This window comes from Leptospira ognonensis (genome assembly GCF_004770745.1).
Taxonomy (GTDB): domain Bacteria; phylum Spirochaetota; class Leptospiria; order Leptospirales; family Leptospiraceae; genus Leptospira_A; species Leptospira_A ognonensis.
The window spans coordinates 1-51,275 of record NZ_RQGD01000033.1 but is presented as its reverse complement, the minus strand read 5'-3'; the positions used below and the strand labels follow the sequence as shown (position 1 = coordinate 51,275).

The window sequence follows — 51,275 nt, the reverse complement described above, 5'->3', positions numbered from 1 at the left end:
TCTCGCACTCCTGCTCGAATGGCGCGCTCCGCCATCCCTGGCTTCGCATCCGTTCCGTCCTCTTTGTTAGAAGCACCCTATTTAGTTACCAGAATTTTAGATTTTGAATCGGTGGGTGGATGACGGGATTCGCCTTACGTGGTTCTCCCGTCCAGGTCGAACTCACTCCAGGCCGTCTTTTTTGTGGCCTCGCACATCCTTGTGCTCGGTCGTTCTCGCTTAACGTCACTTAGGCAAGGTGACTTGCCAAAGTGACTACTCGAACTCTCACAAAAAATCGTTCGAACCCCTTGTCCTTCTTTAAATAAACTAACATTAGGATTTAAATGAAAATTCCAAAATCCCAGAATCTATTTTTAAGGATTTGCAAATAACCATGCGCGTAACGGGAGCGGAGCCAAGGATGGCTTGAGCGCGCCATTCGAGCAGGAGTGCGAGACAGGCGCGAGTGACGCGCATGGGTATTTGCATTTCTATTTTTCTATAATAAGGGATTTTGAAATTTGAATGGGTGGGTGGATGACGGGATTCGAACCCGCGACGACTGGTACCACAAACCAGGGCTCTACCGCTGAACTACATCCACCGTTTCATTACTAGACTTGACCCGAGAGGGATTCGAACCCCCGACCAACGGCTTAGAAGGCAGTTGCTCTATCCAGCTGAGCTACCGGGTCAGATAGAACAATTGATTCGGGATGACAGGATTTGAACCTGCGACCCTCTGTACCCAAAACAGATGCGCTACCACTGCGCTACATCCCGAATGAAGTTCTGATTTTCCAGTTTTTTGGGCAAAGGGGTACTGTCAACAAAACGGGGATTTATTTTCGCAAGTTCTTCAATCGTTCCAAAAGAACGGGATGGTTTGGGTTTAACTTCAGGCCTTTTTGAAAGGCTTTCCAAGCTGCTTCTGTATTTCCCGCCTTTTGCAAAAGGAAACCAAAGGAATCTAGATACGCTGGGTGGTTTGGCTCAAGCTCCAATACTTTTTTTAAACATGCGACAGCTTCTTTTCGTTCTTCCTCAGTCATATGATCCTTGAGTGCCAATAGATAACCAAGGGAATTGAGACTATTTTTATAATCTGGATTGGCCTTTAAGATGCGACGATGCACATCGATAGCCTCGTCAAGTTTATGCGTGTATTCATAAATATGTGCAAGGAAAGAGAGTAGTTTAGGATCATCCACTGAAAACAATAGTCTTTCTTTGATCAAACTTTCTGCATGTTCCCATTCTTTCATTTCTATCAATGCAAATACTTTCAATCGGTATACATTGTCCATTTCGATGAACTTCGGATACCTACCACTAACTTCTGATAGTATTTGGACGCATTTTTTAAAGTTTTTTGTCTGAAAGCAGCAAAGTGCAAAATTATAATACAAAACTGGATCGTCTGGTGACTTGTTGATCTCTGTATCAAGCAAGGTCAATGCCATCGCATAATTTCCTTTATTCATATACGATAAGTATTCAATTTGATCTGGCATCGACGTTTCCTTTATATTCTTACGGTTATGGAGAGGATGTAACTGTGACTCCCGTCACACCGGTAGCATTTCTTATCAATTTAAAAATATCTGCCTGATTTGTTTTTATATATCCATTTAAAAACAATACTGTGATCTGTGCAATGGATGTGATACCTGCGTCTTGTGATAGTACACTCGTACTTTTTTCCGGATTCGCGCCGAAAGGAGCGTTCACATCGGTAATGTTATAGTGATTTGCTCCTTCAAATTCCACAAGATATTTACTGGCTTTATAGTTAGCGTAACTGGTTTGGACATCTTTTGGCGGAAACGCAGAATCAAGGCTACCATACAAGTAGCCAACAGGCACTGCCTTTCCCGAAGAATCGAGTATGATCTTTGAGCTGTCCAATTGGTCGGCCAATCCCGCTCCATAGAGAACGGCTACCTTAACTTGGCTTAAAAGTGCCGAACCTGAATCGCAAAAGGGAAATTGGCATATTCCATTCAAAGCATAGAGTGCTGTAACCCCACCAAGGGAATGTCCAAGATATGCGATTTTTTCCGGATCCAAACGTCCAAATAAGGGCGAGGATGAATCCATATTTTGAGACTTTGCGAAGGCATAAACTTCATTCCCTGCAGCAGAAGATGGTTTCAAAAACCATTGCGTAAAAAATATCGTGCATCGATTCGGTATATAGACGACATATCCTTCTGCAGCAATCCTAGACGCATAACGTGAATAAAACGATCCATGGACATTTCCACCAGGAAACATCACTACAACAGGTAAACCAACGGAGGTTCCTCGAGGATAATAAATTTCGACATTACCTGCGTTTGGCAGATCTGCATTGATCCTATCTACCACCGTGGACGTTTCCGTTGCTACTGCTCCTGACGCGAAATAATTCGTATTATTTGCAGAGGAGATCTGACATCTAGAAGTAGTATTCATCAAAGTATAACCTGAAACGTCAATCAATTGATCGAAAAGAGATTTCTCTTTCTTGGATGAGCAATTGGTAAAAATGCCAAAGCCAATAAGACAAGCTAACGAAAGTTTATTTATGATATGTAAATTCATTCTAAGTATTAGACAGTCTGAGATATTAAATTTCTTTCGTCTATTACGAATGAGACTTCAACTCTTGCAATCTCGAGAACTCAGTGAGATCTAACTGCAAAGGAGTTACTGGTATCTTCCCTAAGTTATAGGCCTCAAAATCAGTACCTGCCTCCATGTCATGCCCGAGAAGACTTCCATTCAATTGGAACTCGCTAACACCACCGATGATTGATTTTTTATCATACTTTTCCGTATAACGCCTACGACCAAGTTTTGTGAATACCAATTGGTCCAAGCCACCGTTTCCTGCGATGTCAGGAGGAAAATTTAAGTTCCATACTTCTGAAGGCTTAATTTTGGATGCATATAACGAAAGGAACTCATTCACTAATTTTGCTTCTCTCTCGTAGCCATCTTCTGGATCGATCCTTCCAGAGCTTACAGCGAGGCTGGGAAGACCGTGTAAAGCCCCGTGTTTAGCAGCCCCAACCGTACCAGAATAATGCATATCATAACCCATGTTAACACCTCTATTAACACCTGAAATGACAAAATCTATTTTTGGAAATATTTCTGCGTATAAGCCGATATTGACACAGTCCGCAGGAAATCCATCTGCGATATAGTGATTGTCATTGACCTTTTCCACTCGCATGGACTGAAAGATCGTTAATGCCATAGAAGTCACCGAACGCTCTTTCAGCGGCGCGATAAGATACGTATTATGATTTTTACCAAGTTCTTTTTCGAGTGCCTTGATTCCGTCTGACGAAATTCCATCATCGTTTGTAATCAAAAGATTCAATTAAAAACTCCCGGAAAGGGATTGTAAGATCGTAGTTGCCGTATAAATGTTAAATAGAATCGGAAATCCAGCTGTGATCATCAAAGAATAATAAGTAAATTGAAATGCATCCCTATCTTTCAGATCGTAAATGTATTTAACGCCACGACCGACAAATATCGCGTAAAGTAAAATCATAATAAAAAGTAAAAGCAACCCATATCCTCTCCCGTAAACTCCTGAACTTACCATGATGAGAGCAAGAGGAGCAAAAAGGGCAAACAGCAATACAGAATGACGAGCAAAGCTTAGAAGAGTGGTAACCTTTGCCGCTCTCCCCTTTCGCTGAGCATAAAAGTCTAAGACAACACAAAGGATGAAGGGAAAAAATCGCATCACAATTAGATTGGCAAAAAAACCAAAGATTAAAAAACCAACGCTTGCAATCGTGTAGGGAGGAGTTAACAGACTCATTCCCGTTGAAATGCTGAGCGATCCTAAAATCGAAAATAGCCAATTGCTGAATTGTTTTCTTGCAAACGGAATTTCCTTCATCTCATCCAGATATCGAAACGGTTCTAAAAATAGAATTTCGAGTAAGTCGACTACATCATAAACCAAATCTCTCATAGATTCAATTTACCTAACCATGTAGGCAGCATTACAAGAACAGGTGAGGATAGAAGTAGGCTAATTTTCTTTGAGTGGGGTGCACTACCTTGAAACATGACACCAAAATTCGTAAGAAACTTATCAAATGGAGATATTTCCTTTTCAAATAAAGGGATCAGTCCTTCGTATTGACAGAGTTCTGACAATTTAGCATGTGCTTCCCTACGACCACCAATATCATCCACTAGCTTATTGCGGAATGCATCCTCTCCCGTATAGATTTTACCTTCTGCGAGTTCTTCTATGGATTTTACAGTTTTGTTTCGCCCACGAGCCACATCTTCAACAAACTTTCGGTAGGTGTCTTGGAGTTGTTTATTGATGATCTCGTCCTCTTCGGAAGTTGCATCGCGAAACGGGGAATACATATCTTTATATTTGCCGGCTTTGTAAGTTCGGACTGCGACTCCGTATTTATCCATCAAACCTTTAAAATTCGGACTAAAGGAGATGACACCAATGGATCCTGTGATGGTCCCATTTTCTGCTAAAATATAGTCGGATGCTGCCGCTATGTAATAGCCTCCCGAGGCTGCGACATCCTTCATTGAAACTACGATTTTTTTGGTCTTTCGCAGATGCATCAGTTCATTGAAAATTTCTTGAGAAGCCGCTACAGTTCCGCCTGGAGAATTGATCTCAATGAGGATGCCCTTGACATTCGCATCATTCTCTAAATCGCGCAGTTCTTGCAGAACCGTGTCAGCGCCTACAGAATCAAAAGAGGACTCGCCCGAGTGGATTTCACCCGTAAGTTTGATCACCACCGCGCCGATTTCACTTGATTGGAATAAACCACCACCGGTGCCAGAGGAGAATTTAGAGGTGCTACTGTCAGTTACGACATGTACAATTCCTAGTAAGGTGGCGACAAAAGTAAGGAGGAAGGTGAGAAAGAGAAGGATTTGGTTTCTTTCCATATTTGTTTCCCTCTAGGAATGCGGAAACAAAATCCAAAGTCAACTTTAATAATACTTTACATTTTTTACAAAAAATGTATATTTTTTCTGTGCACCTAGACCGATCATAGAAGGGTAGTATCAGAAAAATGGCATGCCCAGCTGTGAGACATAAGGGTGCTGCTTAAGGAAGGTAAGGACATGGATGTTCGACTCAATCGTCTTCTCAACTCTGCGGAAAGATTCGTTCAGGACAAAAAAGATGCCAAAGATGTAGAAAATTCTACATCCCCTCGCACCCAAAGCCAACAAGCCGCTCCCCTGGAATCAAAATCCGATTTCGCTGTCAGCCTTCCCATCCAATACCACAACATTCAGAACCGACTGACGGAATTACAAAAGCAATTATCTAAGGAACAAGCGAGAAGCGGTCTCCTAGAAGACGTGGAAACAAACCAAGAAGATCTGAAAAAGATCCTTTTTGAAAATGAACCTCTTTTTGCAGAACTGGAATCGGAAAGTGCAGATGCTTTCAACAAAAAAGAAGCGCTCACGGCATCACAAGGAACCATCAAAGCCCTCCTTCATGAATTAAAAAAGAAGGAAGTAGAAGGAGAAAACATATTCTCTCTCGGCATGATGTTAAATCCTGAAGAGTTTAAGGGAAAAGTTGGCGCATTTTCTGCCCAGGCTCAAAAACCTCTATCAGAATCCGTAGTAAAACGTCTGCTTGGCGGTTAGGCCTGGAGCTTAAAAGAAGTCTTAATACATTTGATTCGATATCCCTCCTCTTCTCTTCGATGGTGGGATCTGGGATTTTTTTCACCTCAGGATTTTTACTCAAAGAAACAGGAAATGCTTGGATTGTGCTCATCTGCTGGGGGCTTGGAGGCTTTCTGGCGTTATGTGGTTCAATCACTTATGCATATGCAGCTCGGCTTCTTCCCTTTGCTGGTGGTGATTACGTTTACTTAAAAGTAGCATACTCGCCAGTCCTTGCTTTTATGAGCGGATGGTCGTCCCTACTGACTAACTTTTCAGCCTGTATCTCCGTGCTTGCACTTGCTTTTGGCAAGTACATCCTCATTTTATTTCCTAGCTTGCCAAATTGGTCCTCTGAAACCTTACGTGTGCTTGGTGTTGACTTACAAATCAGCTCTGCCACAGTCATTGGAGTGTTTCCAATCCTTTTCTTTAGTGTCTTAAATTTTTTTGGAATCAAATCAGCAGTTCTCGTACAAAATTTATTTGCCGTCATTAAAATCGTCGGCCTTGTTCTTTTTATCGTCCTCGGCTTTTTGATTGGAAACTCGAACTGGACTTTTTTGTTCTCAAATCCGATGCCAAATTTTTTGGATTCTACTTCCTATTCTAAAATTCTGATAGGTATCGTACCTGTCTCTTTTTCTTATCTTGGTTGGAATATGATTACCTATTTGGCAGAAGAAGTCAAATCTCCCGAACGCAATCTGGTTCGATCTGCTGTCACTGCTTGTTTTATGGTGACTGGATTGTATCTGGCTCTTAATATATTATTTTTAGTTTCGGCACCTAGCAATGAACTGTCGGGCAAGGATGGGATTGGTGCCATAGCTTTTGAAAGGTTATTTGGAACGGATCTCTCGATACTCACGACAGGTTTTATTACTTGGGTCATCCTTGGATCACTTTCGGCCATTTTGATCGGAGGGAGTCGGGTTTATTTTGCCATGGCACGGGACGGCGCTTTCATCGAATCCTTTGCCAAAGTGCATGCTAAATACAGAAGCCCTTATGTAGCCATTTTTTTCCAAGCATCCATTGCCATCCTCTTTCTCTGTGTGAAGGAAATTGAATCACTTCTATACATGATTACTTGTTCTATTTTGATTTTGTCTTGCTTAACGGCCGCTACACCTTTTCGCTTCGAAAAATTGGGATACGTTTCAGATTACAAAATTCCATTTTATCCTTGGCCGATCTTTTTTTACATCTTTGCAAATCTTGCGGTCATGCTCATCTTATTTATCGAAAAACCTGTGAATGCGATTTGGGGACTATCGATCACTCTGTCTGCGATCCCTGTATACTATGGCATTCAATATAGAAATAACGTATTACAGAAACAGACGGAACTTGTTTCTTAAGGCTTACGTATGAAATCGATTTTGCTTTTTTTTCTTTCTATCGGCCTTTCCATGCCGGTTTTCGCGCAAGCAGGAAAGTTAGATAAATCCGTCTTTCGCTTGAAGCTAGCAGGAGTTTCAGGAATTTACAATTCGGACTGGGAGAAGAGAAATCAAGATCTAAGTTTTGTTTATTGGAAGTTACTCGAAGAAAATTGGAAAGATCAAAACAGAGGGACAGGATACCGGTTAGGTGCAGATTATTATGCATCTCTCAAAGATCCACTTTTTACACATCTCTTATTTGGCCTAAGTTTATCTAACCTCAAAGGTAGTTTTCCTACAAATCGATACAACGATACTCAAATTGAAAATTTGAATTACAAATCCAATCTGCAGCAAATAGAATTGACATTTGGTACGGTCATTTCCGTCTTTGAACCTTTTCGAGTCATACCAAAATTTGTACATCGCTCGATCAACCAAACCTTAACTGCCAACAAAACAATTATCATATCAGATACAGTTGATTTTGGACTGATCCAAGGAAAGGAATCGGTGCAAGGCAGAGAATCTTCAGGCTATCTCGGTTTTGGAATGGAATATGACCTAACACCTAATCTGACCATCTATTTTGACAGCTTGCTATTCAATAATGTTCTATTCCAATCGTCTGGTAAATACTCTCTCGCAAGTTCCAGCGAAGGATACTTAGTCTCAAATGGTACAGTCGGAGTCTCTAACCGTGTCGACGGATCCTCGGGTAGTTATAAAACTCATGGAAATCGTTTTTTACTTGGAACTAGTTTGAGGGTGAGCGATAGCACTCGCATTTTTGTTTCAGCGGAAAGAGACACCATTTTCACACAAATCGGAACACCATTTGGAACGAATTTGGTCGTAACTTCTATCCTTTCATCGAGGACAGTAAGTGCCACAACGGATACAATCAATAAAACTCTTGCGGAGAACCTAATTTATCCGATACGACAGAAAATCGAAAACACAACCATTCAGATTGGTATCTCAAAGGACATCGATCTTTAGATCAAACCATAAAGGTTCGACCCACTTCACCTAAGACCTCATCTTTGGCAAGGATCCACACAACATCTCCACCTCGTAACAAAGTATTTCCGGATGGGATTAGAAATTGTTCTCCTCTGGCAATGAGCAAGATATGAGATTCCTTTGGTAATTTGATTTCATAGAGTGCTTTGTCAACCGAACTTGCATTATATGGAATGATGAGTTCCTGTAATGTCATGCCAGGAAATTCCATGTTGTCAAAATCTCGCGGCTGGTATAAATTTTCTGATTTCTGATTGAGCAATCCTAATTTGTTTGCCACGAATTGTATTGTTGAACCTTGCAGAAGCAAGGAGACAAGAACGACAAAAAATACGATATGGAATAAGAGCTCCCCTCCTGCGACACCTTGCGCTATGGGAAACGTAGCCATAATGATGGGAGAAGCTCCCCTAAGTCCGACCCAAGAGATGAATAACTTTTCGCGGAAGGGTAATTTTTCGCCAATCAAGGAAATAAAAACAGCAAGAGGTCGTGCAATGACAATTAACAAAAAAGCAATGGTGAGTCCAGGCAACCAAAGTTCACCAAGTCTAGTAGGAAACACCAAAAGCCCAAAACAGAGAAACATACCGATTTGTAATATCCAGACATAACCGTTCAAGAATCGAAAAATGGATTTTTTGTGAATGAAAGGGTATCCACCTATGAGTATGCCAGCGATATAAACAGCAAGAAAACCATTTCCTTGAAATATGGTAGTTACAGAATACACGAAAGGAACACATGCCGTAATGAATACAAGATAAAGACCATCATATCCCAGTTTGACGGTATTCATTAAATACAGAATCACCATTCCGATTCCATATCCCATTAAAACCCCGACAACAATCTGAATGATAAAAAACCTTAAAAAATACCAACCTGAAAGTTCTGTATCTGTTGTGATTAAATTTAAAAAAACTACGGTTAGCAATACGCCTATCGCATCATTCGAACCTGACTCGAATTCAATGATCTTTTTGATGCGATCCTTAAGATTTGAGCCTCCCGTTTTAAAAATATTAAATACGGAGGCAGCATCTGTGGAACTGACAATAGAACCTAGAAGAAAAGATTCCAAAATTCCAAGGACGGGAAAAATCAAGTGTATGAAAATTCCCAGGATCAGAGCAGTTAGAACGGTGCCGAAAATGGATAGTTTGATGCCGATGGAAAGAGAGGATTTAAGTGCATCCCAATCGCTTTCGAGACCACCTAAAAACAAAATGTACATGAGTGCAAAAATTCCGACGGATTGCGATAGAGAATAATCGCTAAAATCGATTCCACCTGGTCCATCCGTTCCGGCTAACATGCCAAAGGTTAAAAAGATCAGTAGGATAGGAAAACCAAACCGAAAGAATAGTTTACTCGAGAGAATGGAAAAAATGATGAGGGCTGAAAATACGAAGGCTTGTAGAGAAAAAGGATCTATCATGAAATGGAAAAACTCTTACTTATTAGAGTTTAAAATTTCTAAAGCTTTCGCTTTTAAAATCGGATGGATGGAAAAATCGTCTGGATTTAATTCTTTTCTGGGCGTTTCTTCATTGGCTGCGATCGCTTGCGGGGCACGAGTCACGGGATTGACTTTGAATTTGTCCTTGCCTAACCATTCCGAGAGTGCCATCACCATACGTTGGAAGATTTCATCCACCTTGTCCTGTCTGCCTGCCTTTTTATAATAGCCGAAAGCGAGCATGGGAAGTCTACGATCGTACATAAAATGATCCCCAAGACGTACGAGACCATCTTGGTATCCCGTCTTTAGAAAGATCTCACGCGCTTTTCGGATATCGCCAGCATTGAATGCTTGGTTTCCTTCGCGTATGAGCTGGGCTCTCAGTTTTATGTCCATATCTAAGTTATCGCTAGATTTCGGCACTTTTACAACAGATTTTTGTCTAAAAGAGAGAAAATAGGAAGTATACATGGGAACACTCATCGTAGGTAAAAAAGCACCGACATTCACGGCCAAAAATACAAAAGACGAAACAGTTAAACTTGCCGACCTCGTGGGAAAAGAAGGCATCGTAATATATTTTTATCCTCGGGACATGACTCCAGGTTGCACGACAGAAGCATGTGATTTTCGAGATAACTTTGCACGTTTAAAAAAACTCGGTTATAATGTCGTGGGAATCTCCAAAGACACACCTAAATCGCACACAAAATTTACCGAAAAAGAGAAACTCAACTTCGATTTGATTAGCGATGAATCTGGTGAAATCTGTGAGAAATATGGTGTTTGGCGGGAAAAGGTTTTTATGGGTAGGAAAGGAATGGGAATCGTAAGATCCACTTTTCTTTTAGATTCTTCGTTAAAAATTAAAAAAATCTATGACAGCGTGAAGGTGAAAGGGCACGTAGAAGAAATCATCAAGGACATTCAGGAACTCGCCGGATCATGAAAATCGAAACATCGCCTTTAAAATTTCAAATTGGCCCTATCAAAGGACATTCTTTCTATAAAATCATTTTTGTGTTTCAAAATGAACTAAAATCAACGTTGGGAGATAAGTTCAAACTCCAAATCGATGCAAAAGTATTTTCAGCAGACTTTGGCCAAGAATTTAAAGACGAAGCTGAGAGAACCATATACATTGGCCTCGGTGACGCCGATAAACTCATTTTCCGTAAATTTGCAGGTGTCTTCTTAAAATACGGCGAGCGGATGATCAAATGGGATGGCATTGGCTTAGAGATTCATATCCCAAAAACTTTAAGTAAGATTTTTTCTGCTGAAAGAATCGCCTATCAAGTGTCAAATTCTTTTGCTATTGGATCCTATCCAGTAAGTGTTTTACAAACTAAAAAAAAGGAAAAGATGGCGCCTGGTCATGTGGCACTCGTTTTCGAAGATAAAAAAGCTGAAAAAGAGGCAGAAGCAGGACTAGAAAAAAGCTTACAAGTAGCAAGACATGTGAATGGTGCAAGGCACATTGCCCATCTTCCAGCCAATTATTTCACACCAGATGACTTTGTCTCCAGATCGAAAGAAATTGCAAAGGAACACAAGCTCACTATCAAAGTCTGGGATGAACCCCAACTTAAAAAGGAAGGCTTTGGTGGCATTCTTGCTGTTAGTCGCGGATCTGAATTGAATGGAAAAATGGTAGTTCTCGAGTATAAACCAGCGAAAGCAAAGAAAAAATTTGCCATCGTTGGTAAGGGTCTGACCTTTGATACCGGTGGGATCTCTTTAAAGCCTCCAGGTGAAATGCACGAAATGAAATATGATATGTGTGGCGCCGCTGCCACCATACACGCGATTGGTGCCATTGCTGCTTTAAAACTTCCGATTCATATTGTAGCCGCTATTGGCGTCGCAGAAAATATGCCTGACGGAAAGGCCATAAAACCTGGCGATGTTTACACGGCATATAACGGAACGACTGTTGAAGTTCAAAATACAGATGCCGAAGGTAGACTTGTACTGGGAGACGTTCTTGCCTATGTTTCCAAGAATTATAAGCCAGATTATATGGTCGATCTTGCCACACTTACGGGTGCTGTGATCATCGCCCTTGGACACGAAGCAGCGGGAATCATGACCAAATCGCAAGTGATGCGAGAAGCATTAAATCTTGCCTCAGAGCATTCTGATGATAGAGTTTGGGAGCTTCCCCTATGGGATGAGTATGGTGACGATCTAAAATCTGATATTGCAGACTTGAAAAACATTACAGGCGGTGGCAAAGGCGGAGGGACGGTATCAGCAGCCATGTTCTTATCTAAGTTTGTCGATGAGAAAATTGAATGGGCTCATATTGACATAGCTGGTGCAGCTTGGAGAAAAAAAGCATCAGGGACACAAACGAGCGGACCTACCGGATATGGGGTACGACTTCTCGTAGATCTCGCGGAAGTACTCTCCAAATAATCAATTCACCGAGGAACAACTAATGGGAAGATTTTTTGCATTAGTTGTTTGCACTCATTCTTTTTTACCGATGATCAGATTTACTTTATACATGAGAATGATGGTAAGGAAGATGGCTACGGCAACAACATAGCCCAATAATTCATATCTTTCAATATATCCATTCGGAGCTTGTATCACGATGAGTCCCGCGATTGAGGCAGCAATCCCACCCGATATCTGTTGGATCGAAGAGCTGATGGACATAAAGGCTCCCCTATCATGTAACTCTGGTACTGCCGAGGTCAACGCATTCGCGGAAATCATTCGAGCGGTAATAAATACGAACAAAACGGAGTTTAAAACTATCACGAAAGGAAGCGGTGTGATACCAAGCCTCGTGTAATAAAGGATGGTCAGTGCAGCTAAAAAAGAAGCGATGACAAACATATTGTATTTTCCAATGGCATCGCTTAGTCTACCCATCAGCGGACCACCTATCATAGAAACGATCCCAGTAACCATATAAACCATGGGTAACTCTTCTAATTTTACGCCTAAATTATTTACAGAAAATGCGGAACCGAATGGCATGAGCATAAATCCGCCTGTTGCAAGCAAGGTGGTAACGAGATAAGCAGGAAAATACTTCGGCTCTGAGACAGTTTTTATCAAATGAAGGAAGGCTCGTTTTTCTGTCTTTTGATCTAGATGCGAAGTGAGTGGCTTCAAGTAGAATAGTATCAAAACTCCAATGAGACCGCTAATGAAGGCGATCATCAAAAAGGGAGCTTGCCAGCCCCAAAGATTGGAAATATAAATTCCAATCGGTAGCCCAAAAACTTGGCTTGCGGCAAAGGCAGTCATGATAAAGCCCATAACCCTACCTCTGACCTGGAGAGGAAATAGATCTGCCACGATGGCAAAGGAAATCGAGGAGATGACGCCTGCAAAAACACCCGTTAAAATTCTAACAATAAGTAAGAAGTGATAGGTATTTGCGATTCCGCATAAAAACGTAGCCAGAACAAAACCCACATAGAAAAAGAGTAACATTTTTTTACGGTCAAAACGATCTGCAAATCCTGCAGAGAAGATACCAGAGATTCCCGCACTGAATGCATAGGCGGATACCACAAATCCAAACTGTTGAGTCGAAATCTGTAATTCTTTCATAACGATCACACCCAAAGGTGAAAGTATCATAAAATCTAAAACGACAGTAAATTGTAGAAACGCGAGTATCCCAACAACAAAGACATGATATTTTGAAAATTTAAAATCCATTTTATAACCTTAGTTAGAGCCAGTTTTCAATTGGTTGAAAATCTCTCTGATTTTTTTGACTTGAGGGTGGTCTGGTTCGAGTAACTCCGCTTTGTTTAAAAGTTTTTTTGCTCTTTCCAGTTGATTGGCGTTACGATAACATTCCGTTAAATGAATGAGATTTCGGAAATGTTTCGGATCTCTAGAACGAACTCGTTCTGCAATGTCAATGGCCTTATGGATATTTTTATTCTTTCGATAGGCATAGCTTAGCTGTAATAACAATTCATTATCCGTGGAAAAATAAGGGAGAATCTCCTCAATGGTGTGGATCGCATATTCATATTTTTTTGTAAGAATCGCAATACGAGCTGCCTCCTTTTGAAAGTAAGGTTTAGTCTCCTCATCCATTTCGGCATGTGTCATGACGTTTTCAATGTAGACAAATGCTTCCTCTAAATGACCTAGTTCTATATATTTTTTATATTCCACATTAGGAAAAATTTGACCTGCGTATTCTAGAGTTTCTCTTTTGGATAAGTGTTTCATATTTCCATTCCAAGAAATACGAAGAATGGTCAAATCATCTGATAGCTCTCCAATCGTTCCCAGACGTTCAATGAGCTTATCTAACATACCGCCAGCATATTCCACATGCTTCAAAAATTGATTTTCATCCTCGTTCATGACTCGATTGCCTTTGGCGTCTTGACCAACAACAATATCATCACGGCCATCGGAACCAACAAAAAGAGCATCGTCATGTTCGAGTGGAAATACTCTTACACGGATTTCTCCGTCCATGCCTTTCGTTCCTATCTTTCTAAGCTCCAGCTCTTGTTCAATGAAGCTTGCGACACCATCACGATATAATACTGTCCAAGGGTGCTCAGCATTTACATAGTATAATAGCCCCGTCTCCTCTTCGACAAGACCAATGACAACAGAGATAAGCATGGAACCGTCAAAGGATTCGAAAATAGACTGAAGTTCTAGAAAACAATCCTTTAGCCAGCGCTCAGGGGATTTATTTCTATATTCCTCTTTGGATTGGGTCCGCTTAATGACTGATAGAAAGACGACACCAAGTACGAGGGCACCACCTGCGCCTTGCATTGATTTCCCCATAGCATCACCATTCACAAAAACTACGAAAGTTTTTCCACCTAGGACAATTTGTTCGCTAATGATGATATCTCCACCAATCTCTCGCTTTTTGCCTTTAAACTCGAATTCTTTTTTTTGTTTTGTGTATGATTCAAGAACCACAGAACTAGAACGCCCACTAATCGCCGATAGAGGCTCAAGGAGTAAAGACGTAAGAAAATAATCTCCATCTTGCTGGACTTTCAGCTCCTGGACCCGTGTGAGCGTATTTTGCAATTCATTGGTGCGTTCTTCAACCTTTAACTCCAAAGTGGCATTTAGGTTTTCCACCTCATTATGAACTCGTAAAAAACGATTTGCTAAAACGACGGCAATCCCAAGGACAAAGGTCAAAAAACCAAATCGAAGAAGATTGAGATTTTGGATTGGAACCAGTCCCGTAGCACCTAGCACATCCCATATTCCAGTAACTACTAAAATCAAAAATCCGATTACCATACGGTAAGCATCTTTATTTTTTTGGTAAACTGCCCTAGAGATCACGAAAATAGAATAGAATACTAGGACGAGAACTGACAACTGCCATCCCAGTAATATTTTTCCAGAAATCGCTCGGGAGACAAACATTTGCAAAACGGCGATAAAGGTGATCGCAGAAAAAGTAACTTTTGAAAGCTTCGACAGTCTGCCATGAAAAAAATTATCAAGAAACAGCATGAGCCAAATGGGAACGTAAAAAACGACAAAGTACTCCATTCTCGTTTGGACATATGGATCCAATCCAAGATAATAAATGAGCTGAGAACGAAAAACCATATAAGCTGATAAGAAAATGGCAAACATCGCATAATACAGATTATATGCCTCCATTCTACGTTTGAGGTAAAAAAGTCCGTGATAAACCCCAACAAAAAAATAGAGAAACAAAAGCATATAGGTAAGGTATTCTTCGTTTATGGACTGGTTTACAAGTGCGCGATCGATGCTGGCAGGGATGTCATTCATCAGCTTATAAATGGTTAACTCCTCTCCATGATCCGCAGCGATCAAAACTCGAATTGAATTTTGCCCTAACCTAATAATGGTACGATCCAAAGGAATGATGATATGCCTTCGGTAACCACTTTTCACGATTTGATTTTCATCAAGTTTTCCGCCAGAACCGATTTCTACATCATTAAGGTAAATTTTATATACATTTGATATATATGGTAGATGCAAACTAAAAGCGTCTTTTTTTACCTCATCAAAGTCTGAAGAGGAAATCAAAAAAGTTTTGTACGCGGTGATACGACGGACTTTGCTAGGATCAAAATCCAATTTAGCCACCGCGTCAGCTACTGGAAGGCTTTCCAAAGCAATCCAATCAGGTGTATTTGGAGTTTCCTTACTTTCCGTCCATCGCGGTGTCACCTGCCAATTTTTGGTAAGGTCAATGGGTAACGCCTCAAGAGCAAAGCCAATGGAAACGCTAATGCAGATCGTAAGTAGTTTTATCATATTATTTTTTTCTGAAATTCTATTTTTACGTTAAATGTTTCTTCGAATAGATCTTTTTTTTCTTCAACTGACCAGAGTTCCAAATGAGGGTCTTTGTCGGCATCGTGTTTCAATTCACAGATGATCTTCCCACCTTGCCGATAGGCATGCACTGAATCTAAGATCATTGTTTCCGACCTATCCAAACCATCACCGATCCTCAGCAAAGCCGCGAGTTTTTTAACGAGAATCTGGTCTTCCAATCTTAGAGTTTTAAATTCTTCATGTTTTTGTTTCGGCCCTCCCTTCCTATGGTAACGAGCGATGAGGGCAATGATCTCAATTTCTGCATTAGAAAAACCAACCATTGCTTCAGAATTTCGGATGATATAATAGCTGTGTTTATGATAGGAATGGTGGGAAATACAAAGTCCGACCTGGTGGAGATGACAGGCTGTTTCTAAGTATTCCTTTTCTTGAGCACCTAATCCGTGTAAATCTTTTAGGTCATCAAACAATTGCAGAGTCAATTTGCAAACATGCAATGCATGTTTTTTTCCCTGAGGGTAGAGGTTCGAAACTGATTTAATGGCTTTTTCACGAATGTTGTCGAGGGCCGGTAAATTGGAATTCTCATACCGATACCAGGATTCCAAAGTATCGAAGACTATCCCATCTCTCAGAGCGAAATCGGAAACCATCAGAGTCGGGGCTTTCAGTCTATTGAGCACTTCATCGAGGACAAGCACCCCGGCCACGATGATATCCGCTCTTTTCGATTCCAAACCTGGGATTTTGATTCTTTTTTTTACAGAATCAGCATCTAAGACTGCCTTGCGTATTTCCCTAAAAGAATCATAGCTAAACTCAAAGCCGTTCAATCGGTCTCGTTTTTCACCGCGATTTTCTAAAATCATAGAGGTAACAGACGTAATGCTACCAGAGGAACCAACTACCTGAAAGGGCTTCCACGTTTCAATTTGAGGAAGGAAGGCCGAAAGCACAGACTCGATATGGATGCGACATTTTTGCAGATCCATCATGGACAGTGGGTCTTTTTTCAAAAACTTTTCCGTCAGTCGGATGGCACCAAGTTTTAAGCTCGTAGAAAACAAGATCTCCCCTTTTTCTCCAACTAGGAGTTCGGTGCTCCCTCCGCCGATGTCTATCATGAGGATGCGCTTATCAAAGACTGGAAGGCCTTGTAAAATGCCTAAATAAATGAGCCTTGCCTCCTCGTTCCCAGAAACAACGTCGATTTTAAGTCCGATTTCCTTTTCGGCTCGGGTAAGAAAAACATCTCTGTTTTCTGCTTCGCGTAACGCACTTGTGGCGACAGCTCGGATCTCTGCTCCGTAGGAATCAGCTAGGGTTTTAAAACGTTTCAGGCAGGCAATTCCACGTTCAATGGAATCTTCCGCAATGACCGCATAATCACTGCTACCGCTTCCCAGCCGAACGGACTCCTTTTCCTTTGTAAGGGACTCAAGTGTACCGTCCGGTCTAATGCGTACGATGACAATATGAAAGGAATTGGTTCCTAAATCTATGGCAGCGAGGATTCTTTCCGGTGAACCTTGCTTGGTGCGCTTCTTTAAAAGTTGGTTGAATGGTAGCATTTCTGTAGTACAAACTCTATAGAAATTTTTTACGGTTGAAAGCAAAAACTAGCCGAAAATTATGGGGAACAGGTAGTTTTGTTTATTTCCGATGGTTTTCTTCTTCGCCATCCCAAGTTACCTACCTTTTTCACTCTTTCACCAGGAATTTATATGATTTTTGACAATCTCTACGGCCTCTTCTCTAACGACATGGGTATCGATCTCGGTACCGCCAACACACTCGTCCACGTAAAGGGACAAGGGATTGTCCTTTCTGAACCTTCGGTGGTTGCCGTCCAGGCTTCTACGGGTCGCGTTCTCGCCGTGGGCCAAGAGGCCAAACGGATGCTCGGAAGAACTCCCGGTGATATTGTGGCCATCCGCCCCATGAAAGACGGTGTGATCGCCGACTTTGAAACCGTAGAAAAGATGATTCGCTATTTTATCGCAAAAGTCCACAACCGCACCACCTTCGTCAAGCCGCGCATCGTCATCGGGGTTCCTTCGGGAATTACCGAAGTGGAACGTCGTGCCGTGCGAGAGTCGGCAGAACAAGCCGGTGCCCGTGAAATTTTTCTCATCGAAGAAGCCCTCGCCGCAGCGATCGGTGCGAACATCCCCATCCATGAACCAGCTGGGAATATGATCGTCGACATCGGCGGTGGAACCACAGAAATCGCCGTGATCTCTCTCGGTGGTATGGTGATTGCCGAATCCATCCGCACGGGTGGAGACGAATTTGATGAAGCCATTGTAAAATACCTTCGTAACCAATACAACTTGGTCGTGGGTGAAAGAACGGCGGAAGACATTAAACTCACGATCGGAAACGCTTTCGCAGACAAACGTGTCGACACCATGGAAGTGAAAGGCCGTGATGCGATCTCTGGTCTTCCTCGTACCCTCGAACTTGATTCCAACGAAATCCGCAAGGCCCTCAAAGAACCTACGGACGAAATCCTAGACGGGATCAAATCCGTGCTTGAGCGCACTCCTCCCGAACTTGCCGCCGACATCGTAGAACGAGGCATCGTTCTTACAGGCGGAGGTTGTCTGTTACGCGGACTCGAACACTACCTCACTAAAGAAACGGGTGTGCCTGTGTTCCGTGCAGAAAACCCACTCACCTGCGTGGTGTTAGGTACAGGAAGATACTTGGATGAGTTGAAGTATATTAAGCCGGGGATTAGATAGGTCGCATTTCGCATTTCGATACGGCCTAGCGGCCTACTCAATGCTCGGCATTTAGGAAGAGAGGGAACCAAGGTTGGTTCCCTTTTTTTTTGGGGGGGCGCACGTTTCCGGCTCTAGGCTCCAATCTTTGCTTACGCAAAGGATTTCCGCTTCGATCCGGGGCGCGGTGGGATCCAGAAATCTAAAAAAATTGAATGAATCGGAAGGCTTTTGACCTTGATTGGGGGGGGGTATCTCGCATTTCGATACGGCCTGCGACCTACTCAATGCTCCGCATTTTCTCTTCGTTTCGGTCGTTGAGTAGCGAAGCGTATCGAAACGATCGAAACGCGAAACAATAGAAACACCAGGAATGATTATGGGATATATGTATATTTTAATTTGTTCTGATGCATCGTATTACACGGGAAGTACGAAGTATCTGAGTAAAAGAGTAAAAAAGCATCAAAGCGGACAAGGTGCTAATTATACAAAAAAATACCGTGCCTTATAACTTTCATATCTGTATCGTCGAAAAAATCCAACTACCAGATAAATATTCGTTTTCTGGAATTGAATCCCCGTTAGACTTTGTAAATTGTCCCAGAGATATCGTATACTGTCAGTAATGGATGGTGAGAATTCCCTCTTTTGACTCAGATATGAAAGAAAATTTAATAAAATTAAAAGAACTAACTGACCTTTTCCAATCCAATCTCAAAGAGTACAAAAATGTTAAATATGATGAGGCCAATACTCGCACTCAATTCATCGACAGATTCTTTGAATTGCTAGATTGATCCACTTGCCATTCAGAAAAGCTTACTTGATCCTTCGATCGAGGCACTTGTTTTTCTGTATTTATTTCCAAACCATGTAAATGAGCTTGCTGGCTACCATGGTGGCGAACAGACGATTGCCCTAACACCAGATATATTGAAGTTTGAACACACGGATGGATTGAATTTACTATTTGCTGACTTTGGTTGGAACACGCCGCTTTGGACAGCGACAGATGGTCAAAGTGGTTTAAGTCTGGTTTCTTCCATTGGAGCAGGAGCGGTTGTTTGTCGAAGTGATGTTCGCGTGATGGGCAAAGGCCAAAACAATAATTTTCATCTTTCTGGCTACGGCGTCTCAGGCTATGTTGCGACACGATACGATTTTACACGTACATATTTTATCGAATTAGGTGGTAAAGGTGGATACATCGACCTTCCGAATATATTAACATCTGGTGGTTCAGCACGTGCCTCACAAAACTTTGGTTTTCTGGAGCTTGTGTTTTCAGGTGGAGTCGCATTTTAATTAGCGTGTGCTCTTTAAGAGAACTCGCATTGACACTTTAGTAAAGTGTTAGTGGTTCGGTGGTCGGAAGTTAGTTTGACAAAAAAAGTACTTTTACGGCCAAAATAAGATTGACGATATTTTATTTTAGAATCATTTAATGGATGGGATGGTTAATCGAAACTTTCGCTTCTGCGATATTAACCTTATTTCCTCGCATTTTCCAGCCTAATCTTTTTTTCTTACTGTTCCGCTAAAAAAGAGAGTAATGATTCGAGGAATCTTATAGCATTAATATTTTTGTCGGGTTCTGGTTCTATTGCAAGTGCACCTGCGCCCATGAGTGTATCTCCAGATTCCGGTATCGTAGGCGATGTTATCACTATAACGGGTACAAATTTTTCCACAAATTTGGAAGATAATAAGGTCACATTTGGAACAGACAGTGCTGGAGTGAAAGCATATTTAACGAAAATGACGACAGGTACAGTAGTCACAGCAACTACTACTTCCTTAACTGTTGCTATACCAACTGGGGCAGAAAGAGGATATATCTCCGTCCTTGCCGCAACTCAAAGATATGTATCCGCTGCGATATTTTCACCACGACAATATAAGTTTTATTTTACAACTTCGACAGCTACACCTTATAATGGGAATCTTGGTGGATTTTCAGGGGCGAACACGAAGTGTAATTCAGAAGATTCCAGACCGGATAAATCGATTGCCTACAAAGCGTGGTTATATATTGACTCTTCATCGTTTCAAGTACCTAGCCAAGGAAAAGTTTATTCCCACTCAAGTTTAGAAAATTGTGCAATAGGTAGCGTTAGTTCTAGCTCCTGCCTTTCTTTATTTACAGGAACTGGGTCTCTAACAAATCCTACCCTTTCTGCGGCAAGTAATTCAACTGGTATAATCGCATGGACTGGTCGTGACTTAACGAACACCTGTTCGGGATGGACCTCCACTGCCGGAAATGGAAATTATGGAATTGGAAGCCAAAGTTCCACGTATCTAAATTCTAGCACTAGGGCTTGCACAGGTGTCTCAGTACTATATTGCTACGAACCCTAAATGTTTTTCAAAATTAATGGAGAAAGCAATATGAAATTAAAGAATTTGTCAATAATTTATTCAATAATGATTTGCATCCTGGCGATAGGTTGCCAACCGAAAAAGAAGAGTGAAGACAATTCTTGGCTTTTTTTCGTTTTATCGCCCGTCGGTAGTACTTCGACAAATACTGCATCAAGCAACTATGCTGTTTCAACGTTAGCTGGCCTATCTGGAAGCAGTGGAACAACCGATGCCACAGGAACATCCGCAAGATTTAATTCCCCTAATGCCATAACCATCGATAGTGGTGGCAATCTGTATGTCGCAGATTCGTTTAATCACAGTATCAGAAAAATTACATCAGCCGGAGTCGTTACAACATTTGCAGGATTATCAGGTAGCAGTGGGACAACAGATGCGACTGGAACAGCTGCCAGATTCAATCGGCCATACGGGATAACGATTGATAGTGGTGGTAATCTTTATACCGTGGACTCAAGTCAGACCATTCGAAAGATTACGAGTGCAGGTGTTGTAACGACATTTGCAGGTACCGTAAATTCATCTGGAACCACAGATGCAACGGGAACAGCTGCAAAATTTAACTCGCCAGAGGGAATCGGAACCGATCCAGCAGGCAATCTTTACGTTGTTGATAGTAGCAATCAGACAATAAGAAAAGTGACTTCGGGCGCTGTTGTAACGACATTCGCAGGTGGTGCAGGCTCTTCCGGAAGCACAGACGGAACAGGAACTTCGGCAAGATTTTATCTACCAATGTCTATTGTTGCTGATGCTAACGGAAACTTATATGTTACCGATCGAGGCAATTATACAATCAGAAAAATTACGACTGCAGGAGTGGTAACGACCTTCGCGGGCACTGCCGGTGAGACTGGTAGCACCGATGGCACTGGAGCGGCAGCGAGATTTAGTGCACCTCTTGGGATCACAATTGATTCCTCCGGAAACCTCTATGTTGCGGAAGCAGCACATCGAATCCGAAAAATTACGAGCGCTGGGGTTGTGACGACAATTGCAGGGTCGGGTAGTTCTGGTTCAACTGATGGCTCAGGCAGTCTTGCAAGTTTTTATAATCCGAGAGGGATCACAATTGATTCCTCCGGAAACCTCTATGTTGTAGATACAGGCAATCACACGATAAGAAAACTTGAACCGCCAAAATGAAAAGGCGGTTGTTTCATAATCTCCTAACATATGTTGCTAAAAACACCGCAAGCAAATCTGGCCGATCGGTAATGATTCCATCCACACCTAGTTCCAATACCTTTTGCCAATCTGCTTCCTCATTTACCGTTTAAGGGATCACAGGAAAGCCTTTGCTTTTTAGACCATCTATCATAGGTTTGCTTAAGGATTTGAAATTTGGCAAAATGAGATCGGGGGAAGAATATTCCCAATCTTTCGGTTCCCATGTGACATAAATATAGTCGCTTTTAAACCGACTGGATTCCCATAATGAGCAATCTGTCGCGAAGATTGGGAATCGGTTCTGAGAAAGGGGACTTGGCACTGGAAAAACTCTTATGAAGTTCCAAAGTGGTAAATTGTCGTTAAAGGACCTTCACTTTATATTTTTTAAATATTACATCCGTCGTAAGAAAAAAGAAATCCTCTTCCAATGCTTGTGATGCGAGCAATCGATCAAAGGGGTCCTTATGATGAAAGGGAAGAGTCATTGAACGGAAGATATGGCTTTTCTGAATCAGTAAATCGTTTGCGCCTAATACATCATATCCTGTGGTGATCACTTGCTTTATATCGGATTTAAATTTGAGTTTCTGAATGGAGGCTTTTATTATCATTTCCCAGACGGAAACATCACTTACGTACAGTTCGCTCTCAAAAGACTCAAGAACTTTTCTTATCTTGGGTGGTAGCATTTCAGGATTTTCCAAAGCAAAAATGAAGATTTGTGTATCCAGTAAATATTTCAAGATAGATTACTCTTCAAAGAATTTTTGTATGTCAGGCGGTAAAGAGGCATTGAAATCTTCCGCCATCCATATTTCGCCTTTGAAAATACCTAGATTTCTTTTTTTGGGCTTTTCTCTGAATGGAATTAATTTTGCAACCACCTTTCCGGCTCGGGCAATTAAGATTTCCCGTCCCTCCTCCGTTTCATGCACAAGCTCAGAAAAATGAGTCTTTGCCTCGTGTATGTTATACATTTTTTCCATGAAAGAATTATAGACTTAGTCCTATCATCTAGTCAATCTTATTTCTCTCTTTTAAATTCTGATTTGCTAGGGATTAATCCGAAAGCGACAATAGAAGCGAGGATACAAGCAAACTGGAAGTTTTAATTGGTGAGTGAATGCAGAGAACTCAACGTATCACAGACATTAACATCGTTGCAAACAAATCTCCGTGACCGAAGCGAAGCAAGTAAAAAGTATAATGTGGCAAGCCCGGTAGCATCTACGTTACAATCGCAATATTCAAGAGATTACGAGGTGCCCACTCCTCCGGAACTTGCCGCCGACATCGTAGAACGAGGCATCGTGCTTACTGGCGGTGGTTGTCTGTTACGCGGTCTCGAACATTACCTCACCAAAGAAACAAGTGTGCCTGGGATTCAGTAGTTCGCATTTCGATACGGCCTAGCGGCCTACTCAATGCTCCGCATTTTGGCAAAAGAATTTGGTCTGAGATGGATCGAGCTCAAGCCACGCAGACTTGGAAAGGAAATTTATTACGTAAAGTCCCTTTTGTAGTTCACGAAGATGTACATCGAGAGGGAATTATTTGTTTGTTACGCTTAACATCTAATATCGAATAGGTTATCTTGTAGTAGAAAATGTTACATTTTTCTGCAAATGAAATTGAAATCGCCTATAACAAATGAGATTAGTGACATTCTCATTTTTTTTATCAAAAAATTATTTTTAATCATTCTGCTCTGGAATCATTCGAACGAAATCGTCTCATAGATAACTCTTCCGCAATAAAGAGAATGGGGTTCTTGTGAAAAATAATGACAGAGTTTCGGTCGATAAACTCGGTAAGTTTGATCTGAGCGAGGAGTCTCTCAATAGTTTCCGACAGAATCAAAACATTCCCATTGATCTCTTTAATAAAGATGGGCAAGTGGTCATGCCGAAAAAGAAAAATCCCTCGGAAGAAGATTTTGGCAAACTTCTCAAATTTGAACTTCAGGGTCTTTACTTTAAACTCTCTGATTTAAAAAAACCAAGCTCATCTTCGGGGCGAGTAACAGCTGAAAAAACAGCTGTTAAAGTATTAAATAAAGATAAAACCTTGTCCTTTGCAAAAGAGTCTGCTTCACTTCTTGAGGAGTTAAAAAAGGAGGCCTTCTCGAATGCACAAGCCGTAACGATTCAGCATTCGGTACGGGAAATCCTAGATGATTTCATCAGCAATCCTGATTTTGAGACAGGAATCTTCAATATTCTTGAAATTCTGAGTGGTGCAGGTGTCCCTCTTCAATCTGAACTTTTAACTAAGAGAACTGTTGTTGCAATGGGAATGAAAGTTCGAACTAAAAAAATAGTAAATGACGAAGACAACAAGCCAAACAAAAAGGAACATCTTGCCATCATGATGGCAAGTTATTTGTCAGACGTAGGTTACTCAAAACTCGAGGTTTCAGACAATCCAAAATTATCTAAAGAAGAATATCTTTCGATCCAACAGCATCCTATCATTAGTTATCTCATGACTTTGCCTGCTCAAGATATCACACCAGAAATTCGCACTCTAATACTTAATCACCATCGCCCATTCCGTGGAAACGGAATTAACAATAATTATCCTGACCAAAGGACTGTTTTCACTCGTTTAATGGCAGTTAGGGATAAGTTTACTAAAGATGTTAGTAAATCAAGAATTGTTGCAGATATCGAAACTCAACTTCGAATTCAAGAAAGTCAGAACATCAGCACGAATTATGAAGAGGATATTGCCATATTATCTCTCGCGAGCGAGTATGCTTCCTTAACTTCTAAGCAGCCTTGGCGAGAAGCATATAGCTCTTCAATGGCATTAAAAATAATTTTGAATGATTCTTTCTTTTCCTATAGCAATAAGAATATCAGACATTTGCTCGATTATGTAGGCGCGAGCCTAACAAATAACGAGAACATCATAAACGTAGACAGTCTCATCATAACCGCTTCTATAGATTCTGAAAAAAATGTGCATTTTGACATTTGCAAGGTCATCGAAGTGGAACGATACCAAACTCGTCCCATTGTACAGCGAATATGTACAATCAAACCGATTTTCAAAAAAGGAATTAAATACAAGATTGCAGATTTTGATGCAGCACAAGTAAGAATGGATAGAAGAAGAGCCATTATCGATCTTGCATCACAAGCATCGAGTGCACAACGCGTCATCTATATCATCGACCCTGAAATCAATGAACCACTTTTTGATGCCGTGAATACTTTGAGTAAAGCCAGTTAACAGACTTCTTCTGTTTCAGAAGTTTACTTGATTGAACAAAGTTTATGAAAAGACATTCATTCATGACTTCGGCGAGGAATATCAAATTCGGATCTATCCGATCGGAAGCAAAGACACTGAGCTAGGAGTGCGAGACAGGGGGGTGATGGTAATGATCCTTTGCTGTTAAGTCGCCTTTAAGCAGACTGGATTCCTGTAATCGTTTAATCTACGCAAGAATCGCTCAGCTAGTTGCTTCATTTAATAAAAATAACCTGGTCCGATCGCAAAAGTTGATTCTATCTAAATGATGGTCGAGTTCGACAAATAATTTGAAAAATGCTTTATTTAAAAATTAAATGCAATTTTATTTCTGCTAACTAAAATAGCACCAAGGAAAAGTTTCAACTTTTGCTACGCTACAATTTCATAGATGACTATACTACTAAGGAACTAGTGCTAGGTAATTGTTCGCCAAGGAGTCTTCTATGTTCAAAAAATATATAATCCTTATACTCTTTTTTAGTTACGGGGTCGCGTTTGCCCAGGATGTTTCTCATATTTCGAACCTGATAGAGCAAGAAAACTGGCTCCAGGCAGAGAAAGAATTAAAATCAGCGATTAACAAGAATTCCATTCAAGACACGACTTGGCTCTATACTTCATTAATTTACGTGTTGAATTCCCAATCGAAAGAAGACGAAGCCATTCAAACTGGTAGGGATGGGAGAAAAAAATACCCAAATTTACCAGCTATAGGTGAATCGCTTTCCTACGCACTCGTAAAAAAAGGGTCCTCGATTCTCGAGTACGACTCAAGACAGAAAGAAGCCCTCGAATTGTGCAAAGAAGCGTATGAGATCCTTCGTAACGAGACAAATTCCATCTGGTTTGGCCTTGCCTTAAAAAAAAACAAAGACTATATAAATGCAATAAGAGTATTCAAAGAAGCTAAAAATAAATTTCCAAAGAATTCCAATTTTTCTAAAAATCTTGCATATACCCAGTATGATTATGGAATCGAACTTGTTGCAAAAAATGATTATTTGAACGCCGAACAAAATTTTAAAGAAGCTTATGCGGAAGAAAATAAGGACTACATGCTTTATCAACTCGTGGTGGTCTTGCGCGCGCAAAATAAATTTTCAGAAGCGATCGATCTTCTGGAAGCAGGTAATAAAAATTTTCCCAAAAATGAGCTCCTTAAAAATACACTTCCCTACACTCGTTTTCTGAGATTCAACGAACTATTAACCAAAGAGTCACCTGAAATCATAAAAAAAGAAGTCACTCAAACATTAAATTATGTGGAAAGAGGAAAACCGTTTAAAGATCAATATCATTATCAAAGAATCATCACTAAAGGTGTAGAATTTGTTTCGGAAATTTCCTTTCATGAGCAGACGTTCAAATCACTTCTTAAGATACTACCAGATGATCCAGATGTATACGACCTATACGGATTTACCTATTATACCGTTAAATCAAAGAAAGGGATACCTTCCAAAGAAGATCGTCAGATTGCAATCGAATTGAGAAGAAAGGCAATCAAACTCTATGAAAAACTGTATCCGAATCGTCGCGAAATTTTGAATGTTCCCCACCCCTTAAATGGAAGATACGAAATTATAGCGGAGTTTGGCGGGACTGCGATGACACATAATGGACTGGCAAACTACTGTTATGATTTTATTGCCGTTGATGAAGCGGGAGAATACTTCAAAAAGGGAACATCAGGAAAATCAAATGATGATTATTTTAATTTCAACCAACCAGTGTATTCCATCGCCGATGGCGAAGTCATTGATATTCTGACCAATCAAGTAGATAACAAGCCTGGAGACTTCGCCTATAGCGGTAATTATATATCAATCAAACATAATGATTACATATCATTTTATGCACATCTAAAAAAAGATTCGAGTACATTAGCAGTTGGCTCTAAAGTTAAGACAGGAGAAATCATAGGAAGGGCAGGAAATAGCGGAATGTCGAGAGAGTCACATCTACATTTTTGTCTGAATGACTCAAATTGGGTGAGTATCCCATTTCGTTTTAAAGATCATAAAGTTTGGAAAGGTCAACAATTTCGACTGAACAACGATCCGATTCATGAAGGTGAGATTGTTGAACTGATCTCACCTAAGTGAATGAATTTTATTCTGCCGTGAGTAAATATTGGTAAGGCAATTCTGTTTGATTGACACTGAATTTTTTAAATCCAGCCTCTTCTAATTCTCTTCGGCATTTTGAAGAAGAAACTCGCATGGAATCAGGAGGACCATAGCCACCTTTTCCCTCTTCAAAATCTACAATGACTAATTTGGCATTTTTCTTCATCGATTCTTTTACTAACTTAAAATAGACGACTCGATTTTCAATATGATGGTAAACATTGGATAAAAAAACTGCATCGACAGCCCCCTTTGGAATAGAAGGTTGATTATACGTTGTGAGCTTCGTCTTCAATCTCATTTTCTCTGGTATGCTAAGATTTAATTTTTTCTCTTCCATCAATGATATAAATTCAGGATTCGGATCTGCTGCCGTCACCTGCCAACCCTTCTTTGCCATCTTAAAGCTGAAAAAACCGGAACCGGCGCCGATTTCCCAAACAGCATAGTTTTTAGATTTGCTAATCTGGTCGATGACCCAATCCGACTTTTGCCATTCGTCCCTTTGAGGATCATCAAACTGGGCAGCTAACTCTTTTACGGATTTGTGGTGCATATGATCATTGGCATGGCCTCTACTGGTATGAGAAGCACATTGACTAAAAAAGAACAAACAAAGAACCGCCAGTGTATTTGAAAATCTTGTTTTGCGTATCATAAAATTTATGTTTATTCCTATTTTCTTTATCTATCGATTGGGTAATCTCTACATTTTGCAGATTCTACTTTTTTACTAAGATTATTTTATTTCTTTACCAATTTTATCTCAAGCGAGCCAAGAATGACATGAAAATTTAAGATTAAGTATAGAGAGGACTTAAAGAGAATTGTTCTCAAAGTAACGCGGGAAAAAATGATGTAACAATCCTAAGTGGTTAAATGTTCAAGAAATATTCGTTCGAAACTCATGCGTTTTAGTCCTAATATTTTTCAAACTCGCTTGGTTGAAGTCCTTTCAGTCTTGGAAAAAAGTTTCCTCTTCGACCCTCACTGACAATGATTGCTAAATTGAGATTTTTTTACAAGATATACGTTTTTAAGTATCGGCCAGTGGGGAAAAGGTAAATCCCTATGATTCAAAATTTCTGTAACCGAAAAAATATTTTGCAATCACTCAATTTAGCGTTCATTCTCTTTTTTACCGAAGCCTGTCTATTGAATCCAATCGTGCGCAGTTTATTAAATTTAGAGAAACAAAACGATAAAAACAATTTCCTATCCTTGCTTTTGTTACGCGCTGACGAAAATAGTGTGTCCACATCTTCTCCTTCAACAGTGTCAACATCGGCTACTGAGGCAACTTCTGCTCCTTCAAATATAGACTATGGAGGGTCTAAAACATTTAATCTCGTTCCTGGTGTGAGTGTTAGCTTAGTACCAACACTCACCGGTGGAGCAGATTCGTGGTCTATTTCCCCCTCGTTACCCTCAGATTTGACGTTTGATACAAAGACTGGCACAGTCTCTGGCACACCTAATACATCTTATCTTACAAGCGGATTTCCTTTAACGACTTTTCTAATCACAGCCAGAAATTCCCAGGGAGCCGCCGAACATAGTATAGATATACAGATCGTTGCCTCGGGAGGTACGGTTTGGACGGCGTTACATGGTGTATCAGGACAAAATACAGGTGGAGGGACAGGGTCATTATTTTTTGATACCGGGTCCAATAGTCTTTATTCAGCTGGTTATACAACTGGCAGTTTGGATGGTGCAACAAATCCCTATCCCACCACGCAATCTGCTTTCGCCACCAAATACGACTTAAATGGCAATAGGCTTTGGACGAAAATTGTTCCAATGTTTGTGTTAGTGTCAGGTGCATTCTCGCAAACTGGCTTGGCTCTCGATTCCTCAGCCAATGTCATCATATCAGGCCAAACCGTTGGTTCAGCTAGCGGAGGTCAATATGATGGGATAACATTGACAAATAATGAAAATTTAGGCTTAACCAAATTTGATAGTAGCGGAAACAAACTCTGGTCAGTCGCCAAACCAGGAACGGAACTCGTTTCTGCCGGTATAGCTACGGACTCGTCAGGGAATATTTTTAGTACAGGAAATGTAAAAAATACTTTGGATGGCGTTACAAATAGTGGCAGCACAGATTCCGCGATCACAATGATTCAATTTAATTCGAGTGGTGTCCAACAAGGACTTCCCACGCTTGTTGGAAATGGGGTCGGTGCCGTTGGATGGCATAATGAAGGATACGGCATAAATTTGGATTCTTCTGGAAATCTTTGGACCGCAGGTATGACGATGTCAACAAATACCTGTGCAACGGCTGGAGGCCAAAGAACGATTGTCCTTTATAAATTTAACAGTTCACTTGTTTATCAGGCTTGTTATTCTTTAACTTCTTCCGCATCTGCAGATAATTTAAATTTTGCGTTCGCACCAGTTTCAGATCCATCGAATAACATTTATATTACTGGTTATACGAGTTCAAATTTAGATGGATTGACAAAGGTTTCGACTGCCGCATCAGGCTATTTTGATGCTTTCATTGCCAAGTTTAACTCAAGCGGAGTCGTTCAATGGAAAAGACAACTTGCAGTACCAGGAAATACGGACACAAGAGCCTATGCGATTACTCGCTCTCCCGATGATTTTTACTATATTACCGGTTATACAAATGCGAACTTAAACGGAGAGATTCGTAACGGAGTACAAGATCTTTTTGTAGCAAAGTATGATTCTGGGGGAACTTTAATCTGGGTTAAGTTGATAGGATCCTCAGGATCTTCAGTTCAAGGGACGGGTCTAGCTTTTGATACCAACAACACCTTGTATGTGAGTGGCACATCCAATGGAGATTTGGGAGGGGTGACTAACCCAGTGAAGCCTAACAACGCTCATCTTCTATTGCGTTTTGTAAAATAACGAATTTACGGTGCCTCGCATCTGTTGCCAGGACTCATACTCTCTTCTTTACCACGACCGCGCTATCCGCTCCAATCATTGCTTTGGAAAGGATTTCTGCTTCTATCGCTAGCGCTGGGGGGGATTGGAAATAGGGATATCGGACATCCGACTGGATTCCCGGAGAGAGGAATCTTAGGTATGGAGTAAAAATCTTTTTAAGGGTTCGCAAAACTTATATTAGTTCAAAAGAATATCACTTTTAATGCATTTAGACCTTGGGAAAAATACTGTTCGCCTTTCATCCCACTAAACCCGATTGACCGTTCATTGAACTGATGAGATCGGAAGGTATTGATCTTCCGATTTGTATAGCAAGGTGGTTGGAAAAGGCCTTAACAAAAGTATTTATGTGTTAAACATTAAATGATCATTCAACGAGAAGCGATTTTTTAAAAAAACCTTCGGCTTTGGGATATAGTTCGTTAAATTTACTTGAAAAAGATTTATACTGATCTGAAACATCACAGGATACGCTGTATATATATCCCTGCCTACTACCTCTTAAATATAACTTCAAATTGTAATTTCCCGCATAATAAATATGGTTTGCCTTAACTTCAAAATAACTTGTACCAGCATTGTTAATACTGACACTACCAGCTCTTCTTTGGCCACTATCTAACGCGGAGCAGTAAGAAAAACCATAATTTCCTGGTTCCAATTTGATCATATATATTTCATCAGTTCCTAGACTTGTAGGAATTTCTATTTCTGGATTTCTTCCACTTCTCTTTACAATAGTTACCAAACCGTTAGTTGAAGCATTCGTCATAGGATACGCTCGATAAATTCCCCAAACATAGCCAAAATTTTGATCCATTTCATCATGAGGAAGGATAGGCGGCTTGATTATCCTGCTCGCACAAGCAAATGTGATTAATACTATAGATATCAAAACATATATTTTCTTCATTATAGACCTATTAAACGAAGTGAACTTGGAGAAATAACATCGTCAATAAAATTTTAATCAGCGTTTTACTGCGTCCGACTTTGTTTGAAAACTGACACGACACTCTCCCCACCTCCATCACAGATTGTTTTCTTTACTAAAGTAAAAGTTTTGAAATGAAAAACAAAGTAGCTTCCGAGAAAAAGGGAAAAACTGATCTTTCGAGCATGGATCTTTCACGGAGAAAATCAAAATCTTTCTCAGTAAAATTCTTTCCAAGGACTTTACTCAAGAGATCGGGACAAGGGACTGATTCAAAAGGATAGTTCTCTCAAATGAATCCAATTATTTCAAAATTTAACCAACCTTAGATGCAGCAAAAAGAAATACAATTTGATCGATGACTATTTTTACGAAAAACGAACCCGATATCCACCCGAAGTCTTTTCGGTAAATTGAGTTTTCCGAAGTTATCTTTCCCTGTTTAACTCAATCTAAAAAAAAGCCAAATCGAATTGCGCGGTTTCATTAAGGTAGAACCAAAAGTAAGTCGTCTTTTTCACAGTTTTTGCGAAAATCTAGTCGCCTGTAAGCCGACTAGATTTCTACTATAGGCAGTCTATCTTGAAAATTAGGAATCTCACGTAAGTTTGACGTTCTTTTTGTAGTAAAAGACGTCGGAAATTCCTAATTCATAAATACTCACAAAACTCGGAGATCTAATTAGAAGTTCTTTTAAAAACATATCCTGAAGTAGTTGCAACATAACACGTATTTGATGAACTAGTCGTACATGATACTGCGTTGTTCGTATTCGTCGCTCCGAAACTCTGGTTTGCCCAATTACTCCCTCCATCAGAAGTACGCCAAACGGTTGTATTGCTGCCAACTATAGTGCATGTATTTGCATCAAAACAGTAGACTCCATTTAGAGTCGTCGAAGTGCCCGAAACAAAAGGGATGGTCAACGAATTCCAGTTCGTACCGTCGGTTGTTTTTGCAAGTACTGACAATCCTACAGCCATACATGTATTGGAATCAACACATTGCAAAGAATACACTGAAGTTCCCGTGGATATGGATTGCGTTGCCCAAGAAGGAGTTCCCGCACTAGCATCAGAAGTTTTGTAAATTGTCTTTGCATTCACTTGTCCACCGTAACAAGTATTTGTATCCACGCAATGAACTGTTACCATAGTATACGAGGCACTTATTGAAGACCAGTTAGTACCGTCCGTTGTTCTTTGTGTTGAGTTTGTACCCGTTGCTATGCAGAAAGTAGATGTCGGACAGGAAATTGCATAATAAAATCCATTGTTCCCCACTTGCGCAATCGAAGGTGAGCCAGAAGCGCTTGTAATTTTAAGAATTTTACTAGAAGCTTTTGATCCTACCAAATAACAAGTGTTTATATCTGGGCAGGACATTCCGCCAGCAAGAACCGCCAAACTTCCGAAAATTGAATATCCCGTATCGTAAATAGTCCAATTACTTCCTCCATCTAATGTCCTTAGGAACTTAGTATTTGCCGAAGAACTTGCCTGAGTCAAGGCGAAGCATGTATTTGAATTTGGACAAGAAATTCTATAAACATCGTCGCTGGCAGTAAAGGAGATACTCGTCCAAGGAGATACGCTAAAACTGGCTGTAGAAGTAGCCGTTACCCCATTCACCGTGACCGAAATCGTTCCAGAAGTAACACCATTAGGTGCTGTTACTGTTAATGAACTTGTAGTCGCAGAATTTACTACCGCTGTTGTGCCATTAAATTTTACACTATTTCCTGAAGTTGTCGCGGAGAAATTAGATCCAGAGATAGTAACTGAAGTGCCTGCGACACCAAAGCTAGGCGAAAAGCTCGATATGGACAAAGTTGTCGAGCCTGAGCTCGTAGTAGTGCTCGTTGAACCGGAGCTGGAACCAGTACCAGAACCGGTGCTAGTCGTCCCCGTTGATGTGGTACTCGAAGCAGTTCCTCCGCGAAGGAGCAGAATCGGTAATAAATTACTTACGTCGTCACTGCTTTTGGGCTGCGAACAGCTGACAAGTGATAAAACTACTATAATAGAAAGGAGGTTTTCAACTTTTTTTTTCATTTTTCGACCTTTGGGAACTAAATTATACTCTTGAAAGAATCTTTTTTTTACTAGAATAACAAGAGATTGCTTTCCATAATTTGAAATGGAAAGCATTTTTTTCTTAATAAAGAAAACTAAACTCTTTTTTTTTAACCAAACACAAATAATTCTCACCAAAGTTTGGCGATTGGTTTGCGAATGAGGCTTAGGAATTCCTCGATGATGGAAGAGTAATATAGTCCTTAGCCAAAATATTTTGTTATGAGATGTTGAGATATCCGCCAAACATCAAAGATTACTTAAAACATGTCATTGATTGTTCAGCGGAGACCTTAATTTTCGAATTTTTGAATCGCTAACTTTACAGGAATGATGCTACACTTTTTTTCAGATAGTTGCAGGTTATGTGGCCGAATTTTCATCAGAACTTTTATGCGCAATACCTAGATTTTGTGATCTTTTCTAAGGTTGCCTTTAGAAGAAAAATTCGGGTTATGAAAATAATCTCGCCCATAAACCAACTAGTCTCCCATAAGGATCAATCTATCTTGAATACTAGGATTCCCGTATCCGAGCAAGGTGGGATCATTGAGCGGATAAGATTAAACCTTCTTCCAATTTCATTTTCTGGTATGTTATGCCCACCTTGTCACACCGGTTGCTTTACCCGTTTGATAGCAAATTCTTGGTTTGGAAGACTCAGGAAATCTAGCCTCGCTTCATATCCTGCTGCTCTCCATTGTTTGATTCGCCGATTACTATCCAATTTTTAAGCTAAAGCAATTGACTTTTTGGTTTGTTGTATACGTTAAGCGAGCGCCCATTCGATCTGCAATCGATTTGCAGAGGAATAAACCAACACCGCTACCGTTTTGAGAGATCACTGTCTCTGCAAATAGTTTTTTTTGTAACTCCTCTGGAATGGGCTCCCCTTGGCTTTCAACAGTCCAATCAATTTCGGCAGCAGAAATTTGAAGGGAAACTCGGATTTCAGATCCCTCACTCGAATATTTAGATGCATTGTCCAAAAGATTCTTTAGGATGATCGTGATCTCACTCACATTCCTTTCGAACTGGATATGGGAATCCATTCCTGTTTCTGACACGAATATGATTTGCTGGCGCTTGGTTTCAAAAATATATTTCAATCGATCTACGAGAGATTTCGTAAATTCTATCGGTGATTCCACAGTAGAGCGGGAGACTTCCTCATCGTAATCTTTTTTCAAATTTATCAATATATTATCAATCGTGTTTTTTAAATCAAGTATTCTCGACTTCATACCGCTAGCTAATTGTTTAAATTCTAACTTAGTTAAATCCTCAGCCTCATATAAATCAATTAGTTGATCTAAGTTGTTTACTGGACTTCTCACATCATGAGCTAAAACTCTCAGTAGGATTTCATTTTTTAGTTTTTCCGCGTTGGCAAATTCCAATTGTTCTTTTAATTTCCATTGAACCTCTGTCAATTCTAGATTTTGTTTTTTATAAAAATCGAGAACCAAAGTAAGCAGGATAACGAGAAAGGCAGATACAGAAATAAATGTAAATAGATGGTCTTGGAATTGATCCATTGGATTTATATAATGAGGTACAATTAGATTTTGTTTGTCTGAACCGAAATATAAAAGAAAGGACATGAGGATAATCGTAAGAACTGTATAAAATCTTTTCCATTTTGGGGAGAGAAGGATTGGGTAAGTGACAAATAGAGTCAAAACTCCATAGAAAGTTGGACCATCGCTACCCTGGTTACCCAAATAATTAAGTATAAAAAATACTAGTATAGGCAGATTTACGAAATGGGAGTATTTTTCTTGGAATCCGCTAATTTTTAATTTAATGTAAGCTAAAATAAAGATGAAGATCATTGGAATTTTTAGGATGGCGATCCAATACAATTCTATCGTTAGATCATCCAAAATAATGAGAAAGATCAATATCCCAGAAGCTATGAGGATTGTTTCAGCTACCTTGGTTTGGAGTTTTTCGATATTTGTTATTTGATTTTTCATGAGGATTCACAACATTTTAAAACAGAGTAAAAAGAGTAATAAAAATTAATTTCCATTCATAAGTATAAAATCTTGACCATGTTACAAGTGCGTTTTGCAACCGTCAAATTTCAAGTCATATACAAACTTTCCTGAATACCAAGAATCCATACGAATTCTGACTCATTCTTAGAAAAACTTATAACAAAGTAGTGGTAGTGATTGCAAACAGCTGTATTTCTTTTGCAGGACTGCGATAAGACAAAGCCTTTCAGTAAGGGATGGTTTTTGGATTCAAAATTAGAAAAAACGATCCATTTTCAAATCCTTCGCTGTGAGAGAGGAAAATATTCGGTTTCGTTCGGATTTTTTTAGCCCACGTCACTTTATCTTTTATAGACATCATTGGAAGTGGACTCTAAAATACATTTGCGTTTAATCGATATGAATGTTTAAGTGGGGGCAATGATTCGCATTGTCTGATTTTTGAGTTTGATTTAAGACAAAATGCGAAGATTTTTCCAGATGAACAAAACACTCGAAAAAAGTGCGCATTGTTAAAAAGTTATTAAAATTGAGACGGGATTAAATTAGCCTAACTTATGAATTTTATTGAAGCATTACGTTCACATCCCTTGACGGGTAAACATTTCAAAAAAGGCGAAATGATATTGAAAGCAGGAGATCCATCTGCTGATGGTATCTGTTTGATTTTAGATGGCAAAGTAGTGAGTGAAGAGGCTACTAGCACTGCAAAATCGATACAAAAAGAATATAACAAAGGCATGTTTTTTGGGTTGGCTGCCTTAATATCGAAAATTCGTCTCGAATCGTTTGTATCCGATCATGATGATACATATATTGTATTCATAACAGAATCTGATTTTTATAAATGTCTTTTGGCGGATGAAAAATTTTTAGTAGATATGCTCCAAACAAGCTTAGTGAGAATACAAAGTATTCCAAGTAGCGACTTAACTTCTCCTGAGGAACAGATAGATTTAAGTTTGCTTTTTGGTGAAGAGGGAGAGGAAAGATTTAAGCAGATTCGTAATCATAATTTAGAAATCTTGAGTTTAATCTATCGTTTACGAAACCGAACGGCTCTTGCAAATGAGAACATCTTTATTGAAGAAAATCTCGAGGACTCAGATATTTATCTACTTCTTGAAGGTAGCGTAAATCAATACTTAAAGGATCCTGATAATCCTAATTTTGAGAAACAAGTTATTTCCTTACAACCAGGCTCGCTCTTTGGTTTTTTACGAAAAGTAGGAAACAAAGGACATTTTTTAAATGCGAGAGCAGGTTTTGAAGGCGCGCGTTTGATACATTTGGATTCTGAATTGTTAATTAAAGTGGCAAAACTGAATGCTAAACTGGCTTGGTCGATCTTTCAAAATGTTATTTTGACCGTGGCAGTCATCGAGCAAACAATGGTAAGATCAAAGAAATACTGAATATAAATATTTTATATGCTTTTGGAAAATTTGTATAACTTCGTTTCAATATTAAATTTTCTTAGTAGGCAAGTTTGTCAAATTGTGGGCATCCAATGCCACCTCAGCAAATCCAGATTTCAGTTGTTTCAAATACTTCAAATCTCGTGAGGCTCGATACAACATAACACAGCCAGTATGAACTATAAGAATTTTATCTGCAATGCGTTTTGTTTGATTTGATTTACCATAAAATTTTATAAACGCTCTTTCCTGAAAGGAAAGCCATTCCGTTTCAACTGAACGCAAAGTTTTTGCGAAATAATTTCGTTCCGCTATATCGAGTTCGCTAGAAAATGCTGTAAAAGGACATCCAAAAAATTCATCACGCTTAGCCAGCATGATCAGCGATGTCGACCAATAGGAAAGATATTGATCAAATGTTTTTGCCTTCTTTAGAAGGCTTTCAAGCATTTCAAAAAGAATAGTCGATCTGTATTCAATATAGGCAAGTCCAAGTGAATTTTTTGACTCGAAATGATAATAAAGCGCAGGTTTTTTAACGCCTACGATACGAGTTATCTCGTCCATTCCGGTATTGTTGAATCCTTGTGAATAAAAAAGGTCACTAGCTTTTTTGAGAATTTTTTCACGTGTATTCGACTCTATCATTTGACTCCAAGGGATTTATCAAAAAGAAATTTCGCTCTTTCTGGGTGGTAGGTTGTCATATATTCTCGGTATTCGCCGAGTTTAAATGCACAAGGGTAACGATCGCGATTCCAAAAATTGATTGGCTCACCGACGATATACCAAGGAATTCCAATGCGACGATGGTACTTGTACACGAGTTTTTCCATATCGGCGATACCAAGAAACTGATTTTCTCTTTCAGTAAAATCTTGCATCAATCCTCGCAATAAAAGATCGAATATAAAAATAGACTTTGTACGATCGATATTGTATTTTTCTAGAGCGTTCTTGTTGATAGCAGTGCGCCAACCATTGAATACATAGTTTATTGAGCCAGCATTCAACTCTCTCACAATCTTGTTTAGATCGAGATTGTATTTCGTTTCCGTGGGTAAAGCAGCCGTAGGTTTAGATAAATCATTTACAATGATTCCCCAAGTTCCAACCAGTTCCCCCGAGGAATGACGAACACCACAGACCCTTGCACGTGGAAAATTTTCTTGAGCGGCTGGTGCGATTTCAGCCATTGGCACCTCTGGCTCACCACTACTTGAACCAAATGCATCGTTATAAACTGTGTAAATATGTTGATTAAATTCATCGATCGCGTCTGTACCAAGTAGCCAAAGATCTAGGTCACCATAAGATTCGAGTTTTTGTGAAGTAATGCCAGAAAGTTCTAATTCCATATATCTCCTTAAATATTAAAAAGGGTTTTACACAGTAATTAGACTTATATACCTACCGTTCGGTATATAGTCAAGAAAAAATCTTGCATCAGGTCTTTCCGTGCAGAAAACCAACAGACTTTCGGTATTGCCAAATCTTTATCGAGGATCCGATATCCCTATTTGATTTTTGGGGTTTGGTTCCGAAATCAATGTGATCAAAATTCTGTAGGATCAATTTTAAATTAGATTGGAATAAAAATTTCCCTTTTCTGTAACATTCCCTTCCGATTTAGTAATTTCCAATATAGGAAGAACCATTCGTAGTACCTCCGTTAATCGTAACGAATGAAAATATGGCGGTGGTGCCTTGGTCATAATAGTAGGCCGATGGGCAGTCGAATATATGATTATTATTGAAGGATATTGGACTAGATATAGCGCCGGCTTCATATAAGCAATACCGATTCGTTCCGCCTGATGTGAATAAGGTGTTATTCTGATAGGATCCTACATTTCCGGAACCTCCATTACCATGATAGATCGCGTATGAATTCGTTCCAATTCCCCCATCAATTGTGTTATTTGATAAATTAAAATCAGATGGGTGACTTGTGTTTAGACCGTATGAGATAGCTCCACTGCCCCCATAAATTGTATTTCCCGAGATGGTGGGTGTATTTGCCTGTGGGCCATTATATATAGCATGTGCCGAACCTGATGGTGCTGATCCTCCACTCACCTGATTGTTGATGATAGACGGAGCCGAAATATTTTGAATAAAAATACCAAAAGAATTACTGCCAGTAGAAATTCCTCCCGAGATCGTATTGCCAGAAATAGTGGGAGATGCACCATTGATTTGGATGGCAATCGCGCCTTGGGTACTCACTGATCCTGCTTGAATTGTATTGTTGCTAATGGTTGGATTTCCAACATTACAGAAAATTGCATATGAATTCACAGACGCATTTGTATTAGAGGACCCGACGATAGTCAGTCCATCCACGATTGTGGCCGAAGTAATGGTTGCATCCGAATATACAGTAACTGTACTACCAATAACACTTGTTGCGACATCCGAAATTTTGCTGGTATAAGTCGAAATATTTCGAGAAGAAAAATCCTGAGAAAATCCTCCATATAGAGATACTTTATCAACCAGGTTAATTATGAATGATAAATTACTATTCATATTATAATCACCAGAGCTAATAAAAATCGCTGCTGGTGCGGTTGCTGAAGAGATCGCAGAGGGAATCGTAAGTTTGGGTAATGTTGGTGAGGTTCCAGAATTCGAATCGCTTCCCAAGGGACTCACATAAAGTACATTCGTATTTGATGATAAAACAATATATGTTCCCTTAATCTCTGTTAAATCCTTACCATTAACATCTTTTGCGTTTAGGATGAATGAATTTGTACCTATAGGAATGGTAGCAGACAATGTTACTGTATCATCCGAAAGCAATGTTTTCGACCAGGATGCTGTAAGATTCGTTCCTAGAGTCGCAGAGAGCGAGCTTGGGTCCATGCTTTTACTGAAAACGACCTTGATCGAAGTATTGCTAAGAATAATATTTCCGAGTGAAGGTGTAATTTCTGCTGTGGGTGTCGAACTATCGGAGGAACTCGGTTCAATGGAAGAAGCAGATATATCTGATCCAAAAAAAGGCAAAGCCAAGGTCGCATTTATCAAAAAAGAATTTAATGATTTATTCCTCTTTGCATCCTTTTCAAGATCGAGAACTTCTTTGACAATCGGATTGTACAGGCATTGGTTAAATATGATCAAAAAGATTAAAATCAAGCGTTGCATGTAATATGGTAAATCTTCTGGAAACATAAATGATCACCTAGGCAGCAATTCATGGGAAAATTTTTTGATAAAACTCATTACAGTTGTTAATCGTATTTCCTTTGGTTAATAAATAAACTGGAAAAATGATTCAAATCTAAAAAAATTTAAATATTTTCAGTCTTGGATCGCTTTGTGGCACTATGGAAGGACGAAACTTGGTGAATGTAAACGTTCTAACGATAATCACGAATTCGGCATAGGGAAGAAGGAAGGGGAAAAACAATTTTTTCCGTCCCAAAAGGGAAACTTATCTTTCCCAGTATCTACCTTGTCCGAGCACCTAGCAAAGAGTATATTCAAGCATTCGAACAAATGGCTCCTTACGTCTCATCGCCAAATAAAATTGTTATCTACCTGTTCCTTGAGTCGGATAGCTTTTCAGTAGGGTCCGAATCAACGAAACATTCTCCGGTAAAATGGCTAAATGAACATGAAATTGCCAGGAAACGTAGCGATCATCTACTGTCATTAATGTGAGCAAAAGCAATGTGGGATTTGAGTAAACCCCACATATTCGGTTTTCACCTATGGTTCGATTGGTGCCTCAATGATACTCTATCCGTATGAAAATACTTTTTTATCCGTTTCTATTCTCAATTGTATTGATGATGAGCCACTGCACCCATTACTATCTGAAAGACCAGAAAAATTTTCTGTTAAGTGAAAAACAAAAGAGCCAATTCTTGAAGAAAAAATTCTTACTTCTTGGATTCCATCCATTTCATTTTTCTTTGGAAAAACGTGAAAATTTTGAATCAAAAGAACCAAAGTTCCCTTGTTCCTATTTTAATACTCTGGTTGAAATCAATCGGGATCTTGCGGTATACAACTGCCTTGTGGAATTTATAAATTCAGGAAAGGAACCCGCACATCCAGAATTATACAATAAGATCCATCAGAGAATTCCTGCCACAAGGTACAATCCGTCCTACTCGATCTCAGCAAATATCAACGGAAACAATTCAACTAAAATATTTTTCCCGACATCACAAGAAGAATCCATCCAACATACAACCGGTCAAAGCAACCAACCTTCCGAAGAAAAGATTAGAAATTTCTTATCTTTGTATTTGTCGACAGTTCGCCATGCGGGCTTAAAGGAAATCGAATCTATTGTTCACATTGAATATGCCTATTCAGCAGATGAATGCAATTGCAAAGAGGGACAAAATGTGATTCAAAAAATTAAGAGGATCCAATTCAAAAAATCAAATGTAGACTATTATATTCTCGCAAACCAAAGAAATCTATATACTCAGTCACTTACGAATCCACAATCAAACAAAACGAGAAATCTAAAAGTTTTGACTTTCCTTCCCGCCATAATGACGCTAGGGTTAATTCCGTACTGGGATGAGGCGCTCTTCGAATCAAAATTTTATATCTTCGATAAAGATTTAAATCTCAAACAAACCTTAGTTTACCAAGATCGAATTGAACATATTACTGCACTATGGCTCCTTTTCTCAAAATCAAACCATTCTCCTTTAATTCAATATAGAGCCAATCATCCAAGGGACATCGATTTATACGAAACCAGTACGAGAAAATTTGTAAGTGATATCAACAAGTTTCTACTTAATTCTTCGTCCTTGTAGATGCATCAGAAAAGAAAACAAATCATCCAAGAAGGTGATTTCACGATTAGTAAAATGAGTGAGGAACAAAAAAATATAGGCTACATTGACAGGCAATGAAAGTGAAAGCTGGTCTATGAGTGTCGGATTCTTATCCAGAATGAGTCGAACGACAAAACTTGTTATGAAAAGGGAAAGGATCAAAACCAGATCGATGTATCGTGCTTCCGTTTTTACAAACCACTCCGAAATAGAATACTCAGACACAAACCCGTGTGTGCTGCGAAGATAAGCGATTATTTGCTTGTAATGATGGCCTTATTATGGCTTGGGATTCTTTTGAGAAATAAAGAAATAGAATTATCCTTAAGGCGACTGGCTTGTCGATCGCGGACTTTGTTCGGTAGGCATAAGTAAAAAAATTAACATTCGTAAACAAACTAATGCTTGATGATTTTATTTTATCGATTTTATTCTACACCAAAATCCACTTCACAAGAGTTGAGTCTTGAGATATAAATTTCCATGAATCAAAATCAGAACAAAACAAAACCGAAACATCCAAACTCCCACAAAGGAATCGAACACTTCGAACCAAAATCACTAAAAGAGTTTCACGATTGGCTCTTAAAAAATCATGACACATCAAAAGGGGTCTGGCTGATTCTTGCAAAAAAAGGTTCCGGACTTCCGACCATAACAGTAGACGAGGCCATCGAGGAATCGCTGTGTTTTGGATGGGTTGATAGTTTGCCTAACAAAATAGATGCATTACGTTATAAGTTATATATTTCCCCTCGAAATCCAAAAAGCAATTGGTCGCGAGTCAATAAAGAAAAGATAAGTCGACTGGAAACAGAAGGACGTATCCATCCTTCAGGAATTAAGATGATCGAACTTGCAAAGAAATCTGGCACCTGGAATGCGTTAGATGAGGTTGAAAATTTAGTTATTCCCGAGGATTTACTACAAGCCTTAAAAAAACAAAAGGGAGCTTTAACTTTTTTCGAAGCATTTCCCAAAAGTGTGAAACGAGGCATTCTTGAATGGATACAGACTGCCAAACAGGAGACGACCAGATCCAAACGTATCCATGAAACGGCCTTGCTTGCGAAGGATAACATCCGGGCCAACCAATATACAAAACCAAAGAAAATAGAGAAAGCATGATATGAATTGGATGGAAAGAAGGCACTTCCTCTCGATCGCAAAACCTAACTTCTTTATTTCTGATTTGACATTTAAAATCCGTTGCTTTTTTTTGTGTTAACAACTAACTGGAGAATATATTATGAGTTTCGCTTCCTGTTCGCTTCCTGTTCGTTAATTGTTCTTTTCAATTGTAATCCAAATTCTGAAAAAAAAGAAAACGAAGATCTAACGAACCTACTGCTTTTAAATCAACTAACGAGTAGTACTTCCACATCCACCTGTCCCACTTGTTCCTGCACCTTACCTGATACAGCCACCGATGGTCCCAGATGCTTCGATTATGCAGCCTCGACTTCCGCGACAAGTGCCAGCTCCCATTGTTCCACAAATTCGGGCACTTTTTCTTCCGTTGCCGCTTGTTCTACTACGCGCAATTCCGTAGGTTCTTGCTCGGGTAACATCACGTCCTCTGGTATGGGTGTAAAAATCACTTATTATGACTATTATGCATCCATGACAAATTTCGCAGCTGGCCTTGCTGCAGGTCTTTCGTTTACAGGTTCGAGTTCGACAATTTATGGCGTCGCAACCCGTTGTAGTAACGATGGGATCAAGTCCTCCCAGACCGTTTCACTTTCAACAGCGTCGCCAAGGATCAGATTTAAAAACAGCAGCGGTAGTACTGAAACTTATTCCTTACATACGTCGATTACCTGCGGTGCAAGCACAAAGTATGCTTCAATCGGCAGTGTTGCTAATGGTGGGACGAGTTCTTATTTTACAATTTCGGCAAGAACTGCTTCAAGCTCCATCAGTTACAATGATGGCGCAAATTGCACAAATGTGAGTTATTTTTTCTCGAACGGAAACGTTTGGACGATTACCTCAGGCACATCAACTTACTCGATAGCGGCGACGACCGAGTAACTTAAAATTGACTCCTCTGCAGGAATCAAAGTTTGTTTTCTGCAGGGGAAGTATCGAATCCCTTTCTGTAAAAATTTGTTCGCCTTTAAGCCGAATTAAATCGGGTTCTTTGCAATCGATCAAAATTTTGCACCAATCATCTCATCAATTTCCAAAGAGAATGGTTTCTAACTATCTAATACTTTGTTCGAGCCTTAAAGGCAAAATAATAATTTTGAATGACTTCTGAATTTGAATCTCATATCATTGGATAAAAGTAACAAGGAGACAATATGAACGACAATAGCAAAATGATAAAAGGTATGTTGCTAGGTGGAGTGACGGCATTTGTATTTGTTTTTATTTTTGAATATTTAGTTCACGGTCTTTTGATGAGAGGACTTTACGAAGCAACGATGCATGTTTGGCGCCCGCAGGCCGATTCAAATATGTTCGTTATGCTTCTCAGTCAGTTTCTTTTTGCGATGGCTATAGCTTTTTTCTACCCCATCGTTGGTCCCGACAAGGAATGTAAAAAAGCGGTACCATTTGGTTTTGGTCTCGGATTAGTCTTGGCGATGCCCCAGATAGCCAGTTATAGCTATTTGCCGATTCCGATATCGATCAGTTTGATATGGGCGGCAGCTTCTTTTATAAAAGCATTCGGGGCGACCTATATTGTGGCAAAAATATCTAACAGAGATTAGAGAAGTAGTTTGGATCTGCAGTTCGAAACACTTCGAGTTGGCTTTTTTATTATTAACTAAAATGGCGGCAATAGATTTGTGACCAATCCCATAAATGCAGTTTAGAAGTTTCTTTGACTGCATATATTTTTTGGAATTCTCTGATAGTAAAATTATCTGAAGATATTTTTTTACGACTAACGCATACACTTTCATCGATAAGCCATCAACTTGAAACCAAAAAAAAACAAAAAATGTTAACTCCTGCTACGTTTGTATTTTTTTTACTTATTTTTTAACTAGAATCATTCTATTCAAAAAAGAACCAATGCCGTTTTCGGATGAATTAATTTTTCTTATTCACTTGCATGGTGTGATATCGTATTCAAGGTTGAAATGAAGGATTTTATAAGGGAAAACAAATGTTACTAAATATTAGAATTATCGTCGCCTTACTTGGCACGGTCCTGTTAACTCAACAACTATCTGCAAAATGTTATTCTTTTCGAGAATCAGATATTAAGGTGTGTATCAATGGTGATACGAATGAAGTAAGAAAAAAAGCTTCTGCGGTCTGCAAAAAAACGATCGGGAAGGATTGCGGTCCAACTACTGGAGCATCTGCTTCTTGTAATGGTACGAAATGTTATGATGAGAGTGGAAGTAAGCGATTTATAATTAAGGCAAATTAAAAAAAGAAATTTTTCCGATCATAACGTTCTGAACTGATGACAGATTCTAGTCAGTTCAGAATCATCATCATACTCAGTTAAAAACATTTGAAGATTACGCTGAGATTTATTTGGTTACTATTCCGAAATTACAAAGTCAAGAAGTTAGTTACATTCTATCATTGTCTGCGGTCGCATCAAAGTCTAGCTCGATGTTTGTTGCTCTCGCAATCTTCGGTATCGTTTTTCGAATTCAACGTTAGGAGTACGCTCATGACCGGGACGTTGCAACTCTGGTAGCAAACCTTGCACAAAATACATGTCGATCTGACCCTTGTTTTTTGCTGGCATCGCTCCTCGATATTCGCAGGCAAAAAAATCTTTAATGAGCTCAAAGGTTACGCCAGAGATATTGATTTTCCCAGAAGCTCCTGACGATTCGCAGCGGCTTGCTGTATTTACCGTATCACTCCAAACATCATAGGCAAACTTTCGTTCTCCGATTACGCCCGCGACGAGATCACCGGAGTGAATCCCCAATCGAAGTTGCCAATACGGCAGATTCTGGTCCGCTTTAATTTCCTTCATCCGATTCATAAACGCTTGAATCTCAAGGGCTGCCATTACACAATCCACCGCATGCGTGGCATTGTTCTGAGGAATTCCACCAGCAAACATATAGCTGTCGCCGATGGTCTTGAGTTTTTCAAGATTGTATCGATCCATCAAGCTATCGAAATAAGAAAAGCAACGATCTAACTCAGCCACTAGCTCTTCCGGCTTTAGCGTCTCGGCGATTTTGGTAAAGCCTTCAAAATCAGTGAAGCAAACAGTAGCAGAGGGAAAGTGGCGTGGTTTGCTCGTGCCGTCCATCTTCAATTCATTTGCCACTTCTCGTGGTAAGATGTTCAATAGGAGCTTCTCGGATTTAGCAAGCTCTGCTGCAAGTCGATCTTCCGCGCCGTTTACAGCCTTTACAAACTGATAAGTGATTAGAATGAAAAAGATAATTAAAAGAGTGAGTGGCGGCATGAGGTAGTCGGCAGGTACGACCAGATGAGCAGGACCGAATATTCCTGATTTGCCAAGTGATCTATAGTAGTATTGGAAAAATAAAAATAGACCCATGGGCACAATGACAAGGCTCCAACGCGTGATGACGTGTTGGCGCGGGACCATCACAAATGACAACATCCCTAGGAGTAAAAATCCCATCGGCGCCGGATCATCCGCTTGCGCAATCGACAAGGCCACGAGATGATAATCGGAGGCGACCAAGGTGAGGATTGCGGCTGCCGCTAGTCTCTGCTGGATGAGTAAGTAACGAGCAATCACAAGTGGCACGACTAAAGGGAAATACGTCGCATAGGTGAATATATGGGTCTCTGGTGGCTCTGTAAAATACGTGGGAACGATTAGCAGCGTCGGCAAAGAAAACATCAGGATTTGCACCCATGCCGTTGTGCGAACGGCTCGCGCATCCTGCTCACTTAGTCCCCTAGTGGCTCCTGTCACCTTAAGCCAATCCACAAATTTACGGTAACGTGTCATAGGCTGAAATGATGTTGATCACTAGGTTATGGCAAGCTCTTTCCTAACTGGGAACCATCCACAATTCGATATGTAAACCATTTTGGGAACTTCTGGATTAACCTATTGATCTCACGGAAATAAGTTTGTTTATAGTGCAATGCTCTCGCAGAATTTTTTTTCTACCCCAGCAAAAGAAATCAATTTCATTGATTTTTAAAATACAAAAGAAACTAAAAACAATCTCTTTAATTCGATTGTACTATTTTATCGTCTTCACTGATCTTAATCTTTTATAGATTAACCGAGTCCTGAAAAATTTGAATTTTAATCAAATTTGATTCGAATCTGCTAAAACGTACTCAGGTTAGAATGGCAATCTTTTACCAAGTTTATTATTCTGAATTAGAATTATATCGTTCCGGTTAAGAATCCAAAGTTGAATCAATTCTTTAATAAAAGCGACTAGAAATCTATAAATTTCTAGACAACAATTCATCTACTCATATTCTATTGCACATGATTGTTAATCACAAAATGAAATTGATTTTCCTAAGTTTAATTCTTTTTTCTTTTCCTTTATTTGCAAATGCAGAAGAAAAATCAAAAGAGATGTGTGAGTGTTTAAATAAATCAAAATCATCGAATTCGGCAAAAGATAAAAAAAGATGTTTAACTCTCAGAGAAAAACATGTAAAAGCCCTTAAAAAAGGATCGGATGCTTATTCTCAATACCTTGAAAAACTTGGACAATGTGAACGAGAGATGGTCGGAAATGGGGAGATAAAAGACAATCTAAGCTTTGAAGAGAAAGTAAAAGAAGTATGTGATTGTTTTTCGTTGGCACCAAAAGGTCAAAAAATGGCATGCTTTCAAAAACAAAGCCAGTACGGCAAAACTTTCGCTGAAGATCAAAAGCGAATTGAATTCAACCAAATCACGAATTCATGTGACAAATAATTTTAAATTCAAAACTGATCGGAGTAAGATAGCCAAATTATTTTTTCCTTACAAGATTGTAGAAAATGGAAATGAAAAAATATTGACGTCTATCATTTTACTTCGATTATTTTAATCCTTGGAGAAAAAACCTTGAAAATCAAACGAATCATTTTGCTTTGTTTCCCAATAGTTTTAGCTTGCGGTCTTTCCGATCAGGAGAAGGAAACTTTAAAAAAACATTATATTGAAACTGCGACAAAACAATGTGAATGCAATCAACTCAAAGCAAAAGCAGACCCAGGCTATTCCGCCTGCGTGCGAGAGTATGAGCAAAACGTTCGTTATATGGAAGCATTTCTGGATGTAACTAAGGCATCCGAGACTGATAAAAAGCAGGCCGCTTTGGAATCCGAGAAGATAACCCTTAATTGCAAGTGAGAATTTTTTTAATATAAATTGGAATCATTTGTTCCGAAGACATGCGTTGTTCGGTCGATACCCCAGAACCCCCCTTCTCTGATGATGGCAACATTCAAGTCGGAAGGTTCTTGAATTCAATTTCGCACTGCGCGTACGTGTCAGGTTCTTTGGTCAAAAAATAAGCGCCAAGGATGGGTAAGATTATAAAAGGAAGCCACTAAAGAAATACAAGAAACATTCCAATTGTCGGCAGAATCTCTCATGAAATCAATACACCGTTAGGTGCCATAATTTCTTCGAATGCCTAGATTAACGCTATTTTGAGAGAGTCTCTGGTAACTGCACTTCAGAATGATCAAGATTTCTCGTATGCGGAAAACAGTTGTTGGCAAGAATTATTTAGTCAAGGGCTGGCTGTAAAACCTGTTTTTGATCCAAAACGTAATCGGGAACTAATAAAAACAGTAATGCCTATTTTTTCAGGAAAAAGGCCAGCTTGATCGAATTTTGAAAAACAGGTTTACTAATTTCGTTCCCATCAAGTTTCGTTTTCTTTCAACGAGTAAACATCTTACCCGGAATTTATGAGCTAACTAAGAAGCCCCATCTTGCGACTACAAGGTAGTAATGAGAAAAAGTTCAAATCTTATTTTTTAATTCATATTTAGTACTTGTTATAGTATCCGCTCATCAGGATTGATTCACATATTGAGCCATTGGCCCCAGTTTGAATGGAAAGAAAATGATCACTCGTATGTGGTATTAGGATGATACGACCATCTATAGTTAGGACTCCATCACCCCACTTATTGGCACCGGAAACTCCGCTTTCAATCGTCGAATAAGTGAAATTTTCACTGTTAAGAATCAGAATTTTCGAAATGTCAGCCGGGAAAAAATAAATATTTCCATCGGGTGCGAGCGACGCTCCTCTCCACTTACTAAGGCCTGTTACGGGAGAATCGAAAGTCGATACTTGATCAGTTTCCGGATCAATGATTAAAAACTGATTACTTGAACTTGGTACTCCGAGAATTTTCCCACTAGCAAGCAGGACTCCCTGCCGCCACTTCCCAGTTCCCGAAACGGGCGCTGGAATCGTCTTTACCTCATCTGTTTTTGTATTGATAACAAGAATGGAATCTCCATCAACTGGAATGCCATAAATTTTTTCATTGGGTGCAAGTACACCTCCTTCCCAAAGGTTCGAGCCAATGGCTGGAGATGGCAAAAGATACGTGCTATCATTACTTGGATCGATCACTAGAATAGAAGAAACACTTACCGGCATCGCATAAATTTTTCCATTTGGCGCGAGCACTCCGCCTCTCCATTTATTAACACCTGCCAATGGGCTGGGCAAGGTTGCGACACTAGATGCTATGGGATCATAAACTAAAATGTTATCGGCTCCACGCGGAATTCCATATACCTTGCCGTTGGGTGCAAGAACTCCGCCTTCCCATTTACCAGTACTCGACACCTGAGTCGATATTAGTTTTGATTCAAAATTACCTAATTTTGTTGTCAAAATTCTTTCTTCGTTATAGGGAAGGGAAACTAAATTGCCATCCTTTAACAACACACCACCTAACCATTTCGCTGTGCCACTTATAGGAGAAGGTACGATTGAGGTCGTAGTTTCCCTTTTACCCTTGGAAAATTGTTTTCGCAATTCTTCTTGTACATATTTCCATTTTTTGGGTTGGATCACTTCAAAAGGAGTTAAATCGCAAATAGAAGGTAAGACAATTTTCGTTCCACAATAAGCGGTATCGTCTTCTAAGATCAATTTGATGGTAAAATAATCTCTATAGAATTTATTTTGCGGATCACAGGCATTCGAAAGAGAATTTTTTCCACAACCAAGTAGGGCAAATGATATAAATATAAAAATGAAGGATGTAAAAATTTGATTCATTAACATTCTCATCACGTAGGAACAACATAAGAATCTATTTCTGAGAAGCAAGCTTTTGCTCCCAAAAAAACTAGAAAAAGGATAGCCATGCTCATTTTTCTATCCAATCTAATTGCGGAACTGAACTAAAAAGACTCCTTTTCCTAACTACACCTAACGAATCTCTTTTCCTGGATCCATTTCCATGGATCAGTCTTCCCGTTACTGATTTCTTTAGAATTTGAAATCCATTGAACGCAACGATCTTTTCGTTTCTCCTGTGCTTAGATCGAGTGTCATGAAAACTCAGAAACTCATTGAAAGCGTGAAAATAAATATAAATTTGTCGGATTTGTTCAATTTTCGAATCGGTAGCTGACTTACAATTCAAGTCAATATGAAACTCAGGCAAATCTGGGAAAACTTAGTCTTTCAATTACTACTATTATTGTGCATCCATTGTAATGCAGAAGAGAGAAAAAACAAATATATGGAAACAGAAAACATTCCAACCTTAAAGCTACAGTTACCAAGTTCACACGGTTTTCTTCTGCTCGCCACCAACCTAAAAACATCTTCACTTCTCGATGAAATGAAACCGATCCTTCGCGACTTGAAGAGAGAGCAGAATGTATTAAATGTCAATATTTTTGAATCGATTTTTTCCAGCTTCGCGAATCCAACTTCCTACGGCTCTCTGTATTAAATCTTGCTGGTCATTTCTCAAAATTTCTGCTATTTTAAAGGTGTCAGCTAGATCATTCTGTCTTATGAAAAAGTAAGTACTAACTATGGCAGTCCGACGTTCCCAGATATTTTTAGATTTTGCAAGCTTGTATAATATATTTCGAGGTTTATCATATAAGTATCCTCCGATCACATATGGTGCAGATCTGTCTATTAAATCCCAGTTGTTAATCCATTGATGGTTATGAATATACATTTCAAAAAGCGCTTTTTTTCTCTCGGAAGTTGCATTTTTTTTTCTAGCTTGAAAATCCATGATACTAACTGCACCCATTCGGGCTTCATAAAATTCACTTCGTAGTAGTTTTAATACCTCACTATGCTCCATTTCAGAATACTGTTTAGCGAGTTTAAAGATTGCTGCCATACGTATTCCGATAAACTTATCGTCCTTTGTTTTCTCTGTAAAATATCGTTTCACTTTAGGTAGCTCTTTTGCCGATTTGAGTGATTTTAAATTATTTAGAAAATTCTTTTCTGTTAATACCATGGATTGACACTGCCTGAATAAAAATTAAATTCATTACTCGAGAATTGGATCTTCCGTAACGAATCCTGATTGAAATGGAGAAATTACTTGCCTTTCAGGAAAGCAGACAAATTAGAAAGATATAATTAGAATTATAATATTAAAATAAACAAACTCAAGATAATTTCTTATA

General features: G+C 39.5%; 46 protein-coding genes, 3 tRNA genes and 3 pseudogenes. 23 read left to right on the top strand and 29 right to left on the bottom strand.

The annotated features are described in order from the left end of the window. Positions 1-315: 315 nt before the first annotated feature. The 9 genes from EHQ58_RS18740 to sppA all read right to left on the bottom strand — a co-directional run bounded on the left by EHQ58_RS18740 (position 316) and on the right by sppA (position 4,926). Entirely contained in the window at positions 316-459 is a 144-nt protein-coding gene (locus tag EHQ58_RS18740; RefSeq protein ID WP_167883604.1) for a hypothetical protein, read from the bottom strand. 55 nt (positions 460-514) lie between these two features. Further along, a tRNA-His gene (locus tag EHQ58_RS10540) sits at positions 515-586 on the bottom strand. A gap of 17 nt (positions 587-603) precedes the next feature. Continuing rightward, positions 604-677, bottom strand: a tRNA-Arg gene (locus EHQ58_RS10535). A gap of 16 nt (positions 678-693) precedes the next feature. Next, positions 694-765, bottom strand: a tRNA-Pro gene (locus EHQ58_RS10530). A gap of 59 nt (positions 766-824) precedes the next feature. After that, positions 825-1,496: a tetratricopeptide repeat protein gene (locus EHQ58_RS10525; RefSeq protein ID WP_135623862.1), complete on the bottom strand. Its 672-nt coding sequence runs from the start codon at positions 1,494-1,496 to the stop codon at positions 825-827. A gap of 25 nt (positions 1,497-1,521) precedes the next feature. After that, positions 1,522-2,439 carry an alpha/beta hydrolase family protein gene (locus tag EHQ58_RS10520; protein ID WP_167883603.1) on the bottom strand — a complete coding sequence of 306 codons (918 nt, stop codon included), beginning with the start codon at positions 2,437-2,439 and terminating at the stop codon, positions 1,522-1,524. 172 nt (positions 2,440-2,611) lie between these two features. Beyond that, positions 2,612-3,355, bottom strand: coding sequence for a 5'/3'-nucleotidase SurE (gene surE / locus EHQ58_RS10515; protein ID WP_135623860.1), 744 nt, complete (start codon positions 3,353-3,355; stop codon positions 2,612-2,614). After that, on the bottom strand, positions 3,356-3,964 hold the full coding sequence (locus tag EHQ58_RS10510; RefSeq protein WP_135623859.1) for a hypothetical protein: 609 nt from the start codon (positions 3,962-3,964) through the stop codon (positions 3,356-3,358). Continuing rightward, a complete protein-coding gene (gene sppA / locus EHQ58_RS10505) occupies positions 3,961-4,926 on the bottom strand; it encodes a signal peptide peptidase SppA (protein ID WP_135623858.1) in 966 nt (321 codons plus the stop codon). The genes EHQ58_RS10510 and sppA overlap by 4 nt, the downstream gene beginning before the upstream one ends. 180 nt (positions 4,927-5,106) lie before the next feature. On the opposite strand from sppA, the gene EHQ58_RS10500 reads away from it, so the two are divergent. The 3 genes from EHQ58_RS10500 to EHQ58_RS10490 are packed head-to-tail and all read left to right on the top strand — an operon-like array spanning position 5,107 to position 8,057. Next, positions 5,107-5,646, top strand: coding sequence for an LIC10415 family protein (locus EHQ58_RS10500; RefSeq protein WP_135623857.1), 540 nt, complete (start codon positions 5,107-5,109; stop codon positions 5,644-5,646). Then, positions 5,610-7,031 (top strand): APC family permease, encoded by a 1,422-nt coding sequence (locus EHQ58_RS10495; protein ID WP_342776239.1) that lies wholly within the window; start codon positions 5,610-5,612, stop codon positions 7,029-7,031. Before EHQ58_RS10500 ends, EHQ58_RS10495 begins: the two co-directional genes overlap by 37 nt. A gap of 9 nt (positions 7,032-7,040) precedes the next feature. Next, entirely contained in the window at positions 7,041-8,057 is a 1,017-nt protein-coding gene (locus EHQ58_RS10490) for a hypothetical protein (RefSeq protein ID WP_135623855.1), read from the top strand. A 1-nt stretch (position 8,058) separates the two neighbouring features. Here EHQ58_RS10490 and EHQ58_RS10485 read toward each other — a convergent pair whose 3' ends face one another. Together EHQ58_RS10485 and EHQ58_RS10480 are read right to left on the bottom strand one after the other, a co-directional pair. Next, complete coding sequence (locus EHQ58_RS10485; RefSeq protein WP_135623854.1) at positions 8,059-9,522, bottom strand: potassium/proton antiporter; 1,464 nt, start codon at positions 9,520-9,522, stop codon at positions 8,059-8,061. A gap of 15 nt (positions 9,523-9,537) precedes the next feature. Further along, a complete protein-coding gene (locus EHQ58_RS10480) occupies positions 9,538-9,942 on the bottom strand; it encodes a hypothetical protein (RefSeq protein ID WP_135623863.1) in 405 nt (134 codons plus the stop codon). Between the two features lie 73 nt (positions 9,943-10,015). On the opposite strand from EHQ58_RS10480, the gene bcp reads away from it, so the two are divergent. After that, positions 10,016-10,495, top strand: coding sequence for a thioredoxin-dependent thiol peroxidase (gene bcp, locus EHQ58_RS10475; protein ID WP_135623853.1), 480 nt, complete (start codon positions 10,016-10,018; stop codon positions 10,493-10,495). Further along, positions 10,492-11,967, top strand: a complete 1,476-nt coding sequence (locus EHQ58_RS10470; RefSeq protein WP_135623852.1) for a leucyl aminopeptidase — start codon at positions 10,492-10,494, stop codon at positions 11,965-11,967. Before bcp ends, EHQ58_RS10470 begins: the two co-directional genes overlap by 4 nt. Positions 11,968-12,021: 54 nt before the next feature. Here the strand turns inward: EHQ58_RS10470 and EHQ58_RS10465 are convergent, their stop codons facing one another. The 3 genes from EHQ58_RS10465 to EHQ58_RS10455 are packed head-to-tail and all read right to left on the bottom strand — an operon-like array spanning position 12,022 to position 17,417. Continuing rightward, a complete protein-coding gene (locus EHQ58_RS10465) occupies positions 12,022-13,233 on the bottom strand; it encodes an MFS transporter (RefSeq protein WP_135623851.1) in 1,212 nt (403 codons plus the stop codon). Between the two features lie 9 nt (positions 13,234-13,242). Continuing rightward, a complete protein-coding gene (locus EHQ58_RS10460) occupies positions 13,243-15,819 on the bottom strand; it encodes a SpoIIE family protein phosphatase (protein WP_135623850.1) in 2,577 nt (858 codons plus the stop codon). Further along, positions 15,816-17,417 (bottom strand): Ppx/GppA phosphatase family protein, encoded by a 1,602-nt coding sequence (locus EHQ58_RS10455; protein ID WP_135623849.1) that lies wholly within the window; start codon positions 17,415-17,417, stop codon positions 15,816-15,818. The genes EHQ58_RS10460 and EHQ58_RS10455 overlap by 4 nt, the downstream gene beginning before the upstream one ends. A 153-nt stretch (positions 17,418-17,570) precedes the next feature. Between EHQ58_RS10455 and EHQ58_RS10450 the strand changes: the two genes are divergently transcribed. The 6 genes and pseudogenes from EHQ58_RS10450 to EHQ58_RS10430 all read left to right on the top strand — a co-directional run bounded on the left by EHQ58_RS10450 (position 17,571) and on the right by EHQ58_RS10430 (position 22,106). Continuing rightward, positions 17,571-18,593 carry a rod shape-determining protein gene (locus EHQ58_RS10450; protein ID WP_002972591.1) on the top strand — a complete coding sequence of 341 codons (1,023 nt, stop codon included), beginning with the start codon at positions 17,571-17,573 and terminating at the stop codon, positions 18,591-18,593. Between the two features lie 352 nt (positions 18,594-18,945). Beyond that, entirely contained in the window at positions 18,946-19,086 is a 141-nt protein-coding gene (locus EHQ58_RS19055; protein WP_342776238.1) for a GIY-YIG nuclease family protein, read from the top strand. A 148-nt stretch (positions 19,087-19,234) separates the two neighbouring features. Beyond that, positions 19,235-19,372: a hypothetical protein gene (locus tag EHQ58_RS18735; RefSeq protein ID WP_167883600.1), complete on the top strand. Its 138-nt coding sequence runs from the start codon at positions 19,235-19,237 to the stop codon at positions 19,370-19,372. Continuing rightward, positions 19,368-19,880, top strand: a pseudogene (locus tag EHQ58_RS10440) (hypothetical protein); the annotation flags it as partial. The gene EHQ58_RS18735 and the pseudogene EHQ58_RS10440, both read left to right, overlap by 5 nt. A gap of 318 nt (positions 19,881-20,198) precedes the next feature. Further along, positions 20,199-20,936, top strand: a complete 738-nt coding sequence (locus tag EHQ58_RS10435; protein WP_135623847.1) for an IPT/TIG domain-containing protein — start codon at positions 20,199-20,201, stop codon at positions 20,934-20,936. Between the two features lie 66 nt (positions 20,937-21,002). Then, positions 21,003-22,106, top strand: a complete 1,104-nt coding sequence (locus EHQ58_RS10430; RefSeq protein WP_135623846.1) for an NHL repeat-containing protein — start codon at positions 21,003-21,005, stop codon at positions 22,104-22,106. Between the two features lie 13 nt (positions 22,107-22,119). On the opposite strand, the pseudogene EHQ58_RS19095 reads toward EHQ58_RS10430, so the two are convergent. The 3 genes and pseudogenes from EHQ58_RS19095 to EHQ58_RS10415 all read right to left on the bottom strand — a co-directional run. Beyond that, positions 22,120-22,227 (bottom strand): annotated as a pseudogene (locus EHQ58_RS19095) (hypothetical protein); the annotation flags it as partial. Between the two features lie 265 nt (positions 22,228-22,492). After that, positions 22,493-22,876, bottom strand: coding sequence for a type II toxin-antitoxin system VapC family toxin (locus EHQ58_RS10420; protein WP_135623845.1), 384 nt, complete (start codon positions 22,874-22,876; stop codon positions 22,493-22,495). 6 nt (positions 22,877-22,882) lie between these two features. After that, positions 22,883-23,110, bottom strand: coding sequence for a type II toxin-antitoxin system Phd/YefM family antitoxin (locus EHQ58_RS10415; protein WP_246047314.1), 228 nt, complete (start codon positions 23,108-23,110; stop codon positions 22,883-22,885). A gap of 291 nt (positions 23,111-23,401) precedes the next feature. Here EHQ58_RS10415 and EHQ58_RS10410 point away from each other — a divergent pair. The 3 genes and pseudogenes from EHQ58_RS10410 to EHQ58_RS10400 all read left to right on the top strand — a co-directional run. After that, positions 23,402-23,512, top strand: a pseudogene (locus tag EHQ58_RS10410) (rod shape-determining protein); the annotation flags it as partial. Between the two features lie 394 nt (positions 23,513-23,906). Then, positions 23,907-25,370 (top strand): HD-GYP domain-containing protein, encoded by a 1,464-nt coding sequence (locus EHQ58_RS10405; protein ID WP_135623843.1) that lies wholly within the window; start codon positions 23,907-23,909, stop codon positions 25,368-25,370. 467 nt (positions 25,371-25,837) lie between these two features. Beyond that, a complete protein-coding gene (locus EHQ58_RS10400; protein ID WP_135623842.1) occupies positions 25,838-27,499 on the top strand; it encodes a peptidoglycan DD-metalloendopeptidase family protein in 1,662 nt (553 codons plus the stop codon). A 7-nt stretch (positions 27,500-27,506) separates the two neighbouring features. On the opposite strand, the gene EHQ58_RS10395 is transcribed toward EHQ58_RS10400, so the two are convergent. Beyond that, positions 27,507-28,181 (bottom strand): class I SAM-dependent methyltransferase, encoded by a 675-nt coding sequence (locus tag EHQ58_RS10395; RefSeq protein ID WP_135623841.1) that lies wholly within the window; start codon positions 28,179-28,181, stop codon positions 27,507-27,509. A 413-nt stretch (positions 28,182-28,594) separates the two neighbouring features. Between EHQ58_RS10395 and EHQ58_RS10390 the strand changes: the two genes are divergently transcribed. Next, on the top strand, positions 28,595-30,412 hold the full coding sequence (locus EHQ58_RS10390; RefSeq protein WP_135623840.1) for an SBBP repeat-containing protein: 1,818 nt from the start codon (positions 28,595-28,597) through the stop codon (positions 30,410-30,412). A gap of 409 nt (positions 30,413-30,821) precedes the next feature. Here the strand turns inward: EHQ58_RS10390 and EHQ58_RS10385 are convergent, their stop codons facing one another. The 3 genes from EHQ58_RS10385 to EHQ58_RS10375 form a co-directional block, all read right to left on the bottom strand. After that, positions 30,822-31,367 carry a hypothetical protein gene (locus EHQ58_RS10385; protein WP_135623839.1) on the bottom strand — a complete coding sequence of 182 codons (546 nt, stop codon included), beginning with the start codon at positions 31,365-31,367 and terminating at the stop codon, positions 30,822-30,824. Positions 31,368-32,065: 698 nt separating this feature from the next. After that, entirely contained in the window at positions 32,066-33,442 is a 1,377-nt protein-coding gene (locus EHQ58_RS10380; RefSeq protein WP_167883602.1) for an IPT/TIG domain-containing protein, read from the bottom strand. Positions 33,443-34,182: 740 nt separating this feature from the next. Then, positions 34,183-35,442, bottom strand: coding sequence for a sensor histidine kinase (locus EHQ58_RS10375; RefSeq protein WP_135623837.1), 1,260 nt, complete (start codon positions 35,440-35,442; stop codon positions 34,183-34,185). Positions 35,443-36,023: 581 nt separating this feature from the next. Here EHQ58_RS10375 and EHQ58_RS10370 point away from each other — a divergent pair. Then, entirely contained in the window at positions 36,024-36,881 is an 858-nt protein-coding gene (locus tag EHQ58_RS10370) for a cyclic nucleotide-binding domain-containing protein (protein ID WP_135623836.1), read from the top strand. 51 nt (positions 36,882-36,932) lie between these two features. Here EHQ58_RS10370 and EHQ58_RS10365 read toward each other — a convergent pair whose 3' ends face one another. The 3 genes from EHQ58_RS10365 to EHQ58_RS10355 all read right to left on the bottom strand — a co-directional run bounded on the left by EHQ58_RS10365 (position 36,933) and on the right by EHQ58_RS10355 (position 40,067). Beyond that, complete coding sequence (locus EHQ58_RS10365) at positions 36,933-37,532, bottom strand: TetR/AcrR family transcriptional regulator (RefSeq protein ID WP_135623835.1); 600 nt, start codon at positions 37,530-37,532, stop codon at positions 36,933-36,935. Continuing rightward, positions 37,529-38,242 (bottom strand): hypothetical protein, encoded by a 714-nt coding sequence (locus tag EHQ58_RS10360; protein ID WP_135623834.1) that lies wholly within the window; start codon positions 38,240-38,242, stop codon positions 37,529-37,531. Before EHQ58_RS10360 ends, EHQ58_RS10365 begins: the two co-directional genes overlap by 4 nt. 271 nt (positions 38,243-38,513) lie before the next feature. Beyond that, on the bottom strand, positions 38,514-40,067 hold the full coding sequence (locus EHQ58_RS10355) for a DUF1565 domain-containing protein (RefSeq protein WP_135623833.1): 1,554 nt from the start codon (positions 40,065-40,067) through the stop codon (positions 38,514-38,516). 578 nt (positions 40,068-40,645) lie between these two features. Here EHQ58_RS10355 and EHQ58_RS10350 point away from each other — a divergent pair. Further along, complete coding sequence (locus tag EHQ58_RS10350) at positions 40,646-41,680, top strand: Lp29 family lipoprotein (protein WP_135623832.1); 1,035 nt, start codon at positions 40,646-40,648, stop codon at positions 41,678-41,680. Here EHQ58_RS10350 and EHQ58_RS10345 read toward each other — a convergent pair. Continuing rightward, a complete protein-coding gene (locus EHQ58_RS10345) occupies positions 41,657-41,926 on the bottom strand; it encodes a hypothetical protein (RefSeq protein WP_135623831.1) in 270 nt (89 codons plus the stop codon). The two genes, EHQ58_RS10350 and EHQ58_RS10345, sit on opposite strands and share 24 nt — an antisense overlap. A 258-nt stretch (positions 41,927-42,184) precedes the next feature. Between EHQ58_RS10345 and EHQ58_RS10340 the strand changes: the two genes are divergently transcribed. Then, positions 42,185-42,829: a YdeI/OmpD-associated family protein gene (locus EHQ58_RS10340; protein WP_135623830.1), complete on the top strand. Its 645-nt coding sequence runs from the start codon at positions 42,185-42,187 to the stop codon at positions 42,827-42,829. Positions 42,830-43,149: 320 nt separating this feature from the next. Here EHQ58_RS10340 and EHQ58_RS18730 read toward each other — a convergent pair whose 3' ends face one another. Further along, the gene (locus tag EHQ58_RS18730; protein ID WP_167883601.1) at positions 43,150-43,302 is read right to left on the bottom strand and encodes a hypothetical protein; all 153 of its coding nucleotides are present in this window, start codon (positions 43,300-43,302) and stop codon (positions 43,150-43,152) included. Between EHQ58_RS18730 and EHQ58_RS10335 the strand changes: the two genes are divergently transcribed. From EHQ58_RS10335 to EHQ58_RS10325, 3 genes are all read left to right on the top strand, one after another. Beyond that, positions 43,286-43,738 (top strand): hypothetical protein, encoded by a 453-nt coding sequence (locus EHQ58_RS10335; protein ID WP_135623829.1) that lies wholly within the window; start codon positions 43,286-43,288, stop codon positions 43,736-43,738. The genes EHQ58_RS18730 and EHQ58_RS10335 overlap by 17 nt on opposite strands. A gap of 272 nt (positions 43,739-44,010) precedes the next feature. Further along, a complete protein-coding gene (locus tag EHQ58_RS10330) occupies positions 44,011-44,424 on the top strand; it encodes a hypothetical protein (protein ID WP_135623828.1) in 414 nt (137 codons plus the stop codon). A 401-nt stretch (positions 44,425-44,825) separates the two neighbouring features. Next, positions 44,826-45,095 (top strand): hypothetical protein, encoded by a 270-nt coding sequence (locus tag EHQ58_RS10325; protein ID WP_135623827.1) that lies wholly within the window; start codon positions 44,826-44,828, stop codon positions 45,093-45,095. Between the two features lie 183 nt (positions 45,096-45,278). Here EHQ58_RS10325 and EHQ58_RS10320 read toward each other — a convergent pair whose 3' ends face one another. Continuing rightward, the gene (locus EHQ58_RS10320) at positions 45,279-46,625 is read right to left on the bottom strand and encodes an adenylate/guanylate cyclase domain-containing protein (RefSeq protein ID WP_135623826.1); all 1,347 of its coding nucleotides are present in this window, start codon (positions 46,623-46,625) and stop codon (positions 45,279-45,281) included. Between the two features lie 516 nt (positions 46,626-47,141). On the opposite strand from EHQ58_RS10320, the gene EHQ58_RS10315 reads away from it, so the two are divergent. Together EHQ58_RS10315 and EHQ58_RS10310 are read left to right on the top strand one after the other, a co-directional pair. Next, positions 47,142-47,564 carry a hypothetical protein gene (locus EHQ58_RS10315; RefSeq protein WP_135623825.1) on the top strand — a complete coding sequence of 141 codons (423 nt, stop codon included), beginning with the start codon at positions 47,142-47,144 and terminating at the stop codon, positions 47,562-47,564. 132 nt (positions 47,565-47,696) lie between these two features. Further along, the gene (locus EHQ58_RS10310; protein ID WP_135623824.1) at positions 47,697-47,984 is read left to right on the top strand and encodes a hypothetical protein; all 288 of its coding nucleotides are present in this window, start codon (positions 47,697-47,699) and stop codon (positions 47,982-47,984) included. A 646-nt stretch (positions 47,985-48,630) separates the two neighbouring features. On the opposite strand, the gene EHQ58_RS10305 is transcribed toward EHQ58_RS10310, so the two are convergent. Next, entirely contained in the window at positions 48,631-49,887 is a 1,257-nt protein-coding gene (locus tag EHQ58_RS10305; protein ID WP_135623823.1) for an NHL repeat-containing protein, read from the bottom strand. 613 nt (positions 49,888-50,500) lie between these two features. Further along, positions 50,501-51,103: a DNA alkylation repair protein gene (locus EHQ58_RS10300; RefSeq protein WP_135623822.1), complete on the bottom strand. Its 603-nt coding sequence runs from the start codon at positions 51,101-51,103 to the stop codon at positions 50,501-50,503. Positions 51,104-51,275 lie beyond the last annotated feature (172 nt).

Bases quoted from the DNA above. Each gene is read 5' to 3' on its own strand.
- EHQ58_RS18740 (WP_167883604.1), bottom strand. From the start codon at position 459: ATGCGCGTCACTCGCGCCTGTCTCGCACTCCTGCTCGAATGGCGCGCT.
- EHQ58_RS10525 (WP_135623862.1), bottom strand. From the start codon at position 1,496: ATGCCAGATCAAATTGAATACTTATCGTATATGAATAAAGGAAATTAT.
- EHQ58_RS10520 (WP_167883603.1), bottom strand. From the start codon at position 2,439: ATGAATACTACTTCTAGATGTCAGATCTCCTCTGCAAATAATACGAAT.
- EHQ58_RS10510 (WP_135623859.1), bottom strand. From the start codon at position 3,964: ATGAGAGATTTGGTTTATGATGTAGTCGACTTACTCGAAATTCTATTT.
- sppA (WP_135623858.1), bottom strand. From the start codon at position 4,926: ATGGAAAGAAACCAAATCCTTCTCTTTCTCACCTTCCTCCTTACTTTT.
- EHQ58_RS10500 (WP_135623857.1), top strand. From the start codon at position 5,107: ATGGATGTTCGACTCAATCGTCTTCTCAACTCTGCGGAAAGATTCGTT.
- EHQ58_RS10490 (WP_135623855.1), top strand. From the start codon at position 7,041: ATGAAATCGATTTTGCTTTTTTTTCTTTCTATCGGCCTTTCCATGCCG.
- EHQ58_RS10485 (WP_135623854.1), bottom strand. From the start codon at position 9,522: ATGATAGATCCTTTTTCTCTACAAGCCTTCGTATTTTCAGCCCTCATC.
- EHQ58_RS10480 (WP_135623863.1), bottom strand. From the start codon at position 9,942: ATGGACATAAAACTGAGAGCCCAGCTCATACGCGAAGGAAACCAAGCA.
- bcp (WP_135623853.1), top strand. From the start codon at position 10,016: ATGGGAACACTCATCGTAGGTAAAAAAGCACCGACATTCACGGCCAAA.
- EHQ58_RS10470 (WP_135623852.1), top strand. From the start codon at position 10,492: ATGAAAATCGAAACATCGCCTTTAAAATTTCAAATTGGCCCTATCAAA.
- EHQ58_RS10465 (WP_135623851.1), bottom strand. From the start codon at position 13,233: ATGGATTTTAAATTTTCAAAATATCATGTCTTTGTTGTTGGGATACTC.
- EHQ58_RS10460 (WP_135623850.1), bottom strand. From the start codon at position 15,819: ATGATAAAACTACTTACGATCTGCATTAGCGTTTCCATTGGCTTTGCT.
- EHQ58_RS10455 (WP_135623849.1), bottom strand. From the start codon at position 17,417: ATGCTACCATTCAACCAACTTTTAAAGAAGCGCACCAAGCAAGGTTCA.
- EHQ58_RS10450 (WP_002972591.1), top strand. From the start codon at position 17,571: ATGATTTTTGACAATCTCTACGGCCTCTTCTCTAACGACATGGGTATC.
- EHQ58_RS19055 (WP_342776238.1), top strand. From the start codon at position 18,946: ATGATTATGGGATATATGTATATTTTAATTTGTTCTGATGCATCGTAT.
- EHQ58_RS18735 (WP_167883600.1), top strand. From the start codon at position 19,235: ATGAAAGAAAATTTAATAAAATTAAAAGAACTAACTGACCTTTTCCAA.
- EHQ58_RS10435 (WP_135623847.1), top strand. From the start codon at position 20,199: ATGAGTGTATCTCCAGATTCCGGTATCGTAGGCGATGTTATCACTATA.
- EHQ58_RS10430 (WP_135623846.1), top strand. From the start codon at position 21,003: ATGATTTGCATCCTGGCGATAGGTTGCCAACCGAAAAAGAAGAGTGAA.
- EHQ58_RS10415 (WP_246047314.1), bottom strand. From the start codon at position 23,110: ATGTATAACATACACGAGGCAAAGACTCATTTTTCTGAGCTTGTGCAT.
- EHQ58_RS10400 (WP_135623842.1), top strand. From the start codon at position 25,838: ATGTTCAAAAAATATATAATCCTTATACTCTTTTTTAGTTACGGGGTC.
- EHQ58_RS10395 (WP_135623841.1), bottom strand. From the start codon at position 28,181: ATGATACGCAAAACAAGATTTTCAAATACACTGGCGGTTCTTTGTTTG.
- EHQ58_RS10390 (WP_135623840.1), top strand. From the start codon at position 28,595: ATGATTCAAAATTTCTGTAACCGAAAAAATATTTTGCAATCACTCAAT.
- EHQ58_RS10385 (WP_135623839.1), bottom strand. From the start codon at position 31,367: ATGAAGAAAATATATGTTTTGATATCTATAGTATTAATCACATTTGCT.
- EHQ58_RS10380 (WP_167883602.1), bottom strand. From the start codon at position 33,442: ATGAAAAAAAAAGTTGAAAACCTCCTTTCTATTATAGTAGTTTTATCA.
- EHQ58_RS10375 (WP_135623837.1), bottom strand. From the start codon at position 35,442: ATGAAAAATCAAATAACAAATATCGAAAAACTCCAAACCAAGGTAGCT.
- EHQ58_RS10370 (WP_135623836.1), top strand. From the start codon at position 36,024: ATGAATTTTATTGAAGCATTACGTTCACATCCCTTGACGGGTAAACAT.
- EHQ58_RS10365 (WP_135623835.1), bottom strand. From the start codon at position 37,532: ATGATAGAGTCGAATACACGTGAAAAAATTCTCAAAAAAGCTAGTGAC.
- EHQ58_RS10360 (WP_135623834.1), bottom strand. From the start codon at position 38,242: ATGGAATTAGAACTTTCTGGCATTACTTCACAAAAACTCGAATCTTAT.
- EHQ58_RS10355 (WP_135623833.1), bottom strand. From the start codon at position 40,067: ATGTTTCCAGAAGATTTACCATATTACATGCAACGCTTGATTTTAATC.
- EHQ58_RS10350 (WP_135623832.1), top strand. From the start codon at position 40,646: ATGAAAATACTTTTTTATCCGTTTCTATTCTCAATTGTATTGATGATG.
- EHQ58_RS10340 (WP_135623830.1), top strand. From the start codon at position 42,185: ATGAATCAAAATCAGAACAAAACAAAACCGAAACATCCAAACTCCCAC.
- EHQ58_RS10335 (WP_135623829.1), top strand. From the start codon at position 43,286: ATGGGTGTAAAAATCACTTATTATGACTATTATGCATCCATGACAAAT.
- EHQ58_RS10330 (WP_135623828.1), top strand. From the start codon at position 44,011: ATGAACGACAATAGCAAAATGATAAAAGGTATGTTGCTAGGTGGAGTG.
- EHQ58_RS10325 (WP_135623827.1), top strand. From the start codon at position 44,826: ATGTTACTAAATATTAGAATTATCGTCGCCTTACTTGGCACGGTCCTG.
- EHQ58_RS10320 (WP_135623826.1), bottom strand. From the start codon at position 46,625: ATGACACGTTACCGTAAATTTGTGGATTGGCTTAAGGTGACAGGAGCC.
- EHQ58_RS10315 (WP_135623825.1), top strand. From the start codon at position 47,142: ATGAAATTGATTTTCCTAAGTTTAATTCTTTTTTCTTTTCCTTTATTT.
- EHQ58_RS10305 (WP_135623823.1), bottom strand. From the start codon at position 49,887: ATGAATCAAATTTTTACATCCTTCATTTTTATATTTATATCATTTGCC.
- EHQ58_RS10300 (WP_135623822.1), bottom strand. From the start codon at position 51,103: ATGGTATTAACAGAAAAGAATTTTCTAAATAATTTAAAATCACTCAAA.